61 protein-coding genes (2 of these 61 running past the window's edge) are annotated in these 56,704 nt (G+C 52.8%); 37 read left to right on the plus strand and 24 right to left on the minus strand.

Features of this window, described 5'->3' with window-relative positions:
• The 9 genes in view from ABGT65_RS02865 to ABGT65_RS02905 are tightly spaced (at most 38 nt apart) and all read left to right on the plus strand, a layout consistent with a single transcriptional unit that may run on beyond the window.
• Positions 1-263, plus strand: partial view of a hypothetical protein gene (locus ABGT65_RS02865; RefSeq protein WP_346699667.1) — the 3' portion only. 28 nt of this gene lie to the left of the window's left edge; the window shows 263 of its 291 coding nt (coding positions 29-291); its start codon lies off the left edge, out of view; it ends in the stop codon at positions 261-263.
• Positions 264-267: 4 nt separating this feature from the next.
• A complete protein-coding gene (locus ABGT65_RS02870; RefSeq protein WP_346699668.1) occupies positions 268-1,140 on the plus strand; it encodes a hypothetical protein in 873 nt (290 codons plus the stop codon).
• 34 nt (positions 1,141-1,174) lie between these two features.
• The gene (locus tag ABGT65_RS02875; protein ID WP_346703045.1) at positions 1,175-1,630 is read left to right on the plus strand and encodes a site-specific DNA-methyltransferase; all 456 of its coding nucleotides are present in this window, start codon (positions 1,175-1,177) and stop codon (positions 1,628-1,630) included.
• A gap of 1 nt (position 1,631) precedes the next feature.
• Complete coding sequence (locus ABGT65_RS02880) at positions 1,632-2,150, plus strand: transposase (RefSeq protein ID WP_281515303.1); 519 nt, start codon at positions 1,632-1,634, stop codon at positions 2,148-2,150.
• Positions 2,147-3,610 carry a phage terminase large subunit gene (terL, locus tag ABGT65_RS02885; RefSeq protein WP_346699669.1) on the plus strand — a complete coding sequence of 488 codons (1,464 nt, stop codon included), beginning with the start codon at positions 2,147-2,149 and terminating at the stop codon, positions 3,608-3,610. Before ABGT65_RS02880 ends, terL begins: the two co-directional genes overlap by 4 nt.
• A 26-nt stretch (positions 3,611-3,636) precedes the next feature.
• Entirely contained in the window at positions 3,637-5,127 is a 1,491-nt protein-coding gene (locus ABGT65_RS02890) for a phage portal protein (RefSeq protein ID WP_346699670.1), read from the plus strand.
• A gap of 38 nt (positions 5,128-5,165) precedes the next feature.
• On the plus strand, positions 5,166-5,621 hold the full coding sequence (locus tag ABGT65_RS02895; RefSeq protein ID WP_289542193.1) for a hypothetical protein: 456 nt from the start codon (positions 5,166-5,168) through the stop codon (positions 5,619-5,621).
• Positions 5,621-7,315, plus strand: a complete 1,695-nt coding sequence (locus tag ABGT65_RS02900) for an ADP-ribosyltransferase domain-containing protein (RefSeq protein ID WP_346699671.1) — start codon at positions 5,621-5,623, stop codon at positions 7,313-7,315. Before ABGT65_RS02895 ends, ABGT65_RS02900 begins: the two co-directional genes overlap by 1 nt.
• Entirely contained in the window at positions 7,312-7,506 is a 195-nt protein-coding gene (locus tag ABGT65_RS02905; protein WP_196053086.1) for a hypothetical protein, read from the plus strand. Before ABGT65_RS02900 ends, ABGT65_RS02905 begins: the two co-directional genes overlap by 4 nt.
• Before the next feature lie 119 nt (positions 7,507-7,625).
• Here ABGT65_RS02905 and ABGT65_RS02910 read toward each other — a convergent pair whose 3' ends face one another.
• Positions 7,626-8,102 carry a hypothetical protein gene (locus tag ABGT65_RS02910; protein WP_346699672.1) on the minus strand — a complete coding sequence of 159 codons (477 nt, stop codon included), beginning with the start codon at positions 8,100-8,102 and terminating at the stop codon, positions 7,626-7,628.
• Positions 8,103-8,109: 7 nt separating this feature from the next.
• Positions 8,110-8,523, minus strand: coding sequence for a hypothetical protein (locus ABGT65_RS02915; RefSeq protein ID WP_281515309.1), 414 nt, complete (start codon positions 8,521-8,523; stop codon positions 8,110-8,112).
• 1,263 nt (positions 8,524-9,786) lie between these two features.
• Here ABGT65_RS02915 and ABGT65_RS02920 point away from each other — a divergent pair.
• The 21 genes from ABGT65_RS02920 to ABGT65_RS03020 all read left to right on the plus strand — a co-directional run bounded on the left by ABGT65_RS02920 (position 9,787) and on the right by ABGT65_RS03020 (position 29,272).
• On the plus strand, positions 9,787-10,506 hold the full coding sequence (locus ABGT65_RS02920; protein WP_346699673.1) for a hypothetical protein: 720 nt from the start codon (positions 9,787-9,789) through the stop codon (positions 10,504-10,506).
• Between the two features lie 18 nt (positions 10,507-10,524).
• On the plus strand, positions 10,525-11,106 hold the full coding sequence (locus ABGT65_RS02925) for a hypothetical protein (RefSeq protein WP_346699674.1): 582 nt from the start codon (positions 10,525-10,527) through the stop codon (positions 11,104-11,106).
• A gap of 17 nt (positions 11,107-11,123) precedes the next feature.
• Positions 11,124-12,224, plus strand: a complete 1,101-nt coding sequence (locus tag ABGT65_RS02930; RefSeq protein ID WP_196053091.1) for a major capsid protein — start codon at positions 11,124-11,126, stop codon at positions 12,222-12,224.
• 52 nt (positions 12,225-12,276) lie between these two features.
• The gene (locus ABGT65_RS02935) at positions 12,277-12,588 is read left to right on the plus strand and encodes a DUF6706 family protein (protein WP_196053092.1); all 312 of its coding nucleotides are present in this window, start codon (positions 12,277-12,279) and stop codon (positions 12,586-12,588) included.
• Positions 12,582-12,971 (plus strand): hypothetical protein, encoded by a 390-nt coding sequence (locus tag ABGT65_RS02940; RefSeq protein WP_196053093.1) that lies wholly within the window; start codon positions 12,582-12,584, stop codon positions 12,969-12,971. The genes ABGT65_RS02935 and ABGT65_RS02940 overlap by 7 nt, the downstream gene beginning before the upstream one ends.
• An 11-nt stretch (positions 12,972-12,982) precedes the next feature.
• Positions 12,983-13,396, plus strand: a complete 414-nt coding sequence (locus tag ABGT65_RS02945) for a hypothetical protein (RefSeq protein WP_230324921.1) — start codon at positions 12,983-12,985, stop codon at positions 13,394-13,396.
• A gap of 11 nt (positions 13,397-13,407) precedes the next feature.
• On the plus strand, positions 13,408-13,950 hold the full coding sequence (locus ABGT65_RS02950; RefSeq protein WP_196053095.1) for a hypothetical protein: 543 nt from the start codon (positions 13,408-13,410) through the stop codon (positions 13,948-13,950).
• Positions 13,951-14,026: 76 nt separating this feature from the next.
• Positions 14,027-14,608 (plus strand): hypothetical protein, encoded by a 582-nt coding sequence (locus tag ABGT65_RS02955; RefSeq protein ID WP_196053096.1) that lies wholly within the window; start codon positions 14,027-14,029, stop codon positions 14,606-14,608.
• A gap of 223 nt (positions 14,609-14,831) precedes the next feature.
• Positions 14,832-18,737: a hypothetical protein gene (locus ABGT65_RS02960; protein WP_346699675.1), complete on the plus strand. Its 3,906-nt coding sequence runs from the start codon at positions 14,832-14,834 to the stop codon at positions 18,735-18,737.
• 4 nt (positions 18,738-18,741) lie between these two features.
• Positions 18,742-19,260 (plus strand): hypothetical protein, encoded by a 519-nt coding sequence (locus ABGT65_RS02965; RefSeq protein WP_346699676.1) that lies wholly within the window; start codon positions 18,742-18,744, stop codon positions 19,258-19,260.
• A 1-nt stretch (position 19,261) separates the two neighbouring features.
• Positions 19,262-20,470: a LamG domain-containing protein gene (locus tag ABGT65_RS02970; RefSeq protein WP_346699677.1), complete on the plus strand. Its 1,209-nt coding sequence runs from the start codon at positions 19,262-19,264 to the stop codon at positions 20,468-20,470.
• Positions 20,455-23,433: a hypothetical protein gene (locus ABGT65_RS02975; RefSeq protein WP_346699678.1), complete on the plus strand. Its 2,979-nt coding sequence runs from the start codon at positions 20,455-20,457 to the stop codon at positions 23,431-23,433. The genes ABGT65_RS02970 and ABGT65_RS02975 overlap by 16 nt, the downstream gene beginning before the upstream one ends.
• Positions 23,434-23,516: 83 nt before the next feature.
• The gene (locus ABGT65_RS02980; RefSeq protein ID WP_196053100.1) at positions 23,517-23,786 is read left to right on the plus strand and encodes a hypothetical protein; all 270 of its coding nucleotides are present in this window, start codon (positions 23,517-23,519) and stop codon (positions 23,784-23,786) included.
• A 13-nt stretch (positions 23,787-23,799) separates the two neighbouring features.
• Entirely contained in the window at positions 23,800-25,119 is a 1,320-nt protein-coding gene (locus tag ABGT65_RS02985; protein WP_346699679.1) for a hypothetical protein, read from the plus strand.
• 101 nt (positions 25,120-25,220) lie between these two features.
• The gene (locus ABGT65_RS02990) at positions 25,221-25,562 is read left to right on the plus strand and encodes a hypothetical protein (RefSeq protein ID WP_230324924.1); all 342 of its coding nucleotides are present in this window, start codon (positions 25,221-25,223) and stop codon (positions 25,560-25,562) included.
• Positions 25,563-25,808: 246 nt separating this feature from the next.
• On the plus strand, positions 25,809-26,714 hold the full coding sequence (locus ABGT65_RS02995; RefSeq protein WP_346699680.1) for a reverse transcriptase domain-containing protein: 906 nt from the start codon (positions 25,809-25,811) through the stop codon (positions 26,712-26,714).
• 83 nt (positions 26,715-26,797) lie between these two features.
• Positions 26,798-27,205: a hypothetical protein gene (locus ABGT65_RS03000; RefSeq protein ID WP_346699681.1), complete on the plus strand. Its 408-nt coding sequence runs from the start codon at positions 26,798-26,800 to the stop codon at positions 27,203-27,205.
• 5 nt (positions 27,206-27,210) lie between these two features.
• Complete coding sequence (locus tag ABGT65_RS03005; protein ID WP_346699682.1) at positions 27,211-27,879, plus strand: hypothetical protein; 669 nt, start codon at positions 27,211-27,213, stop codon at positions 27,877-27,879.
• Positions 27,880-27,891: 12 nt separating this feature from the next.
• Positions 27,892-28,419, plus strand: a complete 528-nt coding sequence (locus ABGT65_RS03010) for a glycosyl hydrolase 108 family protein (protein ID WP_346699683.1) — start codon at positions 27,892-27,894, stop codon at positions 28,417-28,419.
• Positions 28,416-28,664 carry a hypothetical protein gene (locus ABGT65_RS03015; RefSeq protein ID WP_346699684.1) on the plus strand — a complete coding sequence of 83 codons (249 nt, stop codon included), beginning with the start codon at positions 28,416-28,418 and terminating at the stop codon, positions 28,662-28,664. The genes ABGT65_RS03010 and ABGT65_RS03015 overlap by 4 nt, the downstream gene beginning before the upstream one ends.
• Entirely contained in the window at positions 28,661-29,272 is a 612-nt protein-coding gene (locus ABGT65_RS03020) for a hypothetical protein (protein WP_346699685.1), read from the plus strand. The genes ABGT65_RS03015 and ABGT65_RS03020 overlap by 4 nt, the downstream gene beginning before the upstream one ends.
• Before the next feature lie 88 nt (positions 29,273-29,360).
• Here the strand turns inward: ABGT65_RS03020 and ABGT65_RS03025 are convergent, their stop codons facing one another.
• The 9 genes from ABGT65_RS03025 to ABGT65_RS03065 form a co-directional block, all read right to left on the minus strand.
• Positions 29,361-29,918, minus strand: a complete 558-nt coding sequence (locus ABGT65_RS03025; RefSeq protein ID WP_346699686.1) for a hypothetical protein — start codon at positions 29,916-29,918, stop codon at positions 29,361-29,363.
• Positions 29,919-30,041: 123 nt separating this feature from the next.
• Positions 30,042-30,932, minus strand: coding sequence for a fimbrillin family protein (locus tag ABGT65_RS03030; protein WP_346699687.1), 891 nt, complete (start codon positions 30,930-30,932; stop codon positions 30,042-30,044).
• 34 nt (positions 30,933-30,966) lie between these two features.
• Positions 30,967-31,815: a FimB/Mfa2 family fimbrial subunit gene (locus ABGT65_RS03035; RefSeq protein ID WP_346703046.1), complete on the minus strand. Its 849-nt coding sequence runs from the start codon at positions 31,813-31,815 to the stop codon at positions 30,967-30,969.
• A 45-nt stretch (positions 31,816-31,860) separates the two neighbouring features.
• Entirely contained in the window at positions 31,861-32,967 is a 1,107-nt protein-coding gene (locus tag ABGT65_RS03040) for a DUF3575 domain-containing protein (protein ID WP_346699688.1), read from the minus strand.
• Between the two features lie 745 nt (positions 32,968-33,712).
• Entirely contained in the window at positions 33,713-33,919 is a 207-nt protein-coding gene (locus tag ABGT65_RS03045; RefSeq protein WP_346699689.1) for a helix-turn-helix transcriptional regulator, read from the minus strand.
• Between the two features lie 344 nt (positions 33,920-34,263).
• The gene (locus ABGT65_RS03050) at positions 34,264-35,424 is read right to left on the minus strand and encodes an MFS transporter (RefSeq protein WP_346699690.1); all 1,161 of its coding nucleotides are present in this window, start codon (positions 35,422-35,424) and stop codon (positions 34,264-34,266) included.
• Positions 35,421-37,772: a GH92 family glycosyl hydrolase gene (locus ABGT65_RS03055; protein ID WP_346703047.1), complete on the minus strand. Its 2,352-nt coding sequence runs from the start codon at positions 37,770-37,772 to the stop codon at positions 35,421-35,423. The genes ABGT65_RS03050 and ABGT65_RS03055 overlap by 4 nt, the downstream gene beginning before the upstream one ends.
• Before the next feature lie 56 nt (positions 37,773-37,828).
• A complete protein-coding gene (locus ABGT65_RS03060; RefSeq protein ID WP_346699691.1) occupies positions 37,829-38,938 on the minus strand; it encodes an ROK family protein in 1,110 nt (369 codons plus the stop codon).
• 33 nt (positions 38,939-38,971) lie between these two features.
• On the minus strand, positions 38,972-40,696 hold the full coding sequence (locus ABGT65_RS03065; protein WP_346699692.1) for a class I mannose-6-phosphate isomerase: 1,725 nt from the start codon (positions 40,694-40,696) through the stop codon (positions 38,972-38,974).
• A 130-nt stretch (positions 40,697-40,826) separates the two neighbouring features.
• Between ABGT65_RS03065 and ABGT65_RS03070 the strand changes: the two genes are divergently transcribed.
• The 5 genes from ABGT65_RS03070 (at position 40,827) to ABGT65_RS03090 (ending at position 45,384) form a co-directional block, all read left to right on the plus strand.
• Positions 40,827-41,555, plus strand: coding sequence for a GntR family transcriptional regulator (locus ABGT65_RS03070; RefSeq protein WP_346703048.1), 729 nt, complete (start codon positions 40,827-40,829; stop codon positions 41,553-41,555).
• Between the two features lie 168 nt (positions 41,556-41,723).
• On the plus strand, positions 41,724-42,683 hold the full coding sequence (locus tag ABGT65_RS03075) for a phosphoribosylaminoimidazolesuccinocarboxamide synthase (RefSeq protein ID WP_346699693.1): 960 nt from the start codon (positions 41,724-41,726) through the stop codon (positions 42,681-42,683).
• 309 nt (positions 42,684-42,992) lie between these two features.
• The gene (locus tag ABGT65_RS03080; protein ID WP_346699694.1) at positions 42,993-44,195 is read left to right on the plus strand and encodes a site-specific integrase; all 1,203 of its coding nucleotides are present in this window, start codon (positions 42,993-42,995) and stop codon (positions 44,193-44,195) included.
• A gap of 276 nt (positions 44,196-44,471) precedes the next feature.
• On the plus strand, positions 44,472-44,930 hold the full coding sequence (locus ABGT65_RS03085) for a DedA family protein (protein WP_346699695.1): 459 nt from the start codon (positions 44,472-44,474) through the stop codon (positions 44,928-44,930).
• A gap of 1 nt (position 44,931) precedes the next feature.
• On the plus strand, positions 44,932-45,384 hold the full coding sequence (locus ABGT65_RS03090) for a GNAT family N-acetyltransferase (protein WP_346699696.1): 453 nt from the start codon (positions 44,932-44,934) through the stop codon (positions 45,382-45,384).
• A gap of 149 nt (positions 45,385-45,533) precedes the next feature.
• Here ABGT65_RS03090 and ABGT65_RS03095 read toward each other — a convergent pair whose 3' ends face one another.
• The 9 genes from ABGT65_RS03095 to ABGT65_RS03135 all read right to left on the minus strand — a co-directional run bounded on the left by ABGT65_RS03095 (position 45,534) and on the right by ABGT65_RS03135 (position 52,732).
• Entirely contained in the window at positions 45,534-46,058 is a 525-nt protein-coding gene (locus ABGT65_RS03095) for a ferritin (RefSeq protein ID WP_346699697.1), read from the minus strand.
• A 206-nt stretch (positions 46,059-46,264) separates the two neighbouring features.
• The gene (locus tag ABGT65_RS03100) at positions 46,265-46,708 is read right to left on the minus strand and encodes a PepSY-like domain-containing protein (RefSeq protein WP_346699698.1); all 444 of its coding nucleotides are present in this window, start codon (positions 46,706-46,708) and stop codon (positions 46,265-46,267) included.
• Between the two features lie 94 nt (positions 46,709-46,802).
• Positions 46,803-48,083 (minus strand): HAMP domain-containing sensor histidine kinase, encoded by a 1,281-nt coding sequence (locus ABGT65_RS03105; protein ID WP_346699699.1) that lies wholly within the window; start codon positions 48,081-48,083, stop codon positions 46,803-46,805.
• The gene (locus tag ABGT65_RS03110) at positions 48,080-48,757 is read right to left on the minus strand and encodes a response regulator transcription factor (RefSeq protein ID WP_346699700.1); all 678 of its coding nucleotides are present in this window, start codon (positions 48,755-48,757) and stop codon (positions 48,080-48,082) included. The genes ABGT65_RS03105 and ABGT65_RS03110 overlap by 4 nt, the downstream gene beginning before the upstream one ends.
• Positions 48,758-48,856: 99 nt before the next feature.
• A complete protein-coding gene (locus ABGT65_RS03115; protein ID WP_346699701.1) occupies positions 48,857-49,348 on the minus strand; it encodes a GNAT family N-acetyltransferase in 492 nt (163 codons plus the stop codon).
• 452 nt (positions 49,349-49,800) lie between these two features.
• The gene (locus ABGT65_RS03120; RefSeq protein WP_346699702.1) at positions 49,801-50,805 is read right to left on the minus strand and encodes a beta-ketoacyl-ACP synthase III; all 1,005 of its coding nucleotides are present in this window, start codon (positions 50,803-50,805) and stop codon (positions 49,801-49,803) included.
• A gap of 34 nt (positions 50,806-50,839) precedes the next feature.
• Positions 50,840-51,787 (minus strand): phosphate acyltransferase PlsX, encoded by a 948-nt coding sequence (gene plsX / locus ABGT65_RS03125; RefSeq protein ID WP_346699703.1) that lies wholly within the window; start codon positions 51,785-51,787, stop codon positions 50,840-50,842.
• A gap of 129 nt (positions 51,788-51,916) precedes the next feature.
• Positions 51,917-52,102, minus strand: coding sequence for a 50S ribosomal protein L32 (rpmF, locus tag ABGT65_RS03130; RefSeq protein ID WP_004330151.1), 186 nt, complete (start codon positions 52,100-52,102; stop codon positions 51,917-51,919).
• Between the two features lie 33 nt (positions 52,103-52,135).
• Positions 52,136-52,732 carry a DUF177 domain-containing protein gene (locus ABGT65_RS03135; protein ID WP_346699704.1) on the minus strand — a complete coding sequence of 199 codons (597 nt, stop codon included), beginning with the start codon at positions 52,730-52,732 and terminating at the stop codon, positions 52,136-52,138.
• Positions 52,733-52,891: 159 nt separating this feature from the next.
• On the opposite strand from ABGT65_RS03135, the gene ABGT65_RS03140 reads away from it, so the two are divergent.
• Positions 52,892-53,290 carry a hypothetical protein gene (locus ABGT65_RS03140; RefSeq protein WP_346699705.1) on the plus strand — a complete coding sequence of 133 codons (399 nt, stop codon included), beginning with the start codon at positions 52,892-52,894 and terminating at the stop codon, positions 53,288-53,290.
• Between the two features lie 140 nt (positions 53,291-53,430).
• Here the strand turns inward: ABGT65_RS03140 and gap are convergent, their stop codons facing one another.
• The 4 genes from gap to ABGT65_RS03160 all read right to left on the minus strand — a co-directional run bounded on the left by gap (position 53,431) and on the right by ABGT65_RS03160 (position 56,514).
• Complete coding sequence (gap, locus tag ABGT65_RS03145) at positions 53,431-54,447, minus strand: type I glyceraldehyde-3-phosphate dehydrogenase (protein WP_300737686.1); 1,017 nt, start codon at positions 54,445-54,447, stop codon at positions 53,431-53,433.
• A 165-nt stretch (positions 54,448-54,612) separates the two neighbouring features.
• Entirely contained in the window at positions 54,613-55,368 is a 756-nt protein-coding gene (locus ABGT65_RS03150; RefSeq protein ID WP_346699706.1) for an ATP-binding cassette domain-containing protein, read from the minus strand.
• On the minus strand, positions 55,365-56,108 hold the full coding sequence (locus tag ABGT65_RS03155) for an ABC transporter permease (protein WP_346699707.1): 744 nt from the start codon (positions 56,106-56,108) through the stop codon (positions 55,365-55,367). Before ABGT65_RS03155 ends, ABGT65_RS03150 begins: the two co-directional genes overlap by 4 nt.
• Before the next feature lies 1 nt (position 56,109).
• Positions 56,110-56,514 carry a DUF4834 family protein gene (locus tag ABGT65_RS03160; protein WP_346699708.1) on the minus strand — a complete coding sequence of 135 codons (405 nt, stop codon included), beginning with the start codon at positions 56,512-56,514 and terminating at the stop codon, positions 56,110-56,112.
• A gap of 189 nt (positions 56,515-56,703) precedes the next feature.
• Between ABGT65_RS03160 and purB the strand changes: the two genes are divergently transcribed.
• Position 56,704, plus strand: a 1-nt sliver of a protein-coding gene (gene purB / locus ABGT65_RS03165; RefSeq protein ID WP_346699709.1) for an adenylosuccinate lyase. Its footprint extends 1,346 nt past the window's final position; just 1 of its 1,347 coding nucleotides falls inside the window; its start codon straddles the right edge of the window (only 1 of its three bases is visible, at position 56,704); its stop codon lies beyond the right edge, outside the window.

Here is a 56,704-nt window from a genome sequence, read left to right on the forward strand (position 1 = left end):
CGACCTTTAAGGGCTACTTATTCAGTTCTGACAAATGGCTGCATTTAGCGGCCGGCTTTATTATCGCCTTCTTCGTGGGGCTTTTCGGTGTCTTCTATGGCTTTTGCGCTGGGATTGTGGCCGCCGCCGGGAAAGAGCTTTACGACAAATTCAGCAAGAAGGGAACCCCGGAAGTTTGGGATTTCATTTTTTCGGTAGTCGGTGTTCTTTCCGGTGTCCTTAACGTACTATTGGCCCGCTTGGTATTCCAATTCATTGCGTAAGCCTATGGCACCGAAGAAGATTATAGAAGCGGATATAGCCCAACTTATACCGGACGACGTAAATTTTAACAAGGGTACGCAGTTCGGCCAAAGTTTAATAGAAAAGAGCCTGCGCCAATTCGGGGCGGGCCGTTCTATTCTTTTGGATAAGAACAACCGTATTATAGCCGGGAATAAAACCGTAGAAAACGCCGGGCAAATAGGCTTAGAAAAGGTTTTGATAGTCGAAACCACCGGCGAAGAAATAGTAGCGGTAAAACGTACCGACATAGATTTAGACACGCGGGAAGGGCGCGAACTTGCCTTAGCCGACAATGCGACCGGGGCCGCTAATTTGGATTGGGACGAAACGGCACTTACCCAAGCGGCTGAAAGGTGGGAAATATCCCCCGAAGAATGGGGCGTTACAGAGTTTGCAGAACCAGAAGAACCGGAACGGGAATTAACCGAAGACGGATTTACACCGCCGGCCTCCGAAGACGTAGAAACGGACATAAAAGAAGGCGACCTTTTCGAAATTCGTAAAGGGGCCATTTGCCACCGCCTATTATGCGGAGATACTCGAAAAATTGAGGACGTACGCCGACTTATGGGCGGTATGCAGGCCGATTGCATTGTAACAGACCCGCCGTATAACGTAGACTATGCCAGCAAAAACGAGTATTTGAACAATACCGACAGGGGAAACCGCATACAAACGGACATTAAGAACGACAATATGAGCGACGCCGATTTTACGGCTTTCATGGGAGATATACACGCTTCCCTATATGAAAGTTGCAAGCCCGGCGCGGCTATCTATGTTTTCCACGCTGCATTAAAAGCGGTGCCGTTTATTACCGGATTTACCGGGGCCGGATTCCTCTATAAACTATAAACAGCACCTTGTCTGGGTAAAAAATAACATCGTTATCGGAAAGCAGGATTACCAATGGCAGCACGAACCGATACTTTACGGGTGGAAGGACGGCGGCCCGCATTACTTTATTAACGACCGTTCCCAGCACACGGTAATAGAAGATAAGGTAGACTTCGACGCAATGACAAAGAAGGAACTATTAGCCTATGTAAAGGAGTTGCAGAACGATAACGAACACCCAAGTACGATTATTCACGAAGATAAGCCGATGAAGAACGCAGACCACCCGACAATGAAGCCTGTAAAACTTATCGGCCGACTTATCCGCAACAGTAGCCGCGCGTTCGACTTGGTAATAGACTTCTTTTTAGGTTCCGGCTCCACCCTTATAGCCGCGCACCAATTGGAACGCAATTGCTTCGGTATCGAGATTTCCCCGCAGTATTGCCAAATCATATTAGACCGAATTAAGAAGTACGACCCCGAAGTAGTAATAACAAAATTGTAGAATGGGAAGACCTACGAAATACAATAAGAAGATAGCCGAAAAGATATGTTCGCTTATCGCTACCGACACCTACACGGTGGCGGAAGTATGCCGTATGGTCAAGATACACCCCGATACTTACTACACTTGGATAAAGGAGTTTTCCGAGTTTTCCGACGCTATAAAAAAAGCCGAAGCGGAACGTATGGCCTTCTTTGTAGCCGAAGCGAAAAAAAGCCTTCTACGGAAGATACAAGGGTACACGGTGCAGGAAAAGCACATCACTACGGTAGGTTCCGGCAAGTACGACGTAAACGGCAAGGAGATACCGCGAATAAAGGAACAAAAGATAGTCGATAAACACTACCAGCCGGACACGGCCGCGATAATCTTTACACTTACCAACGGAGAGCCGGAGAATTGGAAGAACAGGCAGAACAACGAAGTAACGGGCAAGGACGGTAAGGATTTGTTCGGGCAGCTTTCCGATGAAGAATTAGACGCACGTATAGCCGAATTGGAAAAGAAATTAGGTAAATGACACGCCAAGAGAAAATAGAGTATATAGCCGCATTGCGGGAAAGATTGATACGCGAAGCACGTACCGACCTTTTGCCGTTTACCCGCGCTACTATGCCTACTTTCGACCCGGCCGAATTTCATGTACGATATTACCACGTTCTAACCTTATTCGCAGAAGGAAAGATTAAAAAGCTAATGGTATTCATGCCGCCCCAGCACGGCAAAAGCGAAGGTTCTACGCGCCGCCTTCCGGCTTATATACTTGGCCGGAACCCGGACAATAAAATAGCCGTCGTAAGCTATTCGGCTCCGAAGGCCCGTAAATTCAACCGCGAAATACAGCGTATTATAGACACGCCGGAATATGCCGAAATATTCCCGGAAACGTGCCTTAATTCATCGAACATTACGACCGTTGCCGGGGCTTGGCTTCGCAATGCCGACGAATGCGAAATAGTAGGACACCGGGGCGGCTTTAAGACCGTCGGCGTAGGTGGCCCTCTTACCGGCGAACCGGTAGATACCCTTATAATGGACGACATTTATAAGGACGCTAAAACGGCTTGGTCGGCGGTTGTTCGGGAAGCTATCGAAGATTGGTACGACACGGTAGCCGAAACCCGATTACACAACAATAGCCAGCAGCTTATAGTATTTACCCGCTGGCACGAAAAGGACTTAGCCGGCCGCCTTTTGGAGCAGCAAGGAATATACGACCCGGTAAACAATCCGAACGGGTGGGTAGTAGTAACATACCAAGCGATTAAGAAGGGCGCACCTACCGAATACGACCCGCGCGAAGAAGGTACGGCACTATGGCCCGAACGCCACAATTTGGAAAAGTTGGAAGCCATACGCACCCGAAACCCGCACGTATTTGAATCCCTTTACCAGCAAGACCCGAAACCCTTGCAGGGCCTTATGTACGAAAATCCCTTTAAGGAATACGACATACTGCCGGCCAGCAAGATACGGAAGGTTAAGAACTATACCGATACGGCGGACGAAGGCGCGGATTTCCTTTGCTCGATAACCTACCTTGAAACCGAGATAGGAAACTTTGTTTTGGACGTGCTTTATACGGCTAAGCCTATGGAGTACACCGAACCCAAAACGGCCGAAATGCTAACCAAACACGCGGTAGAATTGGCCGTAGTAGAGAGTAACAACGGCGGCCGGGGTTTCGCGCGTAATGTAGAGAAGCAAGCCCGGTTAATGGGTAACAACAAAACCCGTATTAAGTGGTTCCACCAAAGCCAAAACAAGGCCGTACGCATATTCACGCATAGCGCGGAAGTACAAAACCTTACCTATTTCCCGCGCGGGTGGGCGCAAATGTGGCCCGATTTCTACCAAGCCCTTACGCACTATATGAAAGTTGGCAAGAACGCCCACGACGACGCGCCGGACGCATTGACCGGAACCGTAGAGCAACGGCCCATTACAGGCAAGAAAAGCGCGGCCGGATATTTCGCATAATGTTTAACTATCAAAATAACAACAAAATGAATAGCAAGCAGCTTAACGAACTTTTGGCAGGCGAAAACCATAGTACCGCTATTGCCGAATTGAAGAACGGACGTAATGCGACCGAGCCGAACGCGGCCGAATATATCGCCCAGCTTGACCCCAAAGGCCACGACGTAAACGACCCTGTAAAGCGTAGGGATAAGAAGGTAAAAGTAGACCTTTCCGACTTCGATATAAACGACGAAGAAAAGAAGAATATAAAGACCGTTACCAACGGAAACGGGGAAACCGAAAACTTCCGTATAGAGCCGGTTGCTCGCGTAGCTTTGGCAATTCAGAAACTTATAGTAAAGCGGGCCGTAGCCTTCACGTTTGGAAACCCCGTAACACTTAACGCGGAACCGGAAGAAGGCACCAAGGAAGCCGACGTTTTGAAGGCTGTAAAGCGCGTTTTGTTCGATACCAAAAGCCGAACCCTTAACCGGAAGGTAGCGCGGGCCATTTACAGCAGTACGGAAGCGGCCGAACTTTGGTACCCGGTGGAGAAACCGACGAAAAACTACGGCTTCGATTCAACGCACAAACTTCGGGTAGCCATTTTTAGCCCGTTGTTCGGCGATAGGCTTTACCCCTACTTCGATGAAACGGGCGATATGGTGGCTTTCTCCCGTGAATACGTTGTAAAGGATAGCGCGGGGGTAAAACATACCTATTTCGAAACCTATACCGATACCGAAATACGGAAATGGACGCTTGCCAGCAGCCAATGGCAGTTATTGGACGGCTACCCCAAGAAGAACCAAATAGGCAAAATTCCGGTTATCTATGGCCGCCAGCCCGCCGTAGAATGGGAAGACGTACAGAACCTTATAGACCGCTTGGAAAAGTTGCTTTCCAACTTCGCCGATACCAACGACTACCACGCAAGCCCGAAAATCTTTACTACGGGTACTATTTTGGGTTGGGCCAAGAAGGGCGAAAGCGGGGCCGTTATCGAGGGAGAAGAAGGGGCGACCGCGCAATATCTAAGCTGGGCACAAGCTCCCGAAAGCGTGAAATTAGAGATAGAAACCCTTTTGCGTATGATTTATACCATTACGCAAACGCCGGATATTGCTTTCGATTCAGTAAAGGGTATCGGGGCTGTTTCGGGTGTCGCCTTGAAACTTTTGTTTATGGACGCGCACCTAAAAGTACAGGACAAATGCGAGGTGTTCGACGATTATTTGCAGCGTCGATTAAGCGTAATACAGGCGTTTTTAGCACAAATGAACGCCAAGGATAAGGCTTTTGTAGACGCTTGCGGTAGCCTTATTATCGAACCCGAAATAGTCCCGTTTATGATTGAGGACGAAGCGGCGAACGTAAACCTTCTTCTTTCGGCCACCGGTCAGAAGGCTATTTGTTCGCGGAAGACAGCCGTACAACAGTTGGGCTGGGTAAACGACACGGACGCAGAGATAGAGCAGATAGAAGCCGAAGAAAGCGCGGCTTCATATTCGTCTATTTACGAACCCACCGTATAGCTACTAACCAAGTATCTAACTAAGTTACTAACTAAGATATGGGTAACATAGTAGCAAAATTCGACATAGATAAGCTATTTGCAGGCGTTTACGAGGCGGTAGACATCATAACGGCCACCGTTGTAGACGCTATGCAAATGGCTTGTTTAGAGGTTACGCGGAACGCTAAGCTATTGAACACCTACAAAGACCGGACACACCTGCTGCGTTCGTCGATTGGCTTTGTTATCTACAATCACGGCGAAAAGGTAGCGGAAAGTTTTAGTTCTACCGGTGGCGAGAAAGGGAGCGAAGGCGTAGAAGAAGGTAAGCGTATGGCAGCGCAAGCGGCCGCACAATACCCGAACGACATAGTAGCCGTTATCGTTGCCGCAGCCGATTATGCCCTATACGTCGAAAGTAAGGGGTACGACGTAATTAGCGGGCCTTGTAGTGAGTTAAACGGCATTTTAAGTAAGTATATACGAATTGCAATAGAAGAACTTAGGGCGTAATGGATAAAAGGCAGGAAGTTATACGATATATAGCGAGCGTAGAAAAGCAGCTTTACGCCCTGTTCGGCGATACCTACCACGCGGCCCTAAAACTTACCGAGGTTAGGAAAGCGATAGAATCGGGGGCTACCTTCTCTTGGAAGGGGAACCCGGCCGCCGAACGTAAGTTAGACCGGTACCTAAAAGACCTTAGCAGTAAAACAGCCCTTATTACTAAGAACGGTATTATAGGAAGTTGGGACAAAGGAGAAGCACGGGTAAAGGAACAGGCGTTAGAAGTATTCGGGAAGACTTCGGCACAGCGGAAAGAAACTACCGACATTTGCGAACAGGCAGTAAAGGCACACCGGGCCAAAGGTGCGACGGGACACGCTTACGCCAATGCCGACCGCGAGGGCATGAACCTATCTACCCGCGTTTGGAATTTGACGGCAAAGGCGAAACAAGAACTTGAAATTATCATACAAAACGGCATACTTGAAGGGAAAAGCCCGGAAGAAGTAAGCCGTAGCCTTCGCGGTTACTTGAACAACCCCGACGCGCTTTATAGACGGGTGCGCAACAAAGAAACCGGGGAACTTGAATTAAGCCAAGCGGCAAAGAAATACCACCCCGGCCAAGGCGTATATAGGTCGGCGTACAAAAACGCCCGCCGTCTTGCAGTTACCGAAATGAACGCGGCCTACCGTCGTGCAGAGTGGGAAAGCTACCAAAATAACCCCCTTATTATCGGGTATGAAATTCGGTTAAGCAATAACCACACGACCACCGTAAACGGGAAGGTAAAGCGGCTTGTAGACATTTGCGACAAATTGGCCGGCCGATACCCTAAAACTTTCCGGTGGACGGGGTGGCACCCGCATTGCCGTTGCGAAATGGTGCCTATCTTCATTTCGGAAAGCGATTTTAGGGAACGGATAAGAGCGCGTAAGGCCGGGAAATTGAAGGATTGGAATCCGAACCCAAGGCAGGAAGTAACACAGGTTCCGAAAGCCCTAACCGATTGGATAGCCCAAAACGAGGAACGCTCGAAGGGTTGGCAGACCTTACCGTACTTCGTTCGGGATAACCGGAAAAGTATAGGCACATTGCCGGTAAACACCTATACCGCCGAAGAACGTAAGTTTACGAGGGCGAGAAGTACGGCCGAAGCAATGGAACGGGCAACGCAATTACTTAGTACGCTTTACCCGGATATTCAGAATACGGAACTTGCGGCCCTTCATCACTACACCCAGCAGGGCGGGAACTACCGGCAGCTTAATAAGCAGTTGGATAAAGGCGACCTTACCGACTTTAACAAGGCTTCGGCTTCCCTTATGGCTAAGGCGTTGGAAGGATTGCCGAAATATCGGGGAACCGTCTACCGGGGCGCGATTATGAAGCGGAAGGATTACGAACGCCTTTACGCCGGCAAAGACGAAGTAAAACACGCTATTTTCACTTCATCGACAAAAACGCCGGCGGTTGCTTACCGGTTTGCCAACTATCGGGTTTTGAAGAAGACGGAAGTAAGGGTACTTTTTGAAATTCAGAGCAAAAACGGCCGCGACATATCCGACATTTCGGAATTTAACGGTAAATTTGCTCCCGAAGACCAGCGGGAAGTATTATTTACTAACGGCACCCGGTTTAAGATAGTGAAGCACGAAATTTCCGGGCAAGAAGTTCGCATAACACTTGTAGAGCTATGACAGAAGTAAAAGAAATAGATAAATGGCCCGATAACGATAAATGGGCGAAGGCCCGTAAGGATTGGGACGCAATGCCGAAGGACGAAAAAGAAGCGTACCGGCGGGAACACGCGGCCGCTATTGACCGCTGGGAAGCAGAAACCGACGCTATGGCGGAAGACGACGATACAGAAGAAAAGAAGAAGGAGTAGCACCGCGCTACTCCTTCCTTATTTTTCCCGAATTTTGATTTTGTGGCCTTCAATTCCGCAGGGATATAGACCGGTACCCGACAAAGGAGATAAACGGAAATAGGGCCGTTTCTGACCGGCTATTGTTTTACGAAAATGTACGGTAGCGACAAATTGGGGTCGTGAAGGTGCATTTTCGTATCGCTTTTTATTGAAAGCGTGAATTTCCTATATAGTTTCTTTGTAGAAGTCCGGTATAAGCGTAGTTCATCGGCCGTGTTCGATACCCAATAATAACACGGTACATCTTCGTAACCTTCGCTATGGTAAACCAATTCGCCAAAGGCCGAGAATAACAGCCGTTCGCCTTCGATAAAGTCGTTTTCGTAGATTTCTACGGGCTTATTGTTTTGGGTTCCGAATATGATTTTATCCGGGTCGGGTTGCAATTCGGCACCGGGATAACTCCCAAGGTTGGAAAATTGTGTATCGGCCCAAGTTCCATTAAACACGGATAAGGCTTTTTCTTGTTGTTCGGTATAGTTTCTTCCGGGGTCTTCATCTTTGGAACACCCTACCAACAGAAAGAGCGCACATAACAGGCAAAAGTGTTTCATAAGATACTTAGTTAAACAGTTCGTAAAATTCATTCCCGGATTTCATTTGCTTGATATTTTCCGGTAATTGCTCGCCTATCTTTGAAAGGTCGTTTGTAAGCCTTTCTTTCAACTTCAAAAAATCCGCGTCTATGTTTTTCGTTATTTGGTCGTAGTTGTTTTCCGACTTATCCAACCCCGAATAATTGAGTTCGGAAATACTATCGTAGAAACGATTTAATAACATTTCTTTTGCTTTCTCTTTGCTTCCCGAAGCAAGTAATTTGCGTATTTCAAAGTTAAAGTTAGACTTATTCGAATATCCGCAATTTTCGCGCAGTTTCTTAACGTCATTCGTCATTATCCATAACTTGAAGAATAGGATAATTTGCAGGAAGGCAGCCGCAAGTGTTAGTAGGGCTAATAGTTCTTCTATTTGCATAGTCGTAAAATTTGCGCCCCAAGAACCCGAACAGGCAATTACTAAACGCAGAAAGCGTGGGCCTTATCGGTTTACAAGTTTAAGGCATCGCCAAACGCCCACCATAGAATAAACCATAACCCACGCTTAGCGATATATCGGAAATGGATATACAGCCAGCGAGCGTTAATAGGTTCGTCTATGGTTCGTTAATTGGCGATTTTCAAACTTAGATACCTATACGCTTCCGTACACGTTCCCGGATTTCTCCCCGGAAACGTTGCAAATATACTGCAAAAACACTAAACAACACTATTTTACGGCGAAAAATCGAGCAAGGAGCAAGGCAGGAGCTACCCCAGCCCCTACGCAGGAGCAGGCCAGCACCAGCCCAGCGGCAGGCTTGGGGCTATGGTACTTCGGAATCAAATAGTTACGCTTATTTCGTTGCTTAATGTGTTGTAGTACAATAATTTGCGATTTTTCAAAATTTGAGAGTAAGCCCCAGCCCAGCCCCTAACCAGCCCCAAGGCAGCCCCACAATTTCGCGCGGAACATTCGGCGCAATTTTCATTTTTACAAAATCAATAAATAACTATATATCAATAAATAACGCGCACACAAGCGAGGGGCTGGCCAGCCCTTGGGCAGCCCCAAGCGTGCCCCTTCTTAGGGGCACTGGATAAATATAAAGAAAAAGAATATTTCTTTATAGGGGGTATGGGGGGAACCTTTCTTTACGAACATACCCCGGAAGCTACTACCAACATTTCGGAATAGCTTGCAACATTACTTGCAACATTAACTACCAACATTTCGGAATAGCTTGCAACATTACTTGCAACATTAACTACCAACATTACCGGAATGATGATAGTAACCGCCGCTATGTTGATAGTTCAACCGGGGGGAATAATGCGAGTAACACAAGGGTAACAAAATCCCCGTTTTTCTACTTATTCGAGAAGGGCCGGATAACGGACGAAGTAAGAATACCCGTTTTTGCCCTTTCTCGTGCCCGCTGTTCGACTTTATGCGGTTGGCTGGTGTATTTCCTTGTTTGGAGAATAAAACGCGCTAAAATCGCCTTCTTTTGCCATTCCTTACGCTGCATTGCCATTTGTTCGCAAAATCACTTACTCAGTAACAGCCGAACAAGAAGCGGCCCAGCCCTTACGGTTGAATTGTTGAAACGAGTGTAGAGAACTTGCAACGCTATACAAATATTCGTATTACTATAATACGTTTCTTTGTCGCAGGTTTAATTAAATCCCAAAAATCAAAATGGAACTAAACGAAATTGTAGCACTACTTGAAACGCAGTTTCCGGGCGTGCGAAAAGACGGGCTTAACCAGCTTGCGCGAGTTATCGCCATGCAAGTTAATACCAAGGAAGAAGCTACCGGTATCGTAGGTAAACTTACCGCCGAAGCCGTAGCGAAGTTTGTAGCGGATTGGCGCAAAGACGCGGACGCGGAAATAGACAAAGCGAACAAAACGCGCGAGGACAACCTGCGCAAGAAGTACGACTTTGTGGAAAAGAAACCGGGAGAAGGCGGTACCCCACCCGCACCGGCCGGAACCTTGGACGCCGCAACCGTGCAAACAATGATTACGAACGCCGTAAAGGAAGCTACTAAGGGCTTGCAGTCCGAAGTAATGAGCCTTCAAAGCGCGGCCGTAACCGCCAACCGCCGGGAAACGCTTGTTAAAGAGCTTGCCGACGTACCCGAAGCCTACAAAGCTAAGGTTCTTAAAGATTTCGACAGGGTAGCCAAACTTGGCGGCTTTGCCGACGAAAACGCCTTTAACGAGTATCTGACCGAAACCAAGAACGACGTAGCAGCCTTCGGCCAAGAGTTGGCAGACCGGGGCCTAAGCCTTCACGAAAAACCGGTACTTGGTTCCCCCAACAAGGACGGAGTAAGCGCGGGCGTAGAAAGCTACATACAGGCAAAGGCCGCCGAAGCCGAAAATAAAGGCTTGGGCGGTAAAGAGGTTTAACGCTTAAACACTTGTAAAATGCTTAGAATCGACAGGAAAAAGGATAACCGCGTTATTCGCGCGTTTACCCACAAGCTCGCCGATATTCCGAACGGTATTACCGTTTCAGCCGCCGACCTTACGCAGAAAGTTCTGCACGAAGGTACGCCGGTAGGAAAGGACGAAAACGGGCTTTACCATGTAGTGAAAGTAGCCGTTCTTGCGGACGACGCTACGAACTCCGCTACCACCTACACCGTAAAGAAGGGCCATAACTTCAAAGTCGGCGACGCGCTTATGCTGGCTTCCGGTAAAGCGGCTTACGCTATTACCGCTATCGCCACAAACAGCGGCGACGCGACCAAAGACGACCTTACGGTAGGTACAACCCTTGGAGTTGCCGCAAAAGCCGGCGATTCGCTTTACCTCGCAGCCAAGGCCGGGGCTTCGGGGGCAGCTTTCAAATACGCACCGGTAGCCCTTGTAGGCGAAAGCTACGACGTAGACGCGCTTAGCAACCATATCGTAAACGCCGTAACTATCGGGCAGATTCGGGAAAGCAATATCCCGCCTATCGGTGCCGAAGTGAAAGCCAAACTTACCGGTATTCAGTTTATCTAATTTAATCGGGAAAAGTTATGCAAAGGAGCTTAATGATTGGCATTACCGAAAGGGATATGCAGGCCGTAGTTAATACCTACGACCTTAAACCGTATTACTATCCTACCTTGTTCCCCTTGAAGGAGAACTACACGCTTACGTGGAAAGCCCTTGAAGCGCAGGTAGGGTTAAAGATTGCCGGCGACCTTGTAGCGCGTGGCGCAAGTATCAACAAGAAGACCCGCGAAGCTATTGCGCGTATTCAGGGCGATATTCCGAAAGTGGCTATTAAGCGCACCAAGGACGAAAACGAGCTTAACGAATACGACATTATGGTAGCCATGACTTCCGCGAACCCCGACCTTCGGGCGTTGGTAGAAGCGTGGGCCGAAGATACGCAGTACTGCTGGGACGGGGTGGCCGCCCGCTTGGAATGGATTGCGTTGCAGTCTATTTCGTTGGGTAAAGTAACGCTTACCAACGACAACAACAATAGCGTAATTACCGAATACGACGTAGATTATCAAATCGACGCAACGCAGAAGGTAGGATTTCAGACCGGCTCGGCCGCTTGGAACACCACCGGCGCAAAACCGTTTAGCAAGGACTTTAAGGCTATCGTAGCTAAGGCCAAGAAGAAGGGTATTAGCTTGAAGTACGCCTTTATGAACCTTGACACCTTCGCGCTTATGGTTCAGACCGAGGAAGTAACGAAACTTTCCGCTTCGTTCGCGGCTAACGCCTTGAACATCGCACAAACGCCGAGCTTGGAACAGGTAAACGCGGCTATGAAGGGTTTGGCGTACCTGCGCGGCTTGCAGGTCGTAGTTATCGACCAAGATATTACTATCGAGAAGGACGACGGAAGCCGTATTACCGGCAACCCGTTCGCCGATAACGTGGTAATGTTCAGCGAAAGCAAGGTACTCGGTTCAACCTATTGGAAGAAGCCGGCCGATATGAACCTTAAAGGTTCCGTAGCTATCAAAGCTATGAACGGCCACACTTGCGTAAAGAAGTATTCCACCGAGGAACCTATCGAAGAAGTTACCGTAGGAATTGCAAACGCTTTCCCGGCTTGGCTTTCTTCGGGTCGTTCCTTCCTTTTGGACACTTCTAACAGCACTTGGACACACTAACGAAGACGGGGCCGGCCGGCAACGGTCGCCCCTATTCTAACACCCGCTACCAATGACTTACAAAGAATGGATAACTAAAACGGTCGGCAGATTCCAGCTAACGGCGGACGACGTGGATTTGATACTTTGCAACCAAAGTAACCTTATCCCCGACCCGGACGCACCGGTAGACGTACGGAAGGCAAAAACGGCCATTTGCCGCGAGTTTACAACGCTTATCCCCCTTGCTAATATCGGGGAAGGCGGGTATTCCATTAGTTGGAATTGGGACGCTATCAAACTTTGGTATAACGCGGCTTGCGCCGAATTAGGCATTACGCCGGCCAGCAAGCCCAAAATTCGGAATAAAAGCAACGTATGGTAACGACTTCCTACCAATACCCGCAATACCTGTACGCCTTGCAGCACAACGGCGAAAGCGTCCAATTACCTAACGGTTCTTGGGAAACGCCCGCCGCCGCATGGGAGTTAAAAGCAGCTTGCCGAGAAGAAACCAACGGTAAAGGTTCGACAATTCAGACCGCCGACGGAGAAACCCGCGTATTCGCTTCGCTTATCCAGCTACCGAAAGGTACGGCCAAAATTCCCGAAGGCACGCAGGTAATTGTAACGCGGGAAGAAGTAGAAGTGAGCCAACTTGCGAATACCGATTTTGTCGAAGCGGCCAAAGCAACGGGCTTAGTTGTAGTAACCGGAACTTGTGAAAAGTTCGACCCCGGCCGGCTTCATTGCCGGTTATGGATTTAACACAGATAGCTATGCAAAGTATAGAAACCGATGATATTCTTTTTGAGATTCTGAACGCTTCGGCCGAATTGAAAGCGGCCCTTAGCGGCGGAATATTCGTGCAGGGAGAACGGCCGGATAATTCCGGGAAGGAAGACGTAGTAATTAACAACCTATTCCTTAACCACGAAGTACCGCAAACCGGAACTTCAAACGTAAATATCCACGTCCCCGACAAAAAGGAAAGAATATGCCGAACCGAACAATTTAAGGCGAATAGGGAGCGAATACGCGAACTAACGGCTATTGTTTTATCGGTTCTAAAATCGGCGAACATTACCGGGCTGACTATTCGTGTTTCTACGGAAACCATAATTAAAGAACCGGGCATTAACGAGCATTACAACAACTTGCGGGTAGAATGGAACATACAGCGAACTAATTAAAATTTACGACAATGGCAGAAGCAAAGAAAACTTATACTATCGGCCTTTCCAAGATTGAGGTAGGCGCAATTGCCGAAGACGGCGGTATGGGGGACACTTTGGCGGTATTGGGTTATACCTACCAAGACACCTGCACGATGACGCAGGAAGACCCGGAAACGACCGACCACTACGCCGAAGAAGTGGACGACCCCGTAGTAAGCATTAGCCGGGGTGGGAAGACGAACTTTAACTTTTCGATTATGAACCCTTCGGTTACGGTTCTTGCCGACCTTTTGGGCGGGACAGGAACGGCCGGCAACGGTTCCGATACGCAGGATAAATGGGAAGCCCCGGATAAAATCCCGGTAGTCGAAAAGTCGGTACGCATTACCCCGGAACAGGGCCTTAAATTCGAGATTCCGCGCATGAAACTCGTAAGCAAGATTAACGCGACTTTCAGCAAAAGCGGTATTCTTCTTATCGAGGTCGCCGGTACCGTATTGCAGCCGACCAAAACGGGAACTAAGAAAATGACCGCTACGCTTATGACCCCGACAGACGTACAGGCATAACGCGGGGAAAATCCTTGTTCGAACCCGAAAGCCCCCCAAATGAAAGTTTCGGGGGGCTTTCTTAGTATAAAACGATATGAACGAAGATAACATAAGAGAAAAAACGGATTTTGAGTTAGAGCGCGAAGAACTTAACCTTTTGGTAAAGCAGGGTATAAAGTTCAGCGTTACGCACAAAGTTCGCCGACGTAAAAAAGGCGTTAAAGGGTTCTTTCAACGCCCCGAAGTAGTTACGGTAAAAGAGGATTTCGAAATACAGGAACCTACGCTTTCGGTTCTTGACAGGCTTAGCGCGATATGGGTAGAAATGGTGGTAAACGAAGACCGACTTACGGCCGGCGGAACGGAAACCTTGGCGGAAGCTAAACGGATAGCCAAAGATAACGCCGCACGTATGGCCCGAATAATCGCTATTGCCGTATTGGGCGAAGATTACCACGTTACCGAAGTCGGTACGGGCGGACGGATTAGGAAATATAACGACGATAAGGAGTTAGACCGGCTTACGGCTCTTTTCTTCCACACTATAAAGCCTTCCAAATTGGTAGGGCTTTCCGAAGCCATAACCAGCGTAAGCAACTTAGGGGATTTTATAAACTCTATGCGATTGCAGAGCGGCGCAAGGACGACCCAACCGAGGACGGAGCGCATAGAGTAACCGGGCTAAATAGTCCTTATGGCCGCCGGGGTTCGATTTGCGCCCACCTTGGCTGGACTTGGGATTACTTACATCACGGCGTAGCATGGGCCATTGTGCAACGGTTGTTAATTGACGCGCCAAGTATTGCCGACGACGAAGACGGAAGCACAGATACCAAAGCGACCAAGATAACCAGCGAGAACGCCGAAAGTATTTTACAACAAATAAATAACCTTATCCGATGAATATAAAAGGCGGTGCCTTGGAGTTCGATATAATTGCGAATAACGGGCAAATAAATAGCGCATTGGACGAAACCAAAAGGCGAATACAGGGGTTCACGGACGCGACCGTAGAAGGTGGCGAACAAATGGAAGCCGCCTTTAAGGAAATTGCCGCCCAAATCGACGCAGCATTTAGAGATATAGACGCTATGGCGGCAACCCATAGTAACGCTATTTCCGATTTGAAAAAGGAATATGCAAGACTTGGAGCCGAAGCCGGGGGCGTATATAGCAAGATTTACGGACAGTCGGGACACAGAACCGACGAACAAAAGAAGATAGCCGATGAAATAAAGCTACGCGAACGGCTATTACAAGAAATTGGAGAATCGGCCGACGCACTCGCCGAGGAAGAACGCGCATTTAAGAAGCGTTACGAAGAAGTACAGAAGAACGCAGCAGCGCAAAAGACCTTCCGCACCCAGCTACGGGAAGTACGCGAGGAATTGGCCGCTATGGAACTTGCCGGCGAAACCAATTCGGAAGCGTACGCCAAATTACAGGCACGGTTCGGCCAGCTTAGCAAAGCTATGGACGCAGTAACCACGCAGGCCAATATTTTGAAGAAAGGCGAACGCGGCTGGGAAGGTCTTATTTCCGGTATTTCCGGCGTTGCCGGTGCCTTTTCCGCCGCCCAAGGTGCGGTAAGCCTGTTTGCCGGCGAAAACGAGAATATGCAAAAGATTATGGTTAAAATTCAGTCTTTAATGGCTATAACCATAGGCTTACGCGAAGTTCAGTTAATGTTAGACAAAGACGAAGCATTTATGTTAGTAACGCTTCGTAAGGCAAAAGACCTTTATACGGCAGCTATTACCCGTATGAGCGTTGCGCTGGGTATTTCTAACGTTGCGGCAAAGGCGTTAATGGCTACTCTTACCTTGGGGCTTTCGGTAGCGATTACGGCGGTAATTACCCTTGTATCGAAATATATAAGCAAAACGAGGGAAGCCAAGAAAGCACAAGAAGAATTTAATTCGAAGGTCGTAGAAACGGCCGTAGAACCCATAGCGGCTATTAACGAACTTGCCTACGCTTGGAATAAGCTCGGCAACGACATGAACGCGAAAAACAAATTTATCGAAGACAACAAAGACCGCTTCGATGATTTGGGATTTTCCATTAGAACGGTAAAAGACGCGGAAGATTTGTTAGTAGCCAATAAATCCAAGTTTATAGAAGCCTGTTTGCAGCGTGCTAAGGCTTTTGCCGTACAGGAATTGGCCGTAGAAAAATACAAGGAAGTATTACAGGCCCAGCAGGAATTAGAAGCAACCCCGAAAGCGTACGTGTCGAAGAAGGGAACCTATACGGACGGTTACGGCGTGCAGCGAAAAGGGGTTGTTTTGGAAAAATCCAGCAATTGGCAGAAGGCAGAAGCAGCCGTAGAGAAGGCCGAAAGAGAGTACGAAGCATTGGTACGCCAGCAAGTAGAATTTTCCGATAAAGAACGCGAAATATTGGCTTCCATAGGTGCCGGTTCGGAGCAAATAGCGGAAGGCAGTATAGCGGCTTTGGAAAAGACTATTTCCGCCTTGAAAACGAAGTACAAGGAAGCGGCCACCGATACGGAACGGACGGCGTTGTTAAAGCAAATCCAAGAGCAGGAAGCATTACTTAAAAAAATAGACTTGACGGCCACCGATACCGACGGCGATAAGGAGAAAGACCCGTTTACGGAGAAGTTAGAGCAACGAAAAAAGAAATACCAAGAGTACGCCAATTGGCTAAATTCCACGAACGAAGATATACGGAATAGCGCGAAAACGGAATTTGCCGGATTATTGGCCGACGGCGAAAGTTACGAAGCCTACCTTAAAAACCTTAAACGGGAGTTAGAAGCATTGCCGGAAACGGCCGACCGGAATAAGAAAATATCGGTAGTGTCTAACGAGCTTGTAAGTATCGAAAAAGATACTTACATGGACGGTTATACCAAGAGTTTGGAAAAACAGATTTCGTTAGCCGATACCCTTGTAGAAAAGTTGGCGATTATCGCCGACAAACGTAAAGAACTCGAAACGGACGATAGCGGACTAACCAAGGAAAAGGGGGCAGTTTTAGACACCGAGCAAGCGAACATAGCGACGCAGGCCCAAGAGGACTACGCGAAGGCCATGCGCGATTATAACGACTATTTGCAAAGTAAAATAGACGCGGAATTATCGTACCAAACCCGCCGTAGGGAATTGGAAATAGCGATAGAGAAGGAAACGGACGCAGAGCGAAAGAAAATACTCGAAACACAGTTAAAAACGCTCGATACCACCCAGCAGTTAAAGCAGACAACGGACTACGACGCATTGGTAGAGGAATACAAAACCTATCAGCAGAAATGCGCCGATATTTCCGCGCAATACGACAAAAAAATAGCCTTGGCGACCGAGCAGAAGAACGAAGAATTAGTAGCGAAGTTGCAGGAAGCCAAGAATAAGGCCCTTTCGTCGGCTGCATTGCAGGAATTGCAGGATAGCGGGGCTTGGGAACAACTTTTCGGGAACCTCGACGACCTTACTACGGCGCAAATACAGGCCCTTATAGCCAAAATCGAAGCGCAAAAGGCCCAATTAGGCGTAGAACTCGACCCGAAAGACTTAGACGTAGTTTTAAGCAAACTACGGGAAGCCAAGGACGAAGTACAGACCCGCAACCCGTTTAAGGCCCTTTCTACGGCTTTGAAGGACTATAACAACGACGCAAGCAAAGCGAACCTATCCGAAGTATTCAAAAGTGTAGGGGCTACGGCCGATTTGGTAAAGGGTTCGTTCGACGCGGTTACGGGTGCGCTTTCGAATATGGGACTTGCCGGCGACGAAGTAACCCAGCAGCTTTTAGGCGACATCGGCGAAATGATAGGTTCCGCCGGGCAGTTGGCTACCGGTATCGCAACCGGCAACCCGCTGGGGATTATACAGGGTAGTATCGGCCTTATTTCTTCCGCGTTCGAAGTGTTCAACTTCCGCGACCGCCGGGCCGAACGTGCCATTAAGAAGCACGCGGCCGCCGTCGAAGAATTGGATCGAGAGTATAAAGCACTCGAACACGCCGTAGATAAGGCGTTAGGCGAATCGGTTTACGACAACCAAAAGGCCCTTATCAACAATATGCGCGAACAACAAGTGCACTTGCGGGCCATGTGGCAAGAGGAAGAAGGGAAGAAGAAAACCGATAGCGGCAAGGTAAGCCAATACAAGGAACAATACGAAGAATTAGGCAGCCAAATCGAAGATACCATAGCCGAAATTACGGAAAGCGTTACGCAGACTTCGGCGAAGGACTTGGCTACGCAATTGTCCGACGCGATAGCCGAAGCCTACGCGGACGGATTCAATAGCGACAATGTAAAAAATGCGATTGAAAAGGTTACGAACCAAGTATTAGGTAATGCCGTAAAGAACGCCTTAAAGAAACAACTTCTTGAACAGCAGCTACAAAGTGCCGTAAAGCAGTTGCAGCGCGATATGGGTTTCGATAAAGAAGGCGGCGGTTCCTTCGACGGCTTGACCCCGGAAGAACAACAGCGGTTTAAGGATATGGTAAACTCGATAGCCCAAGGGTACGCCGAAGCCTTGAAGTTGTACGAAGACCTGTTTAAGGATTTGGACGATACGGGCGACCCCACTACGAGCCTATCGGGTGCGATTAAAGGAGCCAGCCAAGAGAGTATAGACCTATTGGCCGGGCAAACGAACGCCGTGCGTGTAAACCAAGTACAACAAATAGAGGTTTTGCGCCAGCAGCTTATACACCTTGCCAACATCGACGGCAAGCTAAGCGTATCGAACCGGTACCTTGAACAGATAGAAAAAAACACTTCGGGAAGCGCGTCCGACCCGTTACGGGCGCAAGGAATAACTATGTAATGATATGAAAGTAAATAAACAATTGGCCCGCGACGCCAAAAAGAAAGGTATTTGCGAAGAATGGTACGACCGCCTTATAGATACCAAGGAGAAAGACAAACTTATAAAAATGTACCTTGAAGGTATCGACTTCTGCCTAAGCAACGAGTACCCCAGCAATGAATTTATACGCCGGCACTTCGTAGGCACTTGCGAAGCCTACGGCGTATTCCTCGACCGAGCTATTACGGCCGGAAACTTCCGGCACGTAGTAGCCCTTGGGCATTGCGAGGGTACAGCCACTTACGACGGTTGGAACGTCGGGCAGGTATTCGTAAAGCACCAAAGCCGGTTAAAGGTTCTTGCTACCGGTAATTCCTTCGTCATGGTAGACGTATTCGACGATACCACCGTAGAGGTAGAAGCGCGGGATAACGCGAAGATTTGCGTAAACCACTACGGCGGGAACTTGACGACCACCACCGGCGACGGCGAAGGACACGCGACAATAAAAGTTATTCATAAAACGACTAAAACGTATTGATATGGCAGACGAAAGTAACATTATCCTAAATATGCCTTTCGATGAAGCGGCCGGTTCTACCGTTGCCTACGATTACAGCAAGACACGGGCGGACGGTACGGTAGTAGAAGCGGACTTTACCGGCGGAAAGCAAGGCAATTGTATAAAGTTCGACGGTAACGGGCATTGCGATATAGACAAAAACGTAATTCCCCTTACCGGAAACTTTACCCTTCTTGCTTGGTTGAAGCGTTCGGCCTTCCCGGACGGTTTTACAGGCAAGCGTATCGGATTTTTCGCACGGTGGGAAGCGTTGGAAGGTTATACGGAAGCGTGGTTTAACCTTGCGGCCGATACTTGGGGCTATTGGGTTATCGTCAAAGAGGGCCTAACAATCCGCATTTACCTTGACACCGCATTAGTGCAGACCATTACGCTACCGGCCCAGCCTACCGGTTTCGCTATCCTGCAAGACATTTATACGACCGCCAACGGTTACGGTTGTATCGACGAATTGAAGGTATATAATACCGCTTTAACGCAGGCGGAAATTACCGATAGTATCGCTACGGTGGCGCAATTGGCTTACAGCATAGACGGAACCGATTTTAAGGCTTGGGATATTTATGTAAGCGAAAGTAGCGGCCTTCTTGACCGGCCCAAGATGAAAGCCCCGGTTTCCGTCGATTGGCCGGATTATCACGGGGAGATAGTAGACCTTGAAAACAAGATACTGCAACCCCGCGAAATAACCCTTAATTGCTTTATGAAAGCGAACGGGAAGGTAGACTTTGTTACGAAGCTAAACGACTTCTTGGACGTATTCAGCCGGCCCAACACCCAGCGGCTTATGGTAGATATACACCCTACAAAACCGTTGCTTTACGAAGTCTATAACGAAAACGGGGTAGCTATTAACAAGCGTTGGCGCGACGACCTTATGGTAGGAACCTTTACCTTGAAGTTGAAGGAACCCGACCCGGTAAAGCGTATCGTACGGCACCAGCGTTTAAGCAATGACACGAAGACGCTAACGATTACCCTAACCAGCAGAAAATCGGTTACTATCTTTTGGGGCGACGGAACCCAAACGAACGACGTTTACGGAACCGACGTAACAACCAGCCACGAATATACGACCGACGGAATTTTTTACGCTATTGTCGCCGGCGTTATCGAAGAAATAGAAAGTTTCACTACTAACGGTATTATCGTATGGAACAAATTATAGTAAGACACCCGGACGGGACTACGGCCCTTTTGACTTCGCGGGCGCATAAATCCGGCGTTACCAAGGCTGAACAGAGTATTACGCTGTTAGGGGCCGATACGGTGGCGATAACCGTTAAAAGTGCCACGCCCTTAACCTTCCATTTGGGCGACCAAATAGACGTTTACGGGAAGACCTATACCCTTAACCAGCTTCCGGGCATTAAGAAGACCGGAAACAGGAACTTCGAATATACCCTTACTTTTGAAGGGGTACAGTACGAGTTAATCGACGCGCAATTTTTGTTACCAGACGATACCGTATTAGACAGCTTTACGGGCGATTTGGAAGACTTCTTAGGTATTCTTATAGGGAACCTTACCCGTGTATATCCGGGTAAATGGACGTTAGGCGTTTTCCCGGCCGATACGGAGTTTAAGACGCTAACCTATACGGAAAAGAATTGTTTGGAAGTGTTGCAAGACCTTTGCGAGCAATACAGCACCGAATTTGAGATTACCCAAGCTAACGGCGTTCGTACGCTCAATATCAAAACGGCCGGGGTAAACTTCCCCTATACCTTCCGGTACGGGCGTACCGGCGGGCTTTACGAATTGACGCGCCAAAACATCAATTCCAAGAATGTAGTTACCCGGCTATACGTCTATGGCGGTAGTAGCAACCTTGGGGACAAATACCGTTATACCCGCCTTTGTCTTCCGGGCAAGGCTAAGAACGCTTCCTACATCGAAGACGCGGCCGCTATTGCGGCTTACGGGTTGAAGGAGAATACAAAGATATTCGACGACATCAAACCCGAACGCTACGGCGAAGTAACCGCCGCCGGAAGCGCGTATTATGCCTTTAAGGACGCTACTATGAACTTCGACCTTAACGAAAAGGATAGCGCGGGTAATACAAAGTGGCTTATAGACGGAGTGAACGCAAAGGTAAAGTTCACTACCGGGAACTTGGCCGGCTATGAATTTGACGTACACAAGTACGACCACGCGACGAAGGAAATACAGGTAGTACCGTTCACGGACGAAAACGGCATGAAGTTCCCCAGCGAAACAAGTGCGGCGTTTCAGTTCGGCGTAGGCGATAAGTATTTCTTCACGGATATAAATTTGCCGGACGCTTACAAGACCGACGCAGAAAACGAACTGCTTGCGGAAGGTAACAAGGCAATAACCGAATACAGCCAGCCGCAAGTACAATACGGGTTAAGTATCGACGAAAATTTTATACGTCAGTTCGCCGGCGAATTGACCGTAGTAAACCTTTTCGCCGTCGGCGATTATATCCCGGTGGAAGATGAAGACATAGGCGTAAACAAATCGGTACGAATTACAGCCTTTACGCGCGATTTGTTGCGGGAATACAAGTATAATATAACCTTGGGCGACAGCGTAACCAAAACGACGATTACCCGCGTTATCGAAGACTTGCAGAAAATCGACAATGTTATAGAGATAAACGACCTTGCCGACCCGTCGAAGGCCCGCCGCAATTGGAAAGCCAGCCAAGAGGTATTAGCTAACGTGTTCGACCCCGAAGGCCACTATTACAGCGAGAAGATAAGGCCGCTTTCGATTGAAACGACCATGTTAGCAACCGGCGCACGTTCCCAGCAGTTCGTATTACAGAATACCCGCTTTGAACCGAACTACGAAGGGAATCCCAATACGGTAAAGGTGGTAGGCGGTACGCTGGTTCACTACACGATAGCGGAAATCGTAAAAAGTTGGCAGCTAAATACTGCTACCTTTTCGAACCTTGTAAGCGGGACGGTGTACTATATATACGCCCGTTGCCAAAAGACCGGTACGGCCGGAAACATCGTTTTCGATACAGTACAGCGAAAGGTAGACAGCGACCCGACATATTACTATTTCCTGGTAGGAAGCCTAAGCAGCGCAATAACAGACACCGACGGAAAGCGGCCGGCGCGTCTTATTGCCCTTACTTATGGCGCAACGACCATTAACGGACGCTTCATTACAACGGGACGTATTCAGACGGGCGACGGGAATACATATATAGACCTTGATAATAACCAATTTAGGATAGGCAATGCAAATCGGGCGATAGAATACAACGTAAATAATTCAGGGGCCGTAAAAATAACGAACGCAACGGTAGAACTTAAAAACACCAGCGGGCAAACAATGGTTTATTTTAGCGGTACGGACGGTTCTGGGCAGCTTGCCAAAGGTAATATAACTTGGGATAAAGACGGCAATTTGAAAGCCAAGGGGGGAATATTTACAGACGTGAAAATTTCGGGTTCTTTGCGTAACCCGTTTACACAAGCATCCGATTCCATAGACGTAAATTATAGCGATAATGTGGTACTACTTTCAAGTGGTGGAGGTTGGATAACTGCATATAGTATCCCTTGGGACTTGGGACAAAGCGGAAGACGTATTTGTTTGGTAAGCTATCGTTGGGGAAGCACTATAAGTCAAGGGTGGGCAGGTATTAGCGCGCCGAGCGGAAAATATTTTTTCGAAGATGGTATATCAAAATCGGAATTACAAATTAGCCGCGAAGTTATAGAGTTAATGGGGTATGGCGATGATGAAACCTTTTTTGGGTGGATAGTTCTGCGCCGTGTCAATATGATGACAACCTCGCGGTACGGCCGAAATTTGAATGTATTGGCGCAAGGAGTTGTTTCCGGGTATTCTTCGGGGGCTTCTATTTCCTATAAATCATTTGACGACGGTAGTTTATCCGTTAGCAGATTGGGCGAAGGTAGATATAGGGTAAATGTACCTTCTAATTGGGGATTGATAGCAGGAAGCTATATAGTTATGGCAACAGGAAAGGGCTATTCCGCCGGTAGTTCAACTGCCCCTATAAAAGCTACCGTAGTAAATTTGCAATCTACTTATTTCGAAGTAGATACAAGCGACGACGAAAGCCGTAACGATGGTTCATTTATATTTCAAATAACAAATTTGAACGATTGGTTATAAATTGAGTTTTTAATATTTTACCAACAAGCGTATTATTATAATACGCAAGTGGGTATTTTTGTGTAACTTAAAAAATAGGAGAAATGAGTACAACGAGAGGGGGCGAAACGGTTTCCGCCCAAATTGGAAGAATTGGCCCCATTGAAGGGCTAAGTTCGGGTAACTTCAAATTAGAAGGTACGCCGTTCAATATTAAGAACGACGGAGAAACCGCCGTAGTTCTTGAAGTAAACCTTTGGGGAATGGAGCCGGGCGAGTTCGTAGCTACGCGCTTCGAAACGGGCTGGAACCCCGAAATAGTCCGCGAGATTAAGCAAACGAGTATTAACGCTACCCTTGTTTGGGGGTACTAAATCTTATACGGCTATGGGTTTATTGATTGGAGTAGGAAACACGAAGCCGACGTTTCCCTACGATTACTACTACGGTATAGAATGGGATTCTAACGTAGCTTCTTCGGCTTGTACCCGAATTGGTCGCCCGGAACTTCACGTTTCGCTGCCTATTCAAAGTAAAATGCGCCGTTGTATCTTGCGCGATAACGGAACGGTGGCTTACTACCTTCATGCGAACGACAGCACCAAGCGCGATACGGGGGCGGCTGCCAAACTTGACGGTACCGACGGGCAGGTAATGGTAGAAATACCGGCCCACTACCGCAAGTTCGAAGTAGACGGTACTAAATTTCGCTGTCTTCTTTCTGAACACGCATTACCGGGGTTCCACTTGGTACCGCTTGCCTATCGTTCGGCTTACGAAGCTGCCGTAGACCGTACCGTATCGGCTACGCCGAAACTTGCAAGCGTCGTAAACACTTCTACGGCTTTCCGGGGCGGTAACAATAATTCTTCTTGGGACGGAACATATAGAAGCCTTTTAGGTATGCCGGCTACATCTATTAGCCTTACCAACTTTCGGAAGTATGCCCGAAACCGGGGGAATGCCGGCAAGAACGGGGCCGGTTGGAATTGCGACGTTTACGAGGTACAAAAATCTTGCTGGTGGCTTTATGCCGTCGAATACGCTAACTTTAATTGCCAACTTGCCTATAACGCGGAACCTACGAGCGAAGGATATAAGCATGGCGGATTAAGCCAAGGCGTTACCAATATGAGCGATTGGAGCGGCTATAACAGTTATAACCCTATGGTTCCTTGCGGGGTTACTAATTCTTTGGGGAATAAAACCGGTGTAGTAAACTACACTTACAAGAAAAGCGACGACACCGACGGCCAAACCCTTAGCGTACCCAGCTACCGAGGTTTGGAAAATCCTTTCGGGCACGTTTGGAGTTGGACGGACGGCTGTAAGTGCAATATTCAGCCGGACGCAAGCGGCGGACTAAGTGAGTTTTTCGTATGTACCGACCCGGCTAAGTACCAAGATAGCGACTATACCGACTACGAAAAGCGCGGCGAGTTACCCCGAAAGGAAGGCTACGTTAAAATTATGATGATTGGCGAGTACGGCGAGAATATGCCGGTAGAGGTAGGCGCAAGTTCTACTACTTACTTCGCCGATTACTTCTATACGAACGTAGCAAGCAATACCGGACAAAGGGGCGTGCGTTTCGGCGGTGATGCGTCTCACGGCGCGCTTGCCGGCTTTTCGTTCGCGTATACGGCTTACGCGGCTTCGTCTGCGTATGCGTCTGTCGGCTCCCGGCTTTGCTTTTTACCCGTTTGAAACGACACGTAACGGAACGCATTTAACAAAGGTTTAATTACGGCGGGCTTTCGAATTAGCCCAAATAAGGACGAATGCCCGCCGTTCAATTTTTCGCAAAAATGGAAAACAACAACAGACAGGACGACGGAAGTTTGGCTTTTTTGCAGATTGAGCCGGACGCGAATAACAAGCATTTCAACTGCCCGGAAACAAACCAGCAAAAGTTAATCAATCTTTCGTTTTGGGTTGTAGACTATTTGGACGACGTTAAAACGAAGTTCGGAAATAACCGCTTCTTGGTTAAAATTAAATTCAAACTTGAAGACACGGATAGCGAAGCGCGAAAGTTCTTTACCAATTCGCAAGAAATTAAATATATACTTGGGAAGATTAAAGAACGCAACGCATTTCCTCGAAAAGTAACTATGAGGGCTTCGGGAACACGGTATTATTTTGAGTAAAAATAAAGGCGGTTTACCCTTGGGGCGTGCTTTTCGGCGGTAATGCGAATAACAGCGCGAATGCCGGCTTTTCGTACGCGAATACGAATAACACGGCTTCGAATACGAATGCGAATATCGGCTCCCAGCTATGCAGATTTTTAACGGGGTAAAAACCTTGCCACTTGGCAAAAAACAACAACTATTTAAGGGGTATTAGTAGGGATTCCCGAACGTTCCCTAAGAAATCAGCAAACAAGTAGCGCAATGAAGCGAATAGGAAACTTGTACGAAAAGGTTTGTTCTATCGAAAACTTGCAGCTTGCGGACGAAAAGGCCCGTAAGGGTAAGTTACGCACGTACGGAGTTATCGAACACGATAAAAACCGGGAAGATAACCTGTTGAAGTTGCGCGAAACCTTGCTAAACGGTACTTTCCATACATCGAAGTACGACGTATTCACTATTTACGAACCCAAAGAACGGGAAATATACCGCTTGCCTTACTTTCCCGACCGCATTTTGCACCACGCTATAATGAACGTCTTAGAGCCTATTTGGGTTTCGACCTTCACGGCGGACACTTATAGCTGCATTAAGAACCGGGGGATTCATGCGGCTGCGAAGAAGGTAAAACAGGCCCTACGGGAAGACCCGGTAGGCACTACGTTTTGTTTGAAGCTGGATATTCGCAAGTTCTATCCTTCGATTAACCACGACGTGCTAAAATCCATTCTACGCCGCAAGTTGAAGGATAAAAGGCTACTTTGCCTGCTTGACGAAATTGTAGATTCGGCGGACGGCGTACCTATCGGAAACTATCTAAGCCAATATTTCGCTAACCTTTATTTAACCTACTTCGACCATTGGATAAAGGAGCAGAAAGGCGTAAAATATTACTTCCGCTATGCGGACGACATTGTAATACTTGCGCCCGATAAAGCCTACCTTCATTCCTTAATGGGCGAAATTAGGGCGTATTTGGGGGACTTGAAATTAGAGGTTAAAGGGAACTGGCAAGTTTTCCCCGTAGCGGCTCGCGGTATCGACTTCGTAGGATATGTATTTTTCCATACGCATACCCGAATGCGAAAGGGCATTAAAAAAGACCTTTTGCCGGCGGTTGGCGAAGTTGAACAAACGGAAAAGGCCACTATCCGAAAAGGACTTTAAGCAGGCTATTTGCCCTTGGTGGGGTTGGGCGAAGTCTTGCGATAGCAAACACTTGATTAAGAAACTTTCTAAAACATCAAAGTATGAAATCAAATTCAAACGATAGACCGCCCATTTTGCAGGACTTGGGTAACGGAAGCTGGCATTACAACTACAATATTACCGAAGTAGAGGTACAGCCGGAACCTATGGCCGAAACCGAAGGCGAACAGAAACCTGCCGCACGGAAGGCATACGATTACGACACGGTGGAAATATGGGGCCGGCCGGATTACGACAAATGCGTAAAGGCCGTTTTGCGTTCCCGCCGGGACGAAACCGAAGAATTTAGCCTTATCAACAAGTATAACGCTTTTGTGCTTGGGCTATCGACGGACGAAACGGACAAAACGGAATACGAAGCCTACCTTTCCGAAGTCATCGCGGTAAAGGCTATGGTTCGGGCCGATTTGCAGGAAGCAGGAATAGAAGTTACGGGGTCTAAATTGTAGCAGCTATGGAACAGAAAATAGAAAAGAGTATCGGCTTTCTTCAAAGGTTAATAGCCTTGCAAAACAAATACGGCTTTTTCTCGATTATCAAAGGGTTGTTTATCCTTCTGCTATCGGGGTACGTCGTATTCTTCGCGCTTAATCCTACTTACTTGTTGGATAAAATAGAGAACGCGAAAACGGAGCAGCACGAAGACGCAATAGCCAAGCGTATAAAATCAGATACCGAAATACGCCTTATTTTGGAACGGTTGTTAAACAAATCCGAAGCCGGCCGGTCGTGGCTTATCGAATTTCATAACGGAAATTCTAATTTGGGTTCCGGGTTGCCGTTCCTATTCGGTTCTATGCGATTGGAAGCAACGCAAGATAGCATTATGGGAGTAGAAGAAGAATACGCGGATTTTAGCCTTTCACGTTATCCGTTGCTCGCTAAGGTCTTGGAAGACGGTTATTTCTACGGCAGTATCGAAGATATTAAACCCTTAGACCAAAAACTGTATTTCAAAATGAAATCCAATAACGTAACCGAAGTAGCACTATTGGCTATATACAAAGGAACCGCTCCCTTGGGCATTGTCGGCCTAACCTATTGCAATACAGAAATGGACGCGCAAAAGGTCGGTATGTTGATACGCAAGGCCGGGGTTCAGATAGCTACGTTATTGTCCTAAAACTAATTCGATATGGCAGACGTAAGAAAACTTTTACCCTTCATTTTGAAGTGGGAAGGCGGGTTTGTAAACGACCCGCTGGATAAGGGCGGCGCAACCAACAAGGGCGTAACTATCGCCACTTGGCGCAATGTAGGCTACGATAAGGACGGGGACGGCGATATAGACGTAGACGACCTTAAACTGCTTACGGAAGACGACGTTTTGAACCGGGTATTAAAGCCCCACTATTGGGACAGGTGGAAGGCCGACGACATCGTAAGCCAGCCGGTCGCCGATATTTTGGTGGATTGGGTTTGGGGTTCCGGCGCGAACGGCATTAAGATACCCCAGCGCATATTAGGAGTACAGGCGGACGGTATCGTAGGCCCGAAGACCTTGCAAGCCGTCAATAACGCCGACCCGCGCACGTTGTTCGACGCTATTAAGGCCGAGCGCGAAGCCTTCCTTTACCGGATTGTGGAACGCGACCCTTCGCAAAAGCGGTTTATCAAAGGTTGGCTTAACCGGCTTAACGCCCTTAAATTTTCGGAAGCATGATAGACACCCTTATAGTTGTCGTAGTTCTTTCCTTATCGGGTGGCCCGGCAGACAAACCGGCAGATAAGCCGAAAGACCGGGCCGCCCTTATCGAGCGGCTAAGGGGTGAATTTCGAGAAGCGGCGCGGAAAGCAGATGAAGCGACCAAAGAAGAACAGGCGCGAATACTCGATTTGTCGGATATGCGCCGAATAGTAGAAGAACTTGAAAAGAACAGCGTAAAGAGAACGGAGAAAAAGCAATGAGAAATTTATATCTTATAGTTTTGGTTTTCGCCGTATTGCTTACCGGTTGCAGCACGCCGCGAAAGTTGGCCGGTAGCACGAAGGAAACGGCTAAGACCGAGGAAAAGCGGGACGAAACGATAGCGGCCGAATTTCGCCGGACGGTAGACAGCACGAAAACCGAAGGCGTAGAAGTAACCTATACGAAAATCGAGTTTTTCCCGCCGGAACCCGATACCCTGCCGGCAAAGCAGGGCACTACGAAGACGGGCGGCCCGTCTAAGACGGTTGCAGACACGCCCAAGAACCGGCCGAAGGAACCGAAAGAAAAGCAGCCGCCCGATACCGGAAGGCAGGGAGCTATTAAGAGTATCGAAACATTCACGGTAAAACAGAATACCGAAGCGACCGGGGTAACACAGGAAGAACAGAAGACGGAAACGACCAAGGCGGAAAAAGTGAATACGGACACCGATAAGGAAGCCGATATTACCGAGAAGCCGGCGGCCGACCCGTACAGGTGGCGTTACATTTTCGGGATTTTGGTACTATTGGCGGTTGCCTTTTTCTTCCTTCGGAAGACGAAAGTATTTACGGCCGTAGTCGGCTTCTTCCGCAAATTGTTTTAACGTGGGATAAAAAGAAAGCACCCAAAAGAACCTAAAAATGGGTTCCTTTTTGGGTGCCTTACTTGTAAAACCTTAATAGTTAAGGTTGTCAGCGGAGAGAGAGGGAGGTTACTTCGTCGAGTGCATCGCCGATGGGCGTGACGCGCACCTTGGCCAGCTGGTGGGTGAAGGTCAGCGTGACGGGTGTCTGGTAGTCTCCCGTGCCCGAGCCGCTCAGCAGATAGGCAAGACTTTGGCTTTGGTCGCCGAGGTCGAGGGTGCCGTCCGTGGCGGGGTACCAGGCGCTGACGGTGCGATTGGGTGTCGTGTTCGTCCAGTAGAGGGGTGCGTCGGAGGTGGCTGTGCCGTCGTCCTGCACGGTGTAGGTGGCAGTCTCTGTGCCGTCGTCTATCTGCACGGCGAACGGGTCGCCCGCGTCGAACACGCTGCCCGTGCCGTCCACGGTCTCGCTGACGCGCGTCTGCGGTGCGCCCCAGGGCTGCGCCTCGCCGCCCTCCACGCCGAGGGTGATGCGGGCTATCTCCAGCGGGTATTGTCCTTCGGGCAGACGGTCGCCGTCCGCCAGTTCGTCCTTCGTGCAGGCAGCCGTGGCAAGTAGCAGTGCGGCTGCAGCAAGAAGCAGATGGATGGAATGTCTTTTCTTCATATCGGGTTGTCTTTTATTTGTTTTCGTTTTGTGCTGCCGCCGCCTGCGAAGACGGCCGTCGCACCATAGTGTCTATGGGCAGCTCCGGCTTGACGCTTGCGCCGGGGCAGCGGTATGTAGGGCTTACAACTCTGCACTTGCATCGTTCGAATCTCCGGATTCCCACGGGTTAATTGTGGGGTCGCTCACCTCGATGTCCTTATTGTTGAGCGTTATGTTGTAGGTGTATGCATAGCCTGCTGTGTAGAAATTGGCTGTGGGTGTAGCAGGCAGTTTCAGTTGGGCGTTGTAGCTCTGTCCGTTGTAAGACACTTTAAGGTTAAGAGAGGAGTTCACTTCCTGTGGGAGAATGATGACTTGCGAAGTGGTGGCACCGCCCAGCTGCATGGTAATCGGCGATTCGGCGGCTGCGGTTACAGCAGTTGTTCCGGTAGCCGTGTCGAATGTGCCTTCGTGCTTCAGCCCCTCCAACGTGTAGCCGGCAGGTTCCGTTTCGTTGAAACTGAGACCATCGCCTGCCTTGAAGGTGAACTTGATGAGACTCATGCAGTGGTGGAAGGAGTTGTCTTCACCGCCTTTGTCGGTTTTGTCGGTGAAGCTCACCTCCGGGCTGCGGGTGCTTCCCTTCGCTCCCGAGGCAAAGAGGAAGTCGATGCCGGGGCCCTGCTTGTCGGCCGTGGTGCTGACGCTCACCGTTCCGCCGTCAGACTGATACGGATAGTAGGCGGAGAAGGTGGTCGGGTCGCTATCCTGGAAGAAGATGATGGTTCCGGTCGGTGTGAACTTCCCGCTTTCCCACCGGTAGGGGACGTTGGTGTAGCCGAAGCGGCTTTCGGAGATGCCTATCTCGTCACGTTCCGCCCACTGGGTGCCGCTGGCGCGGGTGGATACGGCATCGGAGATTTCGGCGTTGATCACTGCGGCCACGGGGCCGTCGTTCAGGGTCCCGTCGTCGCTGGTGCAGGCAGCAAGGGCGAGTGCCAGTGCCAAGGTTGCAAATAATCTTGTCTTCATCGTTCCTGTATCTCTTATGATTCTTTTTTAACTTTTACAGTTCGGCATCCACATTGCCGCCGTCCACCGTTTCCCAGTCGGTAATCTCTCCGGTGAAGCCCGCCTCGCCCGGGGTCCCGGCCAGGGTGCCGCCGAGGGTCAGGGGCACGGTCTTGCCGTCGTTGAAGCCATGGAGGGCCGCCGTGAGGTCGCTATTGAGAGATGTAGGCTGCGGGTTGCCGTCCGTGTAGGTCAGCGTGGCGGTGAGCCGCTGCGCGTCGCCCGCAATGCCGAGCAGCCGCACGGTCGCCGTCCACTTGCCCGCATCGTCGCCCGAGGTTATCTCGGTGAAGTGCAGCTCCACCTCCGAGGGCGTGCCGTGGGTGCCCGTCGAGAAGTCCAGCGAGCCCGCCGCCCCGCTCAGCGTCCCCACGATGGCCTCTACCCTCTCCGCCGCATCGCCCGTCGGCTCGATGACGAGGGTAAGCTCGCGCACCTGCTGGTGCATCACGGCGGTCAGTTCGCAGTCGGTGTCGGCCTCTATCGCCACCTCCTGCACGGAGGTGAAGAGCCAGCCGGGGGCGCTGCTGATGTATGCCCCGCTGCCTGCTTCCCGGACGACGGCGGCCGTCGTGCCGCTTACCGTGATGTTCTCGGGGGTGTTGCAGGCCGCAAGGGTATAGATGCCCGGAGTGAAAAGGCAGTCCGGCGAGTGGGTCGCACCGGTCTCCGTGCCCGTATAGCCGCCCATCGTCACGGTCCACTCCGCAGGGATGGCCACGCCCTCGCCCCGGCCGCTCCAGTCGGCGGTCACCGCTATGCTGCCCGTATCGGGATGCGGCGTGTCATGCAGTTCGTCCTTCACGCAGCCGCCCAGCGTGAGCAGCAGCGCGAGGGTCAGCATCGTTGTCGTATATCCTGTCGTTGTCTTCATATTCTCCTCCTTTCGCTAAAACAGCTTCCACACCAAGGTCACGCCGGCGTTGATCGGGCCCCACCAGTGCTTCGTCTCCGTACCACGGCGGACCCGCACGCCGTCTGTCACATCGTATCTCTCCGTATCGGCGTTCAGGAAGCCCAGTCCGAGGGTGAAGTCCATCGAGAGGGCTTCGGTCAGCGGCAGCCGGTAGCCGCCCGTGATGCCGCCGCCCAGAAGGTCGCCCTGACGGCCCGTTGCGGAGAGCTTGTAGTTGAACTGCCCCGCCTTGAACATCGCACCCAGATAGCCGCGCTTCGTTTCGCCCAGGTACCAGCGCACCTCGGGAGCCACCTCCCACAGGGCGTAGCGGCGGGCGTTGTCCTGCCAGGTCCACGAGGTCCACGAGCCGTTCACCATGATGCCCACGGAGGGGCTGATGCGCCACTCGACACCGACATCGGGCGTGAGCGTCGCCCAGCGCAGCAGGTTCGCCCGCAGGGCAAAACGGTAAGGGGCGGATGGTTGGGATTCCAACGGAGCGGCGGTTATCTCCTGGGGCTGTTCAGCTTGCCCTGCCGCCTGTTCTTTGGCAAGTCTGTCCGCTTCCGCCTGCCCGGCAGCGCGGCGTGCTTCCTCGGCCCTGCGCCGCTCTTCAGCAGCCTTGCGCTCCTGTTCGGCCCGTTCGGCGGCAAGGCGCTCGGCCTCGGCCTCTCCCGGTCCGTCCGATTCGGCGGCGGATGCTTCCGGCGCAGGCACGGTCAGACGGACAATGACGAAATCACCGTCGGAAGCGTGGTTCCTGGTGATGAAACACTCCTCTTTGATTCCGCCGCGCACGATAAGCTCCGACTTCACCCGGTTGGAACGGATGGCCGCCACCCGCAGGTTTTCCCTTTCGCCGTCAAGGGAGTTGCACCAGCCGTCCACGTAGAGCGGAGCCTCTCCGGAGAGGATGTCCTCCCTGTACCGCTCCACGCACTGCAGAAGCCTCTCCAGCTCCGTATCATTGCCGCCCCACGGCACATAGAACATATCCTTCTGCGGCACGAAGCGGAAGGTGTAGACCGTATCCGGCCTCTCCTGCGCCGACAACGGCAGCAGCAGAAACGCACAAACGGCGGTCGCTATGGTTCTCATCGTCCTGTTCATATATTCATCTATGGTTTATTTGTTCTTTACCGGGCACAAAAAGCCCCGAAAACCTGCGGGCACAACATGGACGTGCGCGCACGGCTCCGGGGATACATGAAAGTCTCCGCCAGCACGTTGCCGCATGGCGGAGATATGGCATGTCTTGCGTAATTTCCGAGTAACGAATGGCTGCAGGAAGAAAAATTTCTTCCGGCATCCCGTCCGGTTGCACGACAGACAAAGGCACACAAAGGACGCGTCGCCATTCTTTCAGAAGTGGCTGCGCAGGCAGATGAAACAAGGGATGCCCGCCGTGTCCTTCGTATCCTATCGTTGTAATTCATTGTGGTATAATCAACCAAACACAAAGTTATGGATTTTTTTTGTGCTACAACGGCAAAACAGGCATTTATTTTCGCCGGAAGTACAATTTTTTATTTGAAATATACGGTCCGAAGCGGAAAAAGGGCGTTATCCGACCGTTCCGGCCGTGTCTGTCTGTATTGCTGTGCTACCAAAGACAGTCCCATGCTTTGGCTATTGGATAACTGTTGATTTTGTCTCCCCTGTTTTAGAATCTGGCTCATCATGTCCAATGCACATACCACATCCTCTTTAGCAATGCAAGAAGTTCATTCCAATAATTTGCTCAAACTCGCTGCAGCGTATTGAGGACGGATGACACTTATCTGTACATACGCCCCGTTATCAGAAGTTACACACCAAGGAGATAACACATGCCCACAGAACATCATTCCCGTTCATCCTTGTCTGTCATCAGATCTTTTAAGTCTACCTGAAGAATCTCTGCTATCTGCTGCAGTGTCTCCAGGTTTGGCTGGATTCTGTTGCAGGCACAGGCATTAGCCATGCTGAAACTCTTATCCAACTTTTTAGCCAGCCACGTCTGAGAAATGCCTTTGTCCGCCAAGACGGCCTTTATCCTATTTAGCTTCATTTCTAAATGCAATTATAAGATATAGAACCAACAACCGCGAAAATATCCGCGAATCCGGGCTCTGTTTTACAGTCCATTCTGGCGAAATAAACCCCGACATGCCCTAATCTTTGCAGACGGGGCCTGTCGGGGCCCGAAAAGGCTGCTCTTGCCTCTTCCCCCCCCCTCTGCTCGGAACTTTAGACATTTCCCGGGGTATTGACAAACGAAACCGGCACGCTCCAGCCTCTTTTTGAGAACGGAACGTGCCGATTTTCCATAATCGCCGCATGATCGCCCCCTCCCGGCGATACAAATTCACAAGGAAATACGCTTTTACGCCCGGGACAAAGCCAACCGGCATCCTATGCCGCTTTGATCCTGTAGGCGCAGTAGGTCAGATACAAAACGCACAGCAGGATGATGGCTAATCCTCCGATCATACCCGCCATGTCTATGCCAAAACCCATGACGGGCGTCACGATACCTCCTCCGGCAACGGCCGTAATCATCAAACCGGAAATCTGATTGGCCTTGTCCGCCCGCGCCGAAAGTGCCGCAGAATAGATGATGGAGAAGACCGACGACGCAAAGAAACCTACGCCGCCAATACATACCAGGCTAACCATGGCATTGCCCGAGAACATCAGCGCAAGCACCGACAGAATGCACAGCAGAATGTTGATCCTGAAATATTTCACGCCGGAGATCCGGGACAGCAGAACCGCCCCCAGCAAAGCGCCGACCGTCCTGCTGAAGAAATAGACCTGCGGGGCGAATTTCACCTGATCCTCACTCCATGCAAATCGTACGGACATGAGTTTCGAACTGATGAAATTGGTGCCTACGTCCACTCCGACAATGAACAGAATGCCGAAAAAAAGGATCAGAATGGTTTTGTCTTTCAACAACCCGAATGTCTCTCCGAACGAAATCCCGCTTTCGGACGCCTGTTCCCTCCGGACAGGGACCAGAAGCAGCCACAGCGCCGACAGGATCGTCACCACCCCGAGGATGGGGAAACAGTAGTACCAGTTTGCCTCGCCGAACATCGTGACAGCCATCATCACGATCTCGGGGCCTACGAGCGATGATACGGCCTTTATTACCTGACCCGCCGTAAGGCTGCTGGTCAGCATCTTCTGGCTGGAGATCACATTGCTCAGAAGCGGGTTCAAGGAGACCTGAAGCATCGCATTGCCGATGCCGAGCAATGCATATGCAATCATGCAGGTAACCCCGTTGTATACGGCCAAAGGCAAAAACATACCGATGACCGTAACGCCCATGCTGATCAGCACCGTGTTCTTTCGCCCCCACCGGTTCATGGCGTTGCCTACCGGAATCCCGAGAAACAGAAACCAGATGAAAACCATCGACGGAACGAATCCCGTCATCGTGGAAGACCATCCGAACGTCCGCTGAACATAGTCGGAGGTGATCCCGACGATGTCGCAGAATCCCATGATGAAGAAGCCGAACAGAACCGGCAGCAGACCCAAAACCGAATTTGTCCTGTTTTTCATATTCCCCAGTTTTCATTAGGTTCCTGACCCATGACCAGATGGAGCTTCCCGCCCTTGAATACCTCATCGCGGTATATCCGGCAACGGTCAAGAGGTTTACCGTCAAGTGTAGCCGACTGGATGTAATAGCAATCCGGACCATTCCCCTCCGTCTCTATGACAAACGAGTCGCCTTCGGCATTTTCATCGCTCAGCTGGATGACGATCTTGTCGAACAGCGGACTGCCGATCTGAAATTCGGGACGTGCGTCCGTCCCGCCCTTCACATCGAACAGGCCCATCGATGAAATCACGTACCAGGCCCCGAGCTGGCCCTGGTCCTCGTCCTGGCCATAGCCGTAACCATGCTCGCCGGTCGTGCCGTAGAATTCGTCGCAGATCAGACGAACCCATTTCTGGGTGAGGTATGGCTTGCCCGAGAAGTTGAACAGCCACGAAATGTGCAAACTCGGCTGGTTGCCATGGTTGTACGGGCTCTGCAGCCCGGAAAAGGCATTCACGACCTTCCCGCCGCCGAAAATGCTCGCCCTGGCCACCGTGAAAATGGAGTCAAGCCTTGCGTTGAATTCGTCCCGGCCGATCCTCCCGATCAACTTCTCCGGCTCGTGGGGAACAAAGAAAGTGTACTGCATGGCATTCCCCTCCTGGAAACCGCGCCAGGACTCCAACGGATTGAAGTTGTCGATAAACGCTCCGCCCGGCACTCGCGGACGGATCATCTTCAGCGAGTCGTCGAACAGCTTCTCCCAGCCGGACGAAAGTTCGCTGAGTCTCCTGTAATCTTCCGTTTTCCCGAGAGCCTTCGCCATCTGGGCCACGGCATAGGAGCTGAAGCTGTACTCCAGGGTATGCGATGCCGAGAACGTCGCACCCTGCGGGCTTACCCCGAAATGGACGCTGTTGTCATACGGCACATAGCCGTTCTCCACGAACTGACGCACATCCATCTTCCCGGCTCCTTCGATCCGGCCTTCCCAGCCGAGTTCGTTTTTCAAAGCCGCCGCATACGCCTTCTCGATGTCATAACCCCTTATGCCGCTGTTGTATGCCCCGGCAATGGCGATACTGACCATGTTCGTCCCGACGCCCGAAACATACCTGCTGGCGGCAATACCGTCTCCGAGCCATCCGGCATCCTCGTAGACAAGAAGCTGGCTGTTGATGAAGTCGTTGTAATACTCCGGATAGGCAAGGGCCCACAGCGTCGTCAGGTTCCAGTACGCGCCCCATACGGCGTCCGTATTGTAATGGTTATGCCGGGGCTTCCCGTCATTGTCCAGCGGAATCTGACCCACGCTCCCGTCGTTTCTGGGATAGGCGCCGTTGACATCGCTCGCAAGGCCTCGGCCAAGCAGCGCATGATACAAACCCGTGTAGAATTTCACCCTGCTCTCTTCCGTCCCGCCGTAAACGCTGATCCGGCCCAGTGCTTCTTTCCACTTCTGCTCGGCCGCAGCCCGGGCTTCGTCGAAACCCATGTCGTCCGCCTCCGCAAGCAGATTCAGCTTCGCATTCTCGACCGAAGTGTACGAAAGTCCGATTTTCACGTTGACGGTCTCATCGGCCTCCGTCCTGTAGTTCAGGCTCATCATGGCCCCGGCACCCCGGATTTCAGTCCCTTCGGACGGTTCCCCGCCCTGATAGAAGACGCTTGCCGATTCCGGAGTCTTGTCGAGCACGGCATGGAAATACATCGTAACCGTAGCTCCCGGCTGGTATTTCCTGACATACTCCGGCTCGGTAACCACGTATCCCTCAACGACGTTGCCATCGAGTTTGATGCAGGCATCCTTCACGTTGCCGCTCTCACCCTGCCGGTTGCCTATGTTGAACAGGATCCGCGCCGCATCCGAGGCCGGGAAGGTGTAGCGCTGAAAACCGACCCGTTCGGTCGCCGTCAGTTCCGTCCGAATCCCGTAGTCCCCGAGAACCACGGAGTAGTAACCCGGATGCGCCTGTTCGTCCCCCTTGTCGAATCTGGAACGGAAACCGCCGTCGGGATCCTCCAGCTTGCCCGGCACGGTCTTGAGCGGTCCGGTGACCGGCATCAGGGAGATCCCGCCTATCTGGAATTCATGCAGACAGGGGAAACCGTCGATGGAGGTGTGACCGTCTTCATACCCTACGGCCTCCCATCCCTGCAGATTGCCGTATGTCCCGTTGGTGGAGGCTCCGAGCTTGGCAAGGCCAAAAGGCACGGCGGCCGGAGTATAGAAAAACCAACGGCTGTGTACGGACCCCAGATTGGGATTGACATACCTGCTGAAATCCCCGTTCGATACGCTGCCGCAGCCGGCCAAGACGGTCATACCCGCCAGAACGACAGCCAATGTTCTTTTTTTCATAATATTAGATTTCTCCTTTAAAGACAACCGGGCCTGCAACGAAGTGTTTCATAACTGTTTTACGCAAGTTGGTGGTTATCGAGTTGTGACAAGGCAAATGAATAGGCCCCGAGCGCGATGGCACGGCTGGCCCCCAGGAAACTGACGGCGATTCCCGTTTTCTTGTGACAGGCATAGCGGACCTCCTGATCGGAGAAGGGGACCTTCACCGTCTTGTCCTTCTCCTCCAGGAATGCCTCCATCCCTTCGGGAGACGACAGGTCGTATATTTCGGGTTGCAGGCAGGGGAACGACATCCCGGAGAAGGTCCCCACCGGACGGTTCATCTCCTTGATCATCCCCGGAATGATGTATTTGGCCGCCCCCGAGATTCCGCCCCCGAAGACAACCAGGCCGTCCACGATGTCCAGCGCCCTTACGATCGCATCTCCGGCCATCTCGCCCAACTCCTCGAAACTCTGCACGGCCGCCCTTCTGTCGCCCGGCATCGTCCCTTCGGCAATGTCGAATATCTCCTTGGGTGAGAGGGCAGAGGCATCGCAGCCGCTCTTCTCCGCATATACCCGCTTGACGGCCCGGATGCTGACGCTCTCTTCCGCAATCAGATCCGGGTATTTCTTGTTGCGCATCAGCCATACGTCGCCGCCACAGCCGTTGTCGCCGGACAGAAGACGCCCGTCTATGACCACTCCGGCCCCGAAACCCGTCCCGAGCGTGATGCCTATCAGGTTGGAATACCGTTTGGAACTCCCGCTCTCTTCGAGCCGCCTGTTGATCGCCGGGAGCATCCCGGAGAGAGCCTCTCCGTAAGCGTACAGATTCCCGTCATTGTTGATATAGACCGGGATGCCGAACTTCTGAGAAAGGAAGGGCCCGAGCGCCACGCCGCCCCTGAATGCGGGGAAATTCGGGAGGTCGCCGATAATGCCGTTCCCGTAGTCGGCAGGACCCGGAAAAGCGAAACTGATGGCTACCGGTTCACCGCTGACGGCCTGTTTGACCTGGCTGAAGCCCCGTACCAGCGATTCGAGGCAGCCGCCCAGGTCATCGACTACCGCCGGAAGCCTTATCGGGGAGACGATTTCGTCGCCGCCCCGCATCGCAGAGAATACGAAATTGGTCCCTCCGGCATCAAGAGTCATCACGACCCTGCTGTCATGTTCATACATAGTGTCAGTATTAATAGGTCAGTCAATAGCCTCTCAGCATCTTACGTATGCCTTTATCGTCACGCACGCCTTCCCGGCAGCCCTGCCGCAGGGCGCGATGGTGTATCGGCCGACTCCGGCAGGTATTATGAAAGTCTCGGCATAATGGACGACAAACGACTCGAAAGCATGGTCCGGACTCTCCACGACGGCCTCTTCGCCTTCAAGCAGATTCAGAACGTTGACGCTGCCGTTGGTCTCGTGCAGCACCGGAACCGTAAAGCGATGACGGCGGGTCTCGATGAATTCGTTCCGGTGCAGTCCGGTCCTCTCCTCCGTCCAGCCGTCTCCGGAACCCACCGTCTCAAAGCGGTCGTACAGATAATCCTTCACGTATTCGGTATTGCGTTTCCAGTCGATCACATCCTTGCCGCGCTCCACGTTGATCGGACGGGGTTTCCCGTCGAGGCCGAGCCGCTGCCAGTCCCACAGCTTGAAGGTGAAGAGATTGGGCGTGGAACTGATCTCCAGCACCATGCTGTCCGACCCGGAACAGTGCACCGTACCCCCCGGAATCAGGAAATGATCGTGTTTTTTCGCATGGATCTTGTTGACGTATTTCTCCGCATCGAAAACAATCTCACCCTTTTGCGCCCGGCGCAGGTCGTCGATCATTTCCTGCGGATTCATGCCGGTTTTCAAACCGATGTACACCGTGGCATTCTCCCCGGCATCCAGCAGGTAATAGCTCTCGTCCTGGGTGTAGGGAATCCCGAAATTCTCCTTGATGAAATGGGTCGTCGGGTGTACCTGCAGGCTCAGATTGCCGCCGCCCATCGTGTCCAGGAAATCGAAACGGATGGGAAAATCCTTGCCGAATCTCGCTTCTACGGGTTCCCCGAGCACCTCGCGGCTCTTCAGCAGGATCAAATCGACGGAAGGGAGCTCGAAGCGCACGCCGTCCACATCGAAATAGAGGCTGTTCTCCTCCGGCACACAGTCAAAGCACCATCCGAAATTCTCGACGCTGCGGTCCAGGTCGCACACCTCCTTCATCCATTGTCCTCCCCACGGGGCGGGGTCAAAGAAGGGCACGACGCGGAACGGTTTTGAAGCCGTCTTCTCGATCCCGGCCATGAAGGTCTTCCGGTCAATCATTTTCGGAGACCCGGCAATATGGGTATCGACCCAGTAGTCCACCTTCCGGAACAACCGGTCCTTATGCCTGTCGCAGATCCTCCAATCGTTGAAATACCCTCTTTTATATTGGATGGAAACCGGATCCTCCCGATTGTCAATTCCCAGCGCCTTGACTTCATGCCGGCGGAAACGCTGCTGGATCTCCCACCGGGCCATGTCCGCATAGACCAGCACCGCACCTTCCGGTGCCACCAGAGAGGCGCCCGTACCTATAATAACGATATTTCCGCTCACGGCAGCCTTCTCCCGGGCCGCCGCAAGTTCAGCCTCATCAAAATAGTCGATCAGATTCAGGGCCGTAACATGCCCGAACAAAACATCATCCGTCATGAATTTTTCCGTCATGGCGCGCACCTCCTCTTCCGGGACCATCAGATCTCTCGTATGGATGATTTCGGCGGAAAAACCAGAAAATGCGGCCGCAATCTCCTCTTCATAAGTCCCGGTATACAGCTCTATTGCGAGAGCCCGCTTCCCGCCTGTCGCACGCTTAAGCTCACACATTATCGATTCCCAACCCTGTACGACCGCTCCGGAGATTTTCGTAGCGGGGAATTTGTCGTAGTTAGCGTGTCTCATAACAGATATTGCATTTGTTTGAACATATAGATTTTGTGCAAAAATAACGATTTAATTTATTTCGTGAAATTTTTTTACATTTTTTTGTAAATTTGTATCGTATTTATGGATTGACAATGAAACAGATATGATGGATATAGACCACAACAGCGACAAGCCCCTGCACATCCAGGCGGAAGAGATCATGAGGCGGCTGATCGAATCCGACGAGTACAAAAACGGCAAACTGCTGCCCAATGAAATCGAATTGTCCAAACAATTGCACATTTCAAGGAATACCTTGAGACAGGCCATCAACAAACTCGTGTACGAGGGTTTGCTGACCAGAAAAAAGGGCTTCGGGACCAAGGTCGTCAGAAAAGGAGTCGTCAGCGGCGTCAAAAACTGGCTGAGTTTCTCCCAGGAGATGAAAATGCTCGGTATCGTGATCCGCAATTTCGAACTGCACATCAGCTCCAAAACACCCAACGAGGAGATCCGGAACTTCTTCAATATGGATCCGAAATCCGGTCAGAGATGCGTCGTGCTGGAAAGGGTCCGGGGTAAAAAGGAGTACCCTTTCGTCTATTTCATCTCGTATTTCAATCCGAATCTGCCGTTGACCGGCGAAGAGGACTTTACAAAACCGCTGTATGAACTCCTCGAAAAGGAGTACGGCGTTGTCGTCAAGACCAGCAAGGAAGAGATTTCAGCCCGGCTTGCAGGAGATTTCATCGCCGAAAAGCTGGAAATAGAGGCCAACGATCCTATTTTGATCCGAAAGCGTTTCGTATATGATGAAAACGGGGTCCCGACAGAGTACAACATTGGTTTCTACCGGGCCGACAGCTTCACCTATACCATCGAAGCCCAGCGATAGCTCCGTCCCGGGCACGTTCCGGGATGCGACGGCCGGCGAGGAGGCGACAAGCGGGTTTCCGGAGCGACGGCACACGCCGAATCCCGGCATTCGAAACCTAAAACTTCCCGAAGGATTCCATTTTCGGACAAAAACAGTATCTTTGCATTCGTTAAACCTGCAAACTCCATGAACGCTATCACACAAACCGATTTCGCTTTCGAAGGGCAAAGAAGCAAGTATACCGGAAAAGTCCGCGACGTATACGACATCAACGGCCAATACCTCGTCATGGTCGTCACCGACCGCATCTCGGCGTTCGACGTCGTGCTGCCCGAGGGAATCCCCTACAAAGGGCAGGTCCTGAACCAGATCGCCGCCAAATTCCTCGACGCGACGGCCGACATCCTCCCGAACTGGAAACTCGCCACACCCGACCCGATGGTTACGGTGGGCCGCAAGTGTGAGCCGTTCAAGGTCGAGATGGTCATCCGAGGCTATCTCTCGGGACATGCCTGGAGAGAGTACAAGGCCGGAAAAAGAGAGATCTGCGGCGTGGCGATGCCCGAGGGGATGGTCGAAAACCAGAAATTTCCCGAACCGATCATCACCCCGACCTCGAAGGCCGCCGAAGGCCACGACGAGGATATTTCGAAAGAGCAGATCATCGCTTCGGGGCTGGTCAGCCGCGAAGAGTACGAGCAGCTCGAAAAATACACCCGGGCCATCTATCAGCGCGGCAGCGAAATCGCCGCAAAGATGGGACTGATCCTCGTGGACACGAAATACGAATTCGGGAAGAAGGACGGCGTCATCTACCTCATGGACGAGATCCACACGCCCGACTCGTCGCGCTATTTCTACGCCGAAGGGTACGGGGAGCGTCTCGCCAAAGGGGAGCGGCAGCGGCAGCTTTCGAAGGAGTTCGTCCGCGAATGGCTCATGGCCAACGGATTCCAGGGACAGCAGGGACAGCAGGTGCCGGAAATGACCCCGGAGATCGTTGCGGGCATCACCGACCGATATATCGAACTCTACGAGAAGATCACCGGCGAGAAGTTCGTCAAGGCGGCCGAAGCTTCCGACACCCGGGCCATCCTGAACCGGATCGAGAAGAGTGTCTCCGAGTGCCTGAAAGGGCTGAAATAGAACGGTTAGATCTCCCCTCCCGGGAGTCTCCAAAAGCGGCAAAGTCGATTTGCCGCTTTTTTTGTTGCCCGGATTTTCGGGAGCGTTCGCGGCCCGGTTTGCAGGCGGGGGGGGGAGAGGCGTTCGGCCCCGGAATGCCGGAAAGGCGAAAACCGTGCCGCAAGGAGCCTTATCCATACCATAAAGCCGTTCCAGGAGCATTCCCGCAGGAGCATTCCCGCGCCGGAACGACCTCACGACATACAATCCGTTGGCGGCGAGCAATGCGGATTTCGCTATAATTTTGTTCTGGTTAAATCATGAACGAATATGGCAAGTGTAAAAGTGAAATTCCGGCCGTCCACCGTCGACGGCAAGGAGGGCCGGATCTATTATCAGGTCATTCAGAATCGGGTTGCCCGGCAGCTCCGGACCGATTACCGCATTTTCAAGGATGAGTGGCTCTCCGAAACGCATTCGCTGGCAAGCCCTTCGGGAGCCCGGTTCAATCACCTCCTCTCCCTGCACAAACAGGTCGACTGGGACCTGAAACGCCTGGAAAACCTCATCCATCGGCTGAATGCCCGGAAAGAGGGATACACGGCCGACGATGTCGTCTCCGCATTCCGCGGCAACGACGGGTCGCAGACGCTCTTCAGCTTCATGCAACAGCTCATCGCCCGGTTGAAACAGATGGGAAAGGCCCGAACCGCGGAAACCTATCTGGCCACACTCCGCAGTTTCGTGCACTTCAGATACGGCAAGGATCTCCAATTCGACGAGATGGACTCCGAAATGATGCAGATGTATGAAGCCTACCTGCACAACAAAGGGGTTGTGAGGAATTCGAGCTCCTTCTACCTGCGCATCCTGCGGGCCGTATACAACCGGGCCGTGGAGCAAAACCTCACGGTGCAGCGGAATCCGTTCAAGCACGTCTATACGGGGATCGACAAAACGGCCAAACGGGCCCTGCCCCTGGCGGCCATCAAGCGCATCAAAACGCTGGATCTCGCCAGCCAGCCCCACCTGCAGTTTGCCCGGGACCTGTTTCTTTTCAGTTTTTACACGCGGGGGATGTCATTCATCGACATGGCCCACCTGAAAAAGAGCGATCTGAGGGAGGGTACGCTCTCGTACCGCCGCCGGAAAACCGGACAGCAGCTCTTCATCAAGTGGGAAAAATGTATGCAGGAGATCGTGGACGCCCATCCGACGGAGCGCTCCGAGCCGCATCTGCTCCCGATTCTGGACGCTTCGCGCGACGACACCCCCACGGGATACAGGACGATCCTGCTGCGGATCAACCGCCACCTGAAAAAGATCGCCCGCATGGCGGGGATTCAGCCCGCCCTCACGCTCTACTGCGCCCGCCACTCGTGGGCGAGTGCCGCAAAGAACAAGAACATCCCGGTTTCGATCATCAGCGAAGGCATGGGACACGATTCGGAGGCCACGACGCAGATCTACCTCGCGTCGCTGGACAACGCGCTGGTCGACAATGCGAATTCACTGATTCTGAACGACCTGTAATCGACGAACCCGCAAGGTCCGCTACCGGGCAGCAGCCATTCGGTCCGTCGCACCGAAAACCCCGTTTTCATTTGCCGCAGCACCCGCCTTTTCGGAGCTTTGGCATTGCAGTTCGGTACAGCACCCAAGGAAAACCCGTTTTCATTTGGCGGTCCTCCTGCCTTTCGCTATCTTTGCCCTGCAAAGTCCGAGTTTTCCTGAAAGTCTTCGGGAAGTTTCCGGAAAATTCCAGAAAACTTCCCGAAACTCCCGAAAAACGCTCGAACAAGTTCCAGCATGGAAGCGATCACCGAATTCCTTATCGACTGGGGCTACTGGGGCCTCTTTCTCTCGGCATTCATTGCCGGGAGTATTCTGCCGTTCAGCTCCGAAGCCGTGATGGTCGTTCTGGTCCGCATGGGGCTCGATCCCGTGGGATGTGTCGCCGCCGCAACCCTGGGCAACACCCTCGGCGGCATGACCTGCTACTGGATCGGAAGCCTCGGGCGAACCGAATGGATCACCCGCCTGGGCGTCTCCACCCGCCAACTCGCCCGGGCCCGGAAATTCCTCTCCGGGCGCGGAGCGATGATGGCCTTCTTCGCCTTCCTGCCCACGATCGGCGAGGCTATTGCCGTCGTACTGGGGTTGATGCGCAGCAACGTCTGGATTACGGCAGGCTCGATGCTCGCAGGCAAGACCCTGCGCTATGTCGTCATTCTGGCGTCGTTCGAAGGCGCCCTTTCACTCTTCTGACATGGAAATCCGACCGACCGATACCCCTTCCCGCGAGCTGCTCCTGCTGGCCGACGAATCCGAAGCCTCCGTCAACGACTACCTCCCGCGCAGCCGTTGCTATGCGGCTTTCGAGGGTGGCCAAATCATCGGGCAGTATCTCCTGTTGCACACACGTCCCTTCACGGCCGAGGTCGTAAACATCGCCGTAACTCCCGACCGCCAGCGGCAGGGAGTCGGAACCGCCCTGCTGCAACACGCCATCCGCTCCGCCCGTGAGGCGGGATTCCGGATCCTCGAAATCGGAACCGGAAACTCCGGCACCGGACAGATCGCCCTCTACGAACGGTGCGGGTTCGTCCGCTGCGGCGTTGACGTCGACTACTTCCGCAAGCACTACCCGGCCCCGATCTTCGAAAACGGGGTCGAATGCCGCCACATGGTACGCCTGCGCATGGATCTGCTCCCGGAATAATTCCGGGTGGCTGCCCGACACCCCCTTGCCGCCGGACAAAAAAAGGTCCGGCCCCGCCACGCGGAAACCGGATCACACTGCCTTGACAAAAACTTCTCGATGCGGAGCCCCTGTCCACGGCGGGTCGGGGGTTCCCATCCGCCTGCGGATCAGGCATTCGCCGAAGCCAGCGGCGCAGCCTGCGTATAGGTACGGGCTGCCAGCTCCTTGTCGAGCATGTAGAGCCCGAACTTGTTGCCTTCGACGGCTTCGCACGCCGTGATCATCTCACGCGCCGACTCCTCCTCCTCGACCTGCTCGTCCACGAACCAGACCAGCATGTTCGACGAGGCGTAATCCTTGTCCTCGGCGGCAATCGAGGCCAGGTTGTTGATCATCGCCGTCACCTTCTTCTCATGGACCAGCGTATCCTGGAACATCTCCAGCGGCGAAGCCCATTCGGTCCGGACCGCCTCGATCGGCTTCAGGGAGACCTTCCCGTCACGCGAAAGAATGTAGTTCATCAGAATGCGGGCATGGTCCTGCTCCTCCTGGAACTGTACGTAGAACCAGTTCGCAACGCCCTTCAGCCCCTTGGCCTCGGCATCCATCGACATCGAAAGATAGAGATATGCCGACCAGAATTCGGCATTGACCTGCGCATTCAGCGCCTCATGCAATTTTTCACTCAACATAGCGGTAACTTTTTAGCTTGACACTGTTTTGTTTGTTGTTTGCTGAGGCAAATATACAATAGTTTTCCGTTATTTGTACAAAAACTTCGATCATATTTTTTTATACCCCGATGGCCGGAAAATAAGGCGGCATCCGAACCGCAGTCCGAATACCGCCACACGGTGCCGTAGGGAAGTTCCGATCCGGAAGGCTGCCCGAAGCGGGGTCAGTCGTCGATGTCGACCAGCCGGAAATCCCGGTCGAACTCCAGGTCGAGGCCGTTGTCGAGTTCCACGTCATAGCTCCGGCGATCCTGCTCGATGCAGACGACCTTCCGACCGGAAAAACGGCTCGCCACACAATCCTGAATCGGTTTCGGGACAATCGCCGCTGGCACTTCGCCATATTTGCAGTCGACCTCCTTCCAGTCGCCGTTCTTCAGGAACTCGATCTTCGAGCCGTTGACGAAGATCACCTTGTACTTCTTGTCGAACCAATCCTCGTCGACCTTTGCATAGGAGACCTCCACCCCCTTGAAATGGGTCGTGATGAATTGTTGCGCGGCAGCCGGAAGCTCCCCGACGACAATGATGCGGTCGTTGCCCGCCGAGGCCGGAAGAATCGAAAGCGCGGCAAAGAGCGCGGCCATAAGAATCGTAAGTCGTTTCATAATCGTACGTTTTTTATCGGTTTTAGTGAATTTCGTACTGCAAAGGTGCGGCCCGAAACTGAAACGAATCTGAAAAAAGAGATGGAAACGGGAATTATTCCGGAAAATCCACCGTAAAAACATGGCGGCCGTCCCGGAAAGCATAGCTGATCCGCAGCCCGTAGAGGCGGCACACGGCATCCGCGATGGCAAGCCCCAGCCCCGTGGAACCGGGTTTCTTCGTCCCCTGATAGAAGCGGTCGAAAATATGTCCGGCATCCAAAGGCCCCTCCGAGGCGTCGTTGTCGATCTCGAAACGCCGCGCCGAAATCCGGACACGGACCTCGCCCCCCTCGGCCCCGTGCACGAAGGCGTTCTTCACGAGATTGCCGACCAGGCTCCCCGCCAGCGAGGGGTTCATGCGGGCCGTCAGCGGCGCTTCGTCCGTCAGTTCGAGCCGGATGTCGCGGTAGGCGTAAATTTCGGCCAGGTCCTCGGCCGTGCGGCGGATCAGGGCGTTCAGGTCCACCGCCTCGGTCTCGGGGAACTGCCCGTTGTCGATCTTCGACAGCAGCAGCAGCGAACGGTTCAATCGTACCAGGTGGTCCAGCGTGCGCTGCACCTTGGCAATCTCGCCCAACTGCTCCTCGGTCAGCCCGCGGGGGTCGTCCACCAGCATCTCCAGCCGATTGCGGCAGACCGCCAGCGGCGTCTGCATTTCGTGCGAGGCGTTGCCGATGAACTGCTTCTGCCGTTCGAACGACGATTCGGCACGCGCAGCGTACCGCTCGGCCGCCTCGTTGAGCCGCCGGAACTCCGTCACCGAGGTTTCGACCGCCAGCGGTGGATTCTGGCCGCCCACCGTATAGCTGTCCAGCCACCGCAGCAGCGCATACAACGGCCGCATCGTGCGGTGGAGCACCACGACCGTCACCAGCAGCACCAGCAGCAGCAAAAAGAGATAAAGGAAGATGATGCTGTAGAAAATCGCCTCGCGGAGATCCTCCTTCTCGATGCTCGGCGACATCACCGTCAGCTCGTACCACTGTCCGTCGGCATCCCGGAAGGTTTTGCGCAGCACCCGGGCCGGTTCGCGGTCGTCGCGCTCGGGGATGAAGATCTCCTCATCGGTATAGGTCTCCCGAGGGTGTGGAGCCGATGCACCGTCCGGCAGCCGATAAAGAAAATAGCCGCTGTTGCCGTCGGACTCCGAGCCGGGAAGCTGACGCCCCGCCAGCACCCGTTTGACAATCACTTCGGCACGCGCTTCGAGCACGTCGTCCGTCTCGTCGTTGATCTCGTCGATCATCGCAAAGTAGAACAGCGCCGCCCACCCCGCCAGCAGCAGCGAAAGCACCCACGAAAGGTGCAGCAGAATGCGGTAAACGAGTTTCACGGCCGAACGAGCTTATAACCGAATCCGTAGACGGCGCGGATCTCGATGTCGGCACCCGCATCGTGGAGCTTGCGCCGCAGGTTCTTCATCTGCGCGTAGACGAAATCGAAGTTGTCCACCTGGTCGATATGATCGCCCCAGACCCCTTCGGCCAGTGCCGCCTTGTCGACCGTATGGTTCGGGCGCGTCATGAAGTAGTGCAGGATGTCGTACTCCTTGCGGAGCAGTTCCAACGGGCGTCCCGCCACCTCCACCCTCCGGCTGTCGGGCCACAGGCGCACGTTCCCCGCGTCGAGGCTCTCATAGCCGTCGCGCTGGTGGCGGCGCAGCACGCTCCGGATCCGGGCGCTCAGCTCCGCCAGGTGGAACGGCTTCGGAAGGTAGTCGTCGGCTCCCAGCTCCAGTCCCTCGATCTTGTCATCCAGTGAATCGCGCGCCGAGATGATGATCACCCCGGCCCGGTTGCGGCGGCGCTTCAACTCTTCGAGCAGCCGCAGGCCGCTGCCGTCGGGCAGCATGATGTCCAACAGGATGCAGTCGTAGTCGTAGGCCGCGAGTTTGTCCGACGCCGAGGCGTAATCCGCAGCCTGCTCCACGACGTACTGCTCCCGCACAAGCGTCTGCACCATGATCTCCCGCAGGGAGGGTTCGTCTTCGACAATCAATATTTTCATAACAATCCTATTTTTTCAAGAAGAGCGGTTCCGCTGATCGGGCCGCTTCCGCCCCGAAGGTAACCCCCGAATCCGAAAGGAAACTGAAACGCTCCGTCCCTATCGCAGTTCGCAACGCATGATCCACTCTTCGGCGTGTTCCCCGACAATCCGGAACCCGAGACGGCGGTAGAGTCTTCCGGCCGGATTGGCCCGCTGCACGGAGAGCGATACCGCCGCAAAGCCCCGGCTGCGCAGTTCATCCAGCAAAGCCTGCACCAGTCTCGTCCCGACGCCCCGCCCGCGGCTGTCCGGGTAAAGGGCCACGGCCAGTTCGGGAATTGCCTCCCCGGTCCATCCGAACCCCCGCAGGCAGCGGCTCCACGCCGCACCGATCACCCGTCCGCCCGCCTCGGCCACCAGCCCGCAATCCGTTTCGCGGGTCCCGAACCCGTCGACATAGATCCGGAGTTCCGGCATCCGGATCACCTCCCGCGGCACCCGTCGTACAGGGTCCGGCTGCCAGATCGCCTCGTAGAGAAAATCCGCCAGCAACGGGGTCTCCTCCGCCCGAAGCGGGCGGATCACCACCCTGTCCATCGTCCTGTTCATACAATCCATTTACGGCTTCGTCCGGTTTCACACCGCCGTCCGGCAAGCGGTTCAGTCACCAACCAAAGATACGAAATTTCCGCCGTCCACACACGTTTCATTCACCAAAAAAGCGATGCACCCCTTTCGGAGCGCATCGCTCAATTTTCGGATAAGGGAATGCGACCGAGCTCCTTAAGAACCGTCTCATCTCCTCCCTCTCCTCACCTTCTCAGGGCGGGCCCGCAACCGGGCTTCTTGCAGAAATCACCTTGTCACTCCCTCCCCCTCTCTTCAGGAAGGTACGCAGGCAGGCGTCTTACAAAACCGCTTCAGCACCCCTTCCATCTCGTCAAGGCAGGTGCGCAGGCAGGCCGTTTGCATCGACCACTTCCTGCCCCTCTTCAGGCGAGTTCGCAGGCAGGCCGTTTACATCGGCCTCTTCCTGCTGCTGCCCCCTCTCGGCCCCGGGGTTATGCCTTCGAGCCGTCGTAGGCCCACTTCACGTAGACGGCACCCCAGGTGTATCCGCCGCCAAAGGCAGCGAGAATCAGGTTGTCACCCTTGCGAAGCTCCTTCTCGTAGTCGTAGAGGCAGGTCGGGATCGTGGCGGCCGTCGTATTACCGTTGCGGTCGATGTTGATCATGCACTTGTCCTGGGTAATGCCCATGCGGCGGGCCGTAGCATCGATGATGCGCAGGTTCGCCTGGTGGGGAACCAGGAAGCGGATATCCTCACCCGTCAGGTGGTGGCGCTCCATCATCTCCACCGAAACGTCCGACATCTTCGAAACGGCAGCCTTGAAGACCGCATGTCCGTCCCACATGATCGTGTGCCAGTTGTTCTGCACGGTCTCGATCGATGCCGGGTAGCGCGAACCGCCCGCCTTCATGTAGAGCTGCAACTCACCCGAACCATCCGAACGAAGGATCGAATCGATCACTCCGTAACCGTCGGTGTTCGGCTCCAGCAGCACGGCCGCAGCCGCATCGCCGAAGAGCGGGCAGGTCGAGCGGTCCGTGTAGTCGATGATCGACGACATCTTGTCGGCTCCCACGACGATGACACGCTTGCTCGTACCGGCCTCGATGAACTTCGCACCCGTTGTCAAGGCGAAGAGGAATCCGCTGCAGGCCGCCGATACGTCGTAGGCGAAGGCATTCTTGCAACCCGCCTGGTCGGCAATCAGGTTACCCGTCGAAGGGAAGAACATGTCGGGGGTCACCGTGGCGCAGATCACCACGTCGATCGACATCGGGTCCACACCCGTCTTGTCGAGCAGGTTCATGACGGCACGCGCTCCCATGTAGGAGGTTCCGATGCCTTCGCCCTTGAGGATGTGGCGCGTCTTGATGCCGGTATGCGACATGATCCACTCGTCGTTCGTGTCGACCATCCGGCTCAACTCGTCGTTGGTCAGGATGTAATCGGGCAGGTACTGTCCCACGCCCGTAATCGCTGCTGTTATCTTACCCATTAACTTAACTTTTGCTTACTCTTGGTGATAAACTTTAATTTTTGAACGCCTGCTGCAGTTTCGCCGTCAGACCGGCCTTGATGACCTGCTCGGTCGACAGGATCATGCTCTTGATGGCCTTCGGCGACGAACAGCCGTGTCCGATGATGATCGGAGCATTGACTCCCAGTACGGGCGTACCGCCCACGTTCTCGTAATTCATGGCGTCCCAGAAGGCATTGCGGCCGCCCAGCGCCAGATTGATCCGATAGAGGCCCTCGGCCATCTTCAGCACCGTGTTGCCCACGAAACCGTCGCAGACGATCACATCGGCAACCTTGCCCGAGAAGATGTGCGAACCCTCGACATTGCCCACGAAATGGATCCGGCTGTCGGCCTTCAGCAATTCGTAAACGGCCTTGGCCTGTGCATTGCCCTTGGTCTCCTCCTCGCCGATGTTCAGCACGGCGACACGAGGATTCTCGATCCCCAGCACCGACTCGGCGTAGATCGAACCGATCAGACCGTACTGAGCCAGCACTTCGGGTTTGCAATCCACGTTGAGACCCACGTCGAGCAGCAGCGCCGGGCGTCCTGCGACCGTGGGGACCAGGGACGAGATCGTCGGGCGGATGACCCCTTCGATCGTTTTTACGGCATACATCGAGCCGACCATCATTGCGCCCGTGGACCCGGCGCTGGCAAAGCCGTCGACGGCTCCTTTGGCCAGGTATCCGAACCCTACCGTGATGCTCGAATCGCTCTTGGTTTGAAAAGCTTTGGCCGGGTGGTCGCCCATCTCGATCACTTCGCTCGTGGGAACGATGGTGAACCGCTCGGCAGGACACCCGTCCGAAGCGAGTACGGACTTGATTTTCTGCTCGTCACCGAACAGGACGATCCGGCTCTCCGAACCGATCGCATCAAGTGCCATGACAGCACCCTTGACGGCCGCTTCGGGTGCGAAATCGCCGCCCATGGCGTCTACACCAATCTTTATCATACTCGTACGAATTGGTTGAAACTTCGAACCCGACTGCTCCGGAATCTGCGAGAAATCCCTGCAAACCGGGCCCTTCTTGAACTGAAAAAGAGGCCTCCCGACCCGGGAATGCACTCTTCTCGACCGAATTTATTCGGCTGCCTTCTTCTCGATGGCGAGCTTGCCACGATAGAAACCGCACTCCGGGCATACTCGGTGGTAAAGAACCGAAGCCCCGCAGTTCGAGCAGGTTACGACCGTAGGAACGACAGCCTTGTAGTGAGTTCTGCGCTTGTCGCGTCGCGTCGACGAGATTTTGTGTTTAGGATGTGCCATTTTACAACTCTAATTTATAGTTCGACTTTTAAATCATTGCTTCTCTCTCTCCGGGTCCGCCGCATCGGCAGCCTGCGAGGTCTTGGCCACCATCTGCTCGCGCAGGGCGGCCAACTTGGCCCACTCGCCGTCGTTGTGCCCGCGGGCGGCAGCCTGCGCCTCGATGGCGGAGAATTCACGGTCCGAGACGATCCGGAAACGCTCCAGCATCTCGGGATTGCACTCCCCTTCGGGATGCACCCGCTGGTAGGGCAGCGACAGCACGATGCTCTCGTAGATATACTGTGCGAGATCCACCTGCTCCTCGCCCGGCAGCAGCCACAGCACTTCGCCGTCGTATTCGCGCACCTCATCGGAGAACTTCACCAGCAGACGCCCCTCGAAATCGATGGGGATGCGGCAATCCTCCAGGCAGCGGTCACACGCCACGACGACATGGCCCGAAATCGAAACATCGAGCACGAGCTGCGACTCCTCCCGATTCAGGTCGACCCGCACCTCGCACGCTCCGTCCTTGATTTCCGTGTTCTCGAAGGCTTCGAACAACGATTTATCCACCGCAAACCGGAATTCGTGGTGACCGTTTTTCAACCCTTTGAAGGCAATCGAATATCGCTGTGTTTCCTCCATTTGAACACATTTAGTGCGCAAAGTTACGAAAAAATAAGACATTTGCAAAGAAAACTAAGAGTTTTAGCATCCAGGCCCCCGGACTGCAAGCTCCGGAGAGAGCTCCGAGGCGGTGAAAAATTTGCTTTTGCCCACGACTTGCGCTATCTTTGTCCCGACATGGAGGAACAAGGTTTCAAAATCGAGTTGAAAAGCCGCTACGACGAGTGGTGGCGCTACAATGCCGACCTGATGTGCGGTTGTTTCGATGCCGACGACAACCGCATCGGATTCGCTTCGGCGGCTTCCGATGTGGCGGACGTAGGGGCGAATCTCTCCGTGCGCCCGGCCGACATTCCTGCGGCCCGGAGCGTCGTCCTGACCACGCCGCCGTGTCATCACCTGGTGCTCTACGTCTACATCATCCCCCACACGTTGCCCGCCGGCAACGACATCGACTCCACCCGCCCCTTCGAGGCCGAGATCCGCATCTCCCGGGGCGGAAAGTTCCTGTGCACCGAGAAGCGCGCCATCAACCAATGGTCGGGAGCGTCGATCGAGCTGAAAATCAACAATTAGAACTTAACAGACAAATCCCGGGGCAATCCGGCGATCTCAGCAATCGGGAGCCCGGGGATCCCGGACAGCCGCTTCACCCGGTCATTCCCACAAAAAAAGACGCCCCGTAAGGGGCGTCCTTTTTCGAATCGCGGCTCAGACTACTTGTTGTAAGCCTTCATCACCGAGATGAGGTCGAGCACCTTGTTCGAGTAACCCCACTCGTTGTCATACCAGGCAACAACCTTCACGAAGGTGTCGGTCAGTGCGATACCGGCAGCCTTGTCGAAGATCGACGTGCGGGGATCGCCCAGGAAGTCCGACGATACGACAGCCTCCTCGGTGTAGCCCAGCACACCCTTCAGCTCGCCTTCCGAAGCCTCCTTCATGGCAGCGCAGATCTCATCGTACTTGGCCGGCTTTGCCAGGTTGACCGTCAGGTCGACAACCGATACGTCGAGGGTCGGAACGCGCATCGACATACCCGTCAGCTTGCCGTTCAGCGAGGGGATCACCTTACCAACAGCCTTGGCAGCACCCGTCGACGAGGGGATGATGTTGCCCGAAGCGGCACGGCCGCCGCGCCAGTCCTTCATCGAGGGACCGTCTACGGTCTTCTGCGTTGCGGTGGTCGAGTGAACCGTCGTCATCAGACCGTCCGTGATGCCGAACTTGTCGTTCAGGACCTTGGCGATCGGGGCGAGGCAGTTCGTGGTGCACGATGCGTTCGAAACGATCTTCTGGCCGGCATAGGTATCGGTGTTCACACCGCATACGAACATCGGCGTAGCGTCCTTCGAGGGGGCCGACATAACCACATACTTGGCACCGGCTGCCAGGTGAGCCTGAGCCTTCTCCTCGGTCAGGAACAGACCCGTCGATTCAACAACGTACTCGGCACCAACCTCGTTCCACTTCAGGTTTGCGGGATCCTTCTCGGCCGTCACGCGGATAGCGTGGCCGTTGACGATCAGCTGGCTCTTCTCGACGTTGTAGTCGATCTCGCCCTTGAACTGGCCGTGCATCGTGTCGTACTTCAGCATGTAAGCCAGGTAATCTACCGGGCAGAGGTCGTTGATACCTACGATCTCGTACTTGTCAGTCTGCGTGCAGGCAGCACGGAAAACCATACGGCCGATACGACCGAAGCCGTTGATACCGATTTTGATAGTTGCCATAATGTTTTGAATTATTTGTTAATAAAACCTTGCGTTATTTTTTTCACAGCGCAAAAGTACATACTTTAAATATTATACGCAAATAAAAATTTAATTTTTTTACGAACCTTGCGCCCAACGCCTTCCGCAACTCGGCACACCCCGGCAAAATCCGGACCGCAACGGCTAATGCGCGGCCAGTTTCGCCCGCTTGGCCATCGCCGAGGCGAAGACGAAATCGTTCAGTTCACGGTTCTCCGCATGGAGGATCTCCTCCTTGGTCCCCTCCCACCACTTGCGGCCCTCGTGGATATACACAATTTTCTCGCCGATCTCCATCACGGAGTTCATGTCGTGCGTGTTGATGATCGTCGTCATGCCGTACTCGTGGGTGATCTCGTGGATCAGATTGTCGATGACGATCGAGGTCTGCGGGTCGAGGCCCGAGTTGGGCTCGTCGCAGAACAGGTAGCGCGGATTCATCACGATGGCCCGCGCAATGGCCACCCGTTTGATCATGCCCCCCGACAGCTCCGCGGGATAGAGCCGGTTGGCATCCTCCAGCCGCACGCGCCGCAGGCAGAAATTCACCCGTTCGAGTTTTTCGCGCTCGCTCTGCGTCGTGAAGAGGTCCAGCGGCAGCTTGACGTTCTCCTCGACGGTCGACGAGTCGAGCAGCGCCCCGCCCTGGAAGATCATCCCGATATCCTTGCGGATGCTCTTGCGCTCGCGGAACCCCAACCGCGAAAAGTTCACGTCGTCGTACCACACGTCGCCCGAATCGGGTTCGTGCAGCCCCACGAGGGTTTTCAGCAGTACGGTTTTGCCCGAACCGCTGCGTCCGATGACGAGGTTCGTCTTCCCGGTCTCGAACGCCACCGAGATGTCGTCGAGCACCACGCGCCCGTCGAACGACTTGACGATATGTTCGGCCCGTATCATATCAGCAGCACTTGGGTCAGAATCAGGTCGAACAACAGGATCACCACGCAGCTGACGACCACGGCGCGCGTCGAGGCCGCACCCACTTCGAGCGAGTTGCCGCGGGCGTTGTAGCCGAAAAAGGCCGAGATCGAGGTGATGATATAGGCGAAGAAGACCATCTTGATGAGCGTGTAGACGATCGAGTAGACCTTGAAGTCCATGTGCAGCCCCTCGACATAGTCCGCCGGGATCATGATGCCCGTCACGGCGGCGATGGCCCAGCCGCCGATCACGCCGATCAGGATCGAGAGGATCGTCAGGAACGGGAAGAAGAGCATCGCCGCAATGATCTTCGGAAGAATGAGATACGAGGCCGAATTGACGCCCATGATCTCCAGGGCGTCGATCTGTTCGGTGATGCGCATCGTACCGATTTCCGAGGCGATGCTCGACCCGACCTTTCCGGCCAGGATCAGCGCCACGACCGCCGACGAGAACTCCAGGATCATCGTCTCGCGCGTGGCGTAACCGATCAGCGACTTCGGAATGAAGGGCGAATCGAGGTTGATCGACATCTGCAGCGCGATCACCGCACCGATGAAGACCGAGATGATGGCCGTCAGACCGATCGAATTGACGCCCAGCGACTCCATCTCGTAGATGATCCGCCGACGGTAGATCACGGCCTTCTCCGGACGGGAAAAGACCTTTCCCATCAACATGAAATAGCGTCCTATGAGCCCGAATACCCGCAGCATGTCAGTTTTTCTCCTCTTCGAAATCGATATAGTCGCCCACGTCGCTCGAAACCCGCTTCTCGGGGGCGTCGGAGGTGCGGTGAACACGCACTTCGCCTTCGCGGCGGCCGTGCCGGGGCTCTTCCTGCGTGAAGGAGCTGCCGAAGCCCCCCTGCCGGGGATCGAATCCCCCGCGGCCGAACTGCTCCTCCATCTGCCTGCGCATCTTGTAGATCCGCCAGCGGAAAAGAAGCATCAGCCCCACAACCAATAAAATCAGTCCCATGACAATATAAAGTATCACAATGGCGATGCCCTTGAGCAGCGCCGGGGCGCAAAGCGCCAGAAAAAGAATGACGAGCGTCGTGAGCGGATTGCGCTGCACGAAACTCACCAACGAATCTATGATTGACAAAAAGAAATTCATCTCTCTTCCGGATTCCGGGTTTCATCGCAAATCTCCATGCCGGAGCGGCTGCAAAGTCCGCGCCGCAGCCGACAGCGCCCCTTCGGGGATCGCCCGCGCATGGATTATCTTTGCAAAGGTAGCGAAATTTATGCGTATTTCAATTAATTGTCGTAAATTTGGTGCTCGAAAACAAATCTCATCCCAAATA

The organism is uncultured Alistipes sp. (assembly GCF_963931675.1).
In the GTDB taxonomy this organism is placed as follows: domain Bacteria; phylum Bacteroidota; class Bacteroidia; order Bacteroidales; family Rikenellaceae; genus Alistipes.

Bases quoted from the DNA above. Each gene is read 5' to 3' on its own strand.
- ABGT65_RS02870 (WP_346699668.1), top strand. From the start codon at position 268: ATGGCACCGAAGAAGATTATAGAAGCGGATATAGCCCAACTTATACCG.
- ABGT65_RS02880 (WP_281515303.1), top strand. From the start codon at position 1,632: ATGGGAAGACCTACGAAATACAATAAGAAGATAGCCGAAAAGATATGT.
- terL (WP_346699669.1), top strand. From the start codon at position 2,147: ATGACACGCCAAGAGAAAATAGAGTATATAGCCGCATTGCGGGAAAGA.
- ABGT65_RS02890 (WP_346699670.1), top strand. From the start codon at position 3,637: ATGAATAGCAAGCAGCTTAACGAACTTTTGGCAGGCGAAAACCATAGT.
- ABGT65_RS02895 (WP_289542193.1), top strand. From the start codon at position 5,166: ATGGGTAACATAGTAGCAAAATTCGACATAGATAAGCTATTTGCAGGC.
- ABGT65_RS02900 (WP_346699671.1), top strand. From the start codon at position 5,621: ATGGATAAAAGGCAGGAAGTTATACGATATATAGCGAGCGTAGAAAAG.
- ABGT65_RS02905 (WP_196053086.1), top strand. From the start codon at position 7,312: ATGACAGAAGTAAAAGAAATAGATAAATGGCCCGATAACGATAAATGG.
- ABGT65_RS02910 (WP_346699672.1), bottom strand. From the start codon at position 8,102: ATGAAACACTTTTGCCTGTTATGTGCGCTCTTTCTGTTGGTAGGGTGT.
- ABGT65_RS02915 (WP_281515309.1), bottom strand. From the start codon at position 8,523: ATGCAAATAGAAGAACTATTAGCCCTACTAACACTTGCGGCTGCCTTC.
- ABGT65_RS02920 (WP_346699673.1), top strand. From the start codon at position 9,787: ATGGAACTAAACGAAATTGTAGCACTACTTGAAACGCAGTTTCCGGGC.
- ABGT65_RS02925 (WP_346699674.1), top strand. From the start codon at position 10,525: ATGCTTAGAATCGACAGGAAAAAGGATAACCGCGTTATTCGCGCGTTT.
- ABGT65_RS02930 (WP_196053091.1), top strand. From the start codon at position 11,124: ATGCAAAGGAGCTTAATGATTGGCATTACCGAAAGGGATATGCAGGCC.
- ABGT65_RS02935 (WP_196053092.1), top strand. From the start codon at position 12,277: ATGACTTACAAAGAATGGATAACTAAAACGGTCGGCAGATTCCAGCTA.
- ABGT65_RS02940 (WP_196053093.1), top strand. From the start codon at position 12,582: ATGGTAACGACTTCCTACCAATACCCGCAATACCTGTACGCCTTGCAG.
- ABGT65_RS02945 (WP_230324921.1), top strand. From the start codon at position 12,983: ATGCAAAGTATAGAAACCGATGATATTCTTTTTGAGATTCTGAACGCT.
- ABGT65_RS02950 (WP_196053095.1), top strand. From the start codon at position 13,408: ATGGCAGAAGCAAAGAAAACTTATACTATCGGCCTTTCCAAGATTGAG.
- ABGT65_RS02955 (WP_196053096.1), top strand. From the start codon at position 14,027: ATGAACGAAGATAACATAAGAGAAAAAACGGATTTTGAGTTAGAGCGC.
- ABGT65_RS02960 (WP_346699675.1), top strand. From the start codon at position 14,832: ATGAATATAAAAGGCGGTGCCTTGGAGTTCGATATAATTGCGAATAAC.
- ABGT65_RS02965 (WP_346699676.1), top strand. From the start codon at position 18,742: ATGAAAGTAAATAAACAATTGGCCCGCGACGCCAAAAAGAAAGGTATT.
- ABGT65_RS02970 (WP_346699677.1), top strand. From the start codon at position 19,262: ATGGCAGACGAAAGTAACATTATCCTAAATATGCCTTTCGATGAAGCG.
- ABGT65_RS02975 (WP_346699678.1), top strand. From the start codon at position 20,455: ATGGAACAAATTATAGTAAGACACCCGGACGGGACTACGGCCCTTTTG.
- ABGT65_RS02980 (WP_196053100.1), top strand. From the start codon at position 23,517: ATGAGTACAACGAGAGGGGGCGAAACGGTTTCCGCCCAAATTGGAAGA.
- ABGT65_RS02985 (WP_346699679.1), top strand. From the start codon at position 23,800: ATGGGTTTATTGATTGGAGTAGGAAACACGAAGCCGACGTTTCCCTAC.
- ABGT65_RS02990 (WP_230324924.1), top strand. From the start codon at position 25,221: ATGGAAAACAACAACAGACAGGACGACGGAAGTTTGGCTTTTTTGCAG.
- ABGT65_RS02995 (WP_346699680.1), top strand. From the start codon at position 25,809: ATGAAGCGAATAGGAAACTTGTACGAAAAGGTTTGTTCTATCGAAAAC.
- ABGT65_RS03000 (WP_346699681.1), top strand. From the start codon at position 26,798: ATGAAATCAAATTCAAACGATAGACCGCCCATTTTGCAGGACTTGGGT.
- ABGT65_RS03005 (WP_346699682.1), top strand. From the start codon at position 27,211: ATGGAACAGAAAATAGAAAAGAGTATCGGCTTTCTTCAAAGGTTAATA.
- ABGT65_RS03010 (WP_346699683.1), top strand. From the start codon at position 27,892: ATGGCAGACGTAAGAAAACTTTTACCCTTCATTTTGAAGTGGGAAGGC.
- ABGT65_RS03015 (WP_346699684.1), top strand. From the start codon at position 28,416: ATGATAGACACCCTTATAGTTGTCGTAGTTCTTTCCTTATCGGGTGGC.
- ABGT65_RS03020 (WP_346699685.1), top strand. From the start codon at position 28,661: ATGAGAAATTTATATCTTATAGTTTTGGTTTTCGCCGTATTGCTTACC.
- ABGT65_RS03025 (WP_346699686.1), bottom strand. From the start codon at position 29,918: ATGAAGAAAAGACATTCCATCCATCTGCTTCTTGCTGCAGCCGCACTG.
- ABGT65_RS03030 (WP_346699687.1), bottom strand. From the start codon at position 30,932: ATGAAGACAAGATTATTTGCAACCTTGGCACTGGCACTCGCCCTTGCT.
- ABGT65_RS03035 (WP_346703046.1), bottom strand. From the start codon at position 31,815: ATGCTGACCCTCGCGCTGCTGCTCACGCTGGGCGGCTGCGTGAAGGAC.
- ABGT65_RS03040 (WP_346699688.1), bottom strand. From the start codon at position 32,967: ATGAGAACCATAGCGACCGCCGTTTGTGCGTTTCTGCTGCTGCCGTTG.
- ABGT65_RS03045 (WP_346699689.1), bottom strand. From the start codon at position 33,919: ATGAAGCTAAATAGGATAAAGGCCGTCTTGGCGGACAAAGGCATTTCT.
- ABGT65_RS03050 (WP_346699690.1), bottom strand. From the start codon at position 35,424: ATGAAAAACAGGACAAATTCGGTTTTGGGTCTGCTGCCGGTTCTGTTC.
- ABGT65_RS03060 (WP_346699691.1), bottom strand. From the start codon at position 38,938: ATGTATGAACATGACAGCAGGGTCGTGATGACTCTTGATGCCGGAGGG.
- ABGT65_RS03065 (WP_346699692.1), bottom strand. From the start codon at position 40,696: ATGAGACACGCTAACTACGACAAATTCCCCGCTACGAAAATCTCCGGA.
- ABGT65_RS03070 (WP_346703048.1), top strand. From the start codon at position 40,827: ATGGATATAGACCACAACAGCGACAAGCCCCTGCACATCCAGGCGGAA.
- ABGT65_RS03075 (WP_346699693.1), top strand. From the start codon at position 41,724: ATGAACGCTATCACACAAACCGATTTCGCTTTCGAAGGGCAAAGAAGC.
- ABGT65_RS03080 (WP_346699694.1), top strand. From the start codon at position 42,993: ATGGCAAGTGTAAAAGTGAAATTCCGGCCGTCCACCGTCGACGGCAAG.
- ABGT65_RS03085 (WP_346699695.1), top strand. From the start codon at position 44,472: ATGGAAGCGATCACCGAATTCCTTATCGACTGGGGCTACTGGGGCCTC.
- ABGT65_RS03090 (WP_346699696.1), top strand. From the start codon at position 44,932: ATGGAAATCCGACCGACCGATACCCCTTCCCGCGAGCTGCTCCTGCTG.
- ABGT65_RS03095 (WP_346699697.1), bottom strand. From the start codon at position 46,058: ATGTTGAGTGAAAAATTGCATGAGGCGCTGAATGCGCAGGTCAATGCC.
- ABGT65_RS03100 (WP_346699698.1), bottom strand. From the start codon at position 46,708: ATGAAACGACTTACGATTCTTATGGCCGCGCTCTTTGCCGCGCTTTCG.
- ABGT65_RS03110 (WP_346699700.1), bottom strand. From the start codon at position 48,757: ATGAAAATATTGATTGTCGAAGACGAACCCTCCCTGCGGGAGATCATG.
- ABGT65_RS03115 (WP_346699701.1), bottom strand. From the start codon at position 49,348: ATGAACAGGACGATGGACAGGGTGGTGATCCGCCCGCTTCGGGCGGAG.
- ABGT65_RS03120 (WP_346699702.1), bottom strand. From the start codon at position 50,805: ATGGGTAAGATAACAGCAGCGATTACGGGCGTGGGACAGTACCTGCCC.
- plsX (WP_346699703.1), bottom strand. From the start codon at position 51,787: ATGATAAAGATTGGTGTAGACGCCATGGGCGGCGATTTCGCACCCGAA.
- rpmF (WP_004330151.1), bottom strand. From the start codon at position 52,102: ATGGCACATCCTAAACACAAAATCTCGTCGACGCGACGCGACAAGCGC.
- ABGT65_RS03135 (WP_346699704.1), bottom strand. From the start codon at position 52,732: ATGGAGGAAACACAGCGATATTCGATTGCCTTCAAAGGGTTGAAAAAC.
- ABGT65_RS03140 (WP_346699705.1), top strand. From the start codon at position 52,892: ATGGAGGAACAAGGTTTCAAAATCGAGTTGAAAAGCCGCTACGACGAG.
- gap (WP_300737686.1), bottom strand. From the start codon at position 54,447: ATGGCAACTATCAAAATCGGTATCAACGGCTTCGGTCGTATCGGCCGT.
- ABGT65_RS03150 (WP_346699706.1), bottom strand. From the start codon at position 55,368: ATGATACGGGCCGAACATATCGTCAAGTCGTTCGACGGGCGCGTGGTG.
- ABGT65_RS03155 (WP_346699707.1), bottom strand. From the start codon at position 56,108: ATGCTGCGGGTATTCGGGCTCATAGGACGCTATTTCATGTTGATGGGA.
- ABGT65_RS03160 (WP_346699708.1), bottom strand. From the start codon at position 56,514: ATGAATTTCTTTTTGTCAATCATAGATTCGTTGGTGAGTTTCGTGCAG.